The organism is Lactobacillus agrestimuris, assembly GCF_943193025.1.
GTDB lineage: Bacteria > Bacillota > Bacilli > Lactobacillales > Lactobacillaceae > Lactobacillus > Lactobacillus agrestimuris.
Window position 1 is genome coordinate 57,672 of record NZ_CALPCQ010000002.1, and the last position, 57,671, is coordinate 115,342.

The 57,671-nt window shown below is 34.5% G+C and carries 49 protein-coding genes, 1 tRNA gene and 1 other annotated feature (2 of these 51 cut by a window edge); of the genes, 35 read left to right on the forward strand and 15 right to left on the reverse strand.

Features of this window, described 5'->3' with window-relative positions; translation table 11 throughout:
• The 6 genes from NFR82_RS00905 to NFR82_RS00930 form a co-directional block, all read left to right on the forward strand.
• Positions 1–1,045 carry the 3' portion of a metallophosphoesterase family protein gene (locus tag NFR82_RS00905; RefSeq protein WP_251716270.1) on the forward strand. The gene continues 194 nt to the left of window position 1, outside the view, so 1,045 of the gene's 1,239 nt are visible here — the last part of the coding sequence; the start codon falls outside the window, past its left edge; the stop codon is at positions 1,043–1,045.
• Positions 1,046–1,646: 601 nt separating this feature from the next.
• On the forward strand, positions 1,647–3,014 hold the full coding sequence (locus NFR82_RS00910) for an FAD-dependent oxidoreductase (protein ID WP_251716271.1): 1,368 nt from the start codon (positions 1,647–1,649) through the stop codon (positions 3,012–3,014).
• A gap of 275 nt (positions 3,015–3,289) precedes the next feature.
• Positions 3,290–4,540 (forward strand): NupC/NupG family nucleoside CNT transporter, encoded by a 1,251-nt coding sequence (locus NFR82_RS00915; protein ID WP_251716272.1) that lies wholly within the window; start codon positions 3,290–3,292, stop codon positions 4,538–4,540.
• Between the two features lie 265 nt (positions 4,541–4,805).
• Positions 4,806–5,669, forward strand: coding sequence for an NAD(P)-dependent oxidoreductase (locus NFR82_RS00920; RefSeq protein WP_251716273.1), 864 nt, complete (start codon positions 4,806–4,808; stop codon positions 5,667–5,669).
• A gap of 224 nt (positions 5,670–5,893) precedes the next feature.
• Positions 5,894–7,615 (forward strand): FAD-dependent oxidoreductase, encoded by a 1,722-nt coding sequence (locus NFR82_RS00925; protein ID WP_251716274.1) that lies wholly within the window; start codon positions 5,894–5,896, stop codon positions 7,613–7,615.
• A gap of 61 nt (positions 7,616–7,676) precedes the next feature.
• Positions 7,677–8,873: an MFS transporter gene (locus NFR82_RS00930; protein ID WP_251716275.1), complete on the forward strand. Its 1,197-nt coding sequence runs from the start codon at positions 7,677–7,679 to the stop codon at positions 8,871–8,873.
• A 39-nt stretch (positions 8,874–8,912) separates the two neighbouring features.
• Here NFR82_RS00930 and NFR82_RS00935 read toward each other — a convergent pair whose 3' ends face one another.
• Positions 8,913–9,830 (reverse strand): LysR family transcriptional regulator, encoded by a 918-nt coding sequence (locus NFR82_RS00935; RefSeq protein WP_251716276.1) that lies wholly within the window; start codon positions 9,828–9,830, stop codon positions 8,913–8,915.
• A gap of 163 nt (positions 9,831–9,993) precedes the next feature.
• Here NFR82_RS00935 and NFR82_RS00940 point away from each other — a divergent pair, with 163 nt between their 5' ends.
• The 9 genes from NFR82_RS00940 (at position 9,994) to budA (ending at position 20,274) form a co-directional block, all read left to right on the forward strand.
• The gene (locus NFR82_RS00940) at positions 9,994–10,947 is read left to right on the forward strand and encodes a shikimate dehydrogenase (RefSeq protein ID WP_251716277.1); all 954 of its coding nucleotides are present in this window, start codon (positions 9,994–9,996) and stop codon (positions 10,945–10,947) included.
• An 80-nt stretch (positions 10,948–11,027) separates the two neighbouring features.
• On the forward strand, positions 11,028–12,233 hold the full coding sequence (locus NFR82_RS00945; RefSeq protein WP_251716278.1) for an MFS transporter: 1,206 nt from the start codon (positions 11,028–11,030) through the stop codon (positions 12,231–12,233).
• A 23-nt stretch (positions 12,234–12,256) separates the two neighbouring features.
• Entirely contained in the window at positions 12,257–13,015 is a 759-nt protein-coding gene (aroD, locus tag NFR82_RS00950; RefSeq protein ID WP_251716279.1) for a type I 3-dehydroquinate dehydratase, read from the forward strand.
• Between the two features lie 159 nt (positions 13,016–13,174).
• Positions 13,175–13,342, forward strand: a complete 168-nt coding sequence (locus NFR82_RS00955; protein ID WP_251716280.1) for a hypothetical protein — start codon at positions 13,175–13,177, stop codon at positions 13,340–13,342.
• A gap of 151 nt (positions 13,343–13,493) precedes the next feature.
• Positions 13,494–14,210, forward strand: coding sequence for an HAD family hydrolase (locus NFR82_RS00960; RefSeq protein WP_251716281.1), 717 nt, complete (start codon positions 13,494–13,496; stop codon positions 14,208–14,210).
• 257 nt (positions 14,211–14,467) lie between these two features.
• Entirely contained in the window at positions 14,468–16,591 is a 2,124-nt protein-coding gene (locus NFR82_RS00965) for a molybdenum ABC transporter ATP-binding protein (protein ID WP_251716282.1), read from the forward strand.
• 130 nt (positions 16,592–16,721) lie between these two features.
• Complete coding sequence (locus NFR82_RS00970) at positions 16,722–17,837, forward strand: serine hydrolase domain-containing protein (protein WP_420908722.1); 1,116 nt, start codon at positions 16,722–16,724, stop codon at positions 17,835–17,837.
• Between the two features lie 24 nt (positions 17,838–17,861).
• Entirely contained in the window at positions 17,862–19,541 is a 1,680-nt protein-coding gene (alsS, locus tag NFR82_RS00975; protein WP_251716283.1) for an acetolactate synthase AlsS, read from the forward strand.
• 13 nt (positions 19,542–19,554) lie between these two features.
• Positions 19,555–20,274 carry an acetolactate decarboxylase gene (gene budA, locus NFR82_RS00980; RefSeq protein ID WP_251716284.1) on the forward strand — a complete coding sequence of 240 codons (720 nt, stop codon included), beginning with the start codon at positions 19,555–19,557 and terminating at the stop codon, positions 20,272–20,274.
• Positions 20,275–20,546: 272 nt separating this feature from the next.
• Here the strand turns inward: budA and NFR82_RS00985 are convergent, their stop codons facing one another.
• The 3 genes from NFR82_RS00985 to NFR82_RS00995 are packed head-to-tail and all read right to left on the reverse strand — an operon-like array spanning position 20,547 to position 23,654.
• Positions 20,547–21,380: an energy-coupling factor transporter transmembrane component T family protein gene (locus NFR82_RS00985; RefSeq protein WP_251716285.1), complete on the reverse strand. Its 834-nt coding sequence runs from the start codon at positions 21,378–21,380 to the stop codon at positions 20,547–20,549.
• Positions 21,381–23,084, reverse strand: a complete 1,704-nt coding sequence (locus tag NFR82_RS00990; protein ID WP_251716286.1) for an ABC transporter ATP-binding protein — start codon at positions 23,082–23,084, stop codon at positions 21,381–21,383.
• Positions 23,085–23,099: 15 nt separating this feature from the next.
• A complete protein-coding gene (locus NFR82_RS00995) occupies positions 23,100–23,654 on the reverse strand; it encodes an ECF-type riboflavin transporter substrate-binding protein (RefSeq protein ID WP_251716287.1) in 555 nt (184 codons plus the stop codon).
• 213 nt (positions 23,655–23,867) lie between these two features.
• Between NFR82_RS00995 and NFR82_RS01000 the strand changes: the two genes are divergently transcribed.
• Positions 23,868–27,413: an SNF2-related protein gene (locus tag NFR82_RS01000; protein WP_251716288.1), complete on the forward strand. Its 3,546-nt coding sequence runs from the start codon at positions 23,868–23,870 to the stop codon at positions 27,411–27,413.
• 87 nt (positions 27,414–27,500) lie between these two features.
• Here NFR82_RS01000 and NFR82_RS01005 read toward each other — a convergent pair whose 3' ends face one another.
• From NFR82_RS01005 to NFR82_RS01030, 6 genes are all read right to left on the reverse strand, one after another.
• Entirely contained in the window at positions 27,501–28,328 is an 828-nt protein-coding gene (locus NFR82_RS01005) for a site-specific integrase (protein ID WP_251716289.1), read from the reverse strand.
• Between the two features lie 168 nt (positions 28,329–28,496).
• Positions 28,497–30,122, reverse strand: coding sequence for an APC family permease (locus tag NFR82_RS01010; RefSeq protein WP_251716290.1), 1,626 nt, complete (start codon positions 30,120–30,122; stop codon positions 28,497–28,499).
• Positions 30,123–30,491: 369 nt separating this feature from the next.
• Entirely contained in the window at positions 30,492–31,361 is an 870-nt protein-coding gene (locus NFR82_RS01015; RefSeq protein WP_251716291.1) for an SPFH domain-containing protein, read from the reverse strand.
• A 181-nt stretch (positions 31,362–31,542) separates the two neighbouring features.
• Entirely contained in the window at positions 31,543–32,475 is a 933-nt protein-coding gene (cysK, locus tag NFR82_RS01020; RefSeq protein ID WP_251716292.1) for a cysteine synthase A, read from the reverse strand.
• Between the two features lie 9 nt (positions 32,476–32,484).
• Positions 32,485–33,285: a homoserine O-acetyltransferase/O-succinyltransferase family protein gene (locus tag NFR82_RS01025; RefSeq protein WP_251716293.1), complete on the reverse strand. Its 801-nt coding sequence runs from the start codon at positions 33,283–33,285 to the stop codon at positions 32,485–32,487.
• 185 nt (positions 33,286–33,470) lie between these two features.
• Positions 33,471–34,700, reverse strand: a complete 1,230-nt coding sequence (locus NFR82_RS01030) for a CPBP family glutamic-type intramembrane protease (protein WP_251716294.1) — start codon at positions 34,698–34,700, stop codon at positions 33,471–33,473.
• A 110-nt stretch (positions 34,701–34,810) separates the two neighbouring features.
• Between NFR82_RS01030 and NFR82_RS01035 the strand changes: the two genes are divergently transcribed.
• From NFR82_RS01035 to NFR82_RS01095, 13 genes are all read left to right on the forward strand, one after another.
• A complete protein-coding gene (locus tag NFR82_RS01035; protein ID WP_251716295.1) occupies positions 34,811–35,239 on the forward strand; it encodes an N-acetyltransferase in 429 nt (142 codons plus the stop codon).
• Positions 35,240–35,414: 175 nt separating this feature from the next.
• Entirely contained in the window at positions 35,415–35,753 is a 339-nt protein-coding gene (locus NFR82_RS01040; protein WP_251716296.1) for a hypothetical protein, read from the forward strand.
• A gap of 339 nt (positions 35,754–36,092) precedes the next feature.
• On the forward strand, positions 36,093–37,712 hold the full coding sequence (locus NFR82_RS01045) for a peptide ABC transporter substrate-binding protein (RefSeq protein ID WP_251716297.1): 1,620 nt from the start codon (positions 36,093–36,095) through the stop codon (positions 37,710–37,712).
• Positions 37,713–37,979: 267 nt separating this feature from the next.
• Positions 37,980–38,909, forward strand: coding sequence for an oligopeptide ABC transporter permease (opp3b, locus tag NFR82_RS01050; RefSeq protein WP_251716298.1), 930 nt, complete (start codon positions 37,980–37,982; stop codon positions 38,907–38,909).
• Positions 38,910–38,913: 4 nt separating this feature from the next.
• Entirely contained in the window at positions 38,914–39,945 is a 1,032-nt protein-coding gene (locus tag NFR82_RS01055; RefSeq protein ID WP_251716299.1) for an ABC transporter permease, read from the forward strand.
• Between the two features lie 10 nt (positions 39,946–39,955).
• Positions 39,956–41,011 carry an ABC transporter ATP-binding protein gene (locus NFR82_RS01060; RefSeq protein WP_251716300.1) on the forward strand — a complete coding sequence of 352 codons (1,056 nt, stop codon included), beginning with the start codon at positions 39,956–39,958 and terminating at the stop codon, positions 41,009–41,011.
• A gap of 21 nt (positions 41,012–41,032) precedes the next feature.
• Entirely contained in the window at positions 41,033–41,977 is a 945-nt protein-coding gene (locus NFR82_RS01065) for an ABC transporter ATP-binding protein (RefSeq protein ID WP_251716301.1), read from the forward strand.
• A gap of 302 nt (positions 41,978–42,279) precedes the next feature.
• On the forward strand, positions 42,280–43,923 hold the full coding sequence (locus NFR82_RS01070; RefSeq protein WP_251716302.1) for a peptide ABC transporter substrate-binding protein: 1,644 nt from the start codon (positions 42,280–42,282) through the stop codon (positions 43,921–43,923).
• A gap of 567 nt (positions 43,924–44,490) precedes the next feature.
• The gene (locus tag NFR82_RS01075) at positions 44,491–44,829 is read left to right on the forward strand and encodes a hypothetical protein (protein ID WP_251716303.1); all 339 of its coding nucleotides are present in this window, start codon (positions 44,491–44,493) and stop codon (positions 44,827–44,829) included.
• A gap of 493 nt (positions 44,830–45,322) precedes the next feature.
• Entirely contained in the window at positions 45,323–45,466 is a 144-nt protein-coding gene (locus NFR82_RS01080; RefSeq protein ID WP_251716304.1) for a hypothetical protein, read from the forward strand.
• A gap of 1 nt (position 45,467) precedes the next feature.
• The gene (locus tag NFR82_RS01085; protein WP_251716305.1) at positions 45,468–46,109 is read left to right on the forward strand and encodes a hypothetical protein; all 642 of its coding nucleotides are present in this window, start codon (positions 45,468–45,470) and stop codon (positions 46,107–46,109) included.
• 248 nt (positions 46,110–46,357) lie between these two features.
• Complete coding sequence (locus NFR82_RS01090; RefSeq protein ID WP_251716306.1) at positions 46,358–47,014, forward strand: hypothetical protein; 657 nt, start codon at positions 46,358–46,360, stop codon at positions 47,012–47,014.
• Positions 47,015–47,127: 113 nt separating this feature from the next.
• The gene (locus tag NFR82_RS01095; RefSeq protein WP_251716307.1) at positions 47,128–47,817 is read left to right on the forward strand and encodes a hypothetical protein; all 690 of its coding nucleotides are present in this window, start codon (positions 47,128–47,130) and stop codon (positions 47,815–47,817) included.
• A gap of 136 nt (positions 47,818–47,953) precedes the next feature.
• Here NFR82_RS01095 and NFR82_RS01100 read toward each other — a convergent pair whose 3' ends face one another.
• The 4 genes from NFR82_RS01100 to NFR82_RS01115 all read right to left on the reverse strand — a co-directional run bounded on the left by NFR82_RS01100 (position 47,954) and on the right by NFR82_RS01115 (position 53,056).
• The gene (locus NFR82_RS01100; protein WP_251716308.1) at positions 47,954–48,286 is read right to left on the reverse strand and encodes a pyridoxamine 5'-phosphate oxidase family protein; all 333 of its coding nucleotides are present in this window, start codon (positions 48,284–48,286) and stop codon (positions 47,954–47,956) included.
• 379 nt (positions 48,287–48,665) lie between these two features.
• Positions 48,666–50,411 (reverse strand): oligopeptide ABC transporter substrate-binding protein, encoded by a 1,746-nt coding sequence (locus NFR82_RS01105; RefSeq protein WP_251716309.1) that lies wholly within the window; start codon positions 50,409–50,411, stop codon positions 48,666–48,668.
• A 76-nt stretch (positions 50,412–50,487) separates the two neighbouring features.
• Positions 50,488–50,720 (reverse strand) — a binding site (T-box leader).
• Positions 50,721–50,846: 126 nt separating this feature from the next.
• On the reverse strand, positions 50,847–51,272 hold the full coding sequence (locus NFR82_RS01110; protein WP_251716310.1) for an Hsp20/alpha crystallin family protein: 426 nt from the start codon (positions 51,270–51,272) through the stop codon (positions 50,847–50,849).
• Between the two features lie 164 nt (positions 51,273–51,436).
• On the reverse strand, positions 51,437–53,056 hold the full coding sequence (locus NFR82_RS01115; RefSeq protein ID WP_251716311.1) for a glycoside hydrolase family 13 protein: 1,620 nt from the start codon (positions 53,054–53,056) through the stop codon (positions 51,437–51,439).
• A 167-nt stretch (positions 53,057–53,223) separates the two neighbouring features.
• On the opposite strand from NFR82_RS01115, the gene NFR82_RS01120 reads away from it, so the two are divergent.
• A tRNA-His gene (locus NFR82_RS01120) sits at positions 53,224–53,296 on the forward strand.
• 92 nt (positions 53,297–53,388) lie between these two features.
• Here the strand turns inward: NFR82_RS01120 and NFR82_RS01125 are convergent.
• Positions 53,389–54,183 carry an SLAP domain-containing protein gene (locus NFR82_RS01125; protein ID WP_251716312.1) on the reverse strand — a complete coding sequence of 265 codons (795 nt, stop codon included), beginning with the start codon at positions 54,181–54,183 and terminating at the stop codon, positions 53,389–53,391.
• Positions 54,184–54,387: 204 nt separating this feature from the next.
• Between NFR82_RS01125 and NFR82_RS01130 the strand changes: the two genes are divergently transcribed.
• From NFR82_RS01130 to NFR82_RS01150, 5 genes are all read left to right on the forward strand, one after another.
• Positions 54,388–54,960 (forward strand): hypothetical protein, encoded by a 573-nt coding sequence (locus NFR82_RS01130; RefSeq protein WP_251716313.1) that lies wholly within the window; start codon positions 54,388–54,390, stop codon positions 54,958–54,960.
• A 139-nt stretch (positions 54,961–55,099) separates the two neighbouring features.
• Positions 55,100–55,705 carry a hypothetical protein gene (locus NFR82_RS01135; protein ID WP_251716314.1) on the forward strand — a complete coding sequence of 202 codons (606 nt, stop codon included), beginning with the start codon at positions 55,100–55,102 and terminating at the stop codon, positions 55,703–55,705.
• Positions 55,695–56,468: an NEAT domain-containing protein gene (locus NFR82_RS01140; protein ID WP_251716315.1), complete on the forward strand. Its 774-nt coding sequence runs from the start codon at positions 55,695–55,697 to the stop codon at positions 56,466–56,468. Before NFR82_RS01135 ends, NFR82_RS01140 begins: the two co-directional genes overlap by 11 nt.
• Positions 56,469–57,353, forward strand: coding sequence for a heme ABC transporter substrate-binding protein IsdE (gene isdE / locus NFR82_RS01145; RefSeq protein ID WP_251716316.1), 885 nt, complete (start codon positions 56,469–56,471; stop codon positions 57,351–57,353).
• An 11-nt stretch (positions 57,354–57,364) separates the two neighbouring features.
• Positions 57,365–57,671: the 5' portion of a FecCD family ABC transporter permease gene (locus tag NFR82_RS01150; protein WP_251716317.1), read on the forward strand. The gene runs 632 nt beyond the window's last position; the window shows 307 of its 939 coding nt (coding positions 1–307); the start codon lies at positions 57,365–57,367; its stop codon lies beyond the right edge, outside the window.

The following is a 57,671-nucleotide window of genomic DNA, read 5'->3' on the forward strand; positions in this document are numbered from 1 at the left end:
AGTGATTATCACAGGAGATTTAACTTTTAATGGCGAAAGATTGTCAGCTGAAAAATTAGCTTGGATTTTTGCTCCGCTTAAAGAGGCAGGTATTGCTTTCTTGGTTATTCCTGGTAATCATGATATTTATGATGGTTGGGCAAGGAAATTTTACGCAGAAAAAAGTTATTATGATGAACAGATTAGTCCAGTTCAATGGAAAAAAATTTTTGCTTCTTCATATCAAAATGCGATAAGTATTGATGGCCTTTCTTATAGTATTAATTTCAATAAAAATTATCGTTTTATTTTTGTAGATTCAAATATTTATGGTGAACACGAATCAACTACTCATCCCATTACTAATGGTCGACTAAGCAAAGAACAATTAAAGTGGATAGAAAAAGAATTTAATCAAGCAAAAATTAACCACCAGCATATTTTATTTTTCATGCACCATAATTTGTATGACCACAATAATGTTGTAAAAGGAGGTTTTACTCTCGATAATGCCGCTGAGTTACGTAAATTATGTCAAAAATATCAAGTAGCAGCAGTCTTTTCCGGTCATATTCATGCCCAAAATATTGTTCGCGGCAATTCAGAATGTAGTACGCCTGAGGTAGCAAGTTCAGGCTTTTCCATGTCTGATCAGGGCTATGGAATTATTGATTTACAAGCAAATTCATTGGAATATCAACATCATTCATTTGATATGTCTCCTTATTTAACTGATAAGGAAAAGTCGTTATTGCCAAAACAAGATTTTCATGAATATTTGCACGATATTTTTAATCGCACTAATCAAAAGCAAATGTCATGGTTAAAGCAGAAAATTAAGGATCCAAAAGAATATAAAGAAATTATAGATTTTATTGATAAACTTAATTGGAATTTCTTTATTGGTAAAAGTAACTATTCATCGGAAGAAAAGAAAGAAATCAAATCGTCTGCGGCGTATCAATTAGTTGAAAAGAAATTGCCAGGAATGAGGAGTTATCTTAATTCATTATTGGATGTAAATCAGGATAGTCAGCATTTAAAAATTAGAGTGATTCATCAATGAAAAGTTATTTTAAAAGAAAATAACTTTCGATGTTTTTTAGAATATGATCAAAAATATATCTCTAAATCTAAACATAAATATAAGTATATTTATTAAGTGTGCAAAGTTAAATAAATACATCAAAAAGTTTCGCACTGAGATTTTTTGTAAAATATAAAAACTATAAATACTGTATATGCTGTAATAGCAGTAAAAATTAAAGATTTTATTTAAAACAATAGTATTTGTGGATCAAATGCATAATTTTTATTTTGAAAGAAATATAAAATTGGTCTGAAATTAATATTTACTATAAAGTCAACAAATATGCTTAATATTAAAAATTGGTTTTAAGTGGATAAAATTGAGTGACAACATATAAAATATCAAGTTTTGTTTCATATTCGAATGAAATTATTTTTCTTATAAAAACTAAAAATTAGCTAAAGGATGTTTTCTTTTGAAAATTGCTAGAAGAGAATAGTAGATTATATTTATCAGATTTGATATAAATTATAACTTTTACGTTAGGTGCATATTCTTTAACAAAACGCTTTCAACGTGTTAACTTTAATGTGTTATAGGAAGTTAAATAATACTCTTATATGAGGAGGAAAGTTCAATGGAAAAACGTAAAGTAGTCATTGTTGGTGCATCACATGGTGGTCACGAAGCTGCATTTGAAATTTTGAATAATTACGAAAATGTTGATGTAACACTTTTGGAACAATCAGATTATGTTTCATTCATGTCCTGTGGTATGAAACTTTATCTTGAAGGTAAAACAACAGGTGCTGATGATGTAAGAAACTTCCGCCCAGAAGATTTAAAGAACCGTGGCGGTCACATGCTTAACAATACTCAAGCAACTGACATCAATACTTATAAAAAGACAGTTTCTGTAAAAGATTTAAAGACCGGCGAAACTAGGGAACTTCCTTATGATAAGTTGATTATTTCTTCAGGAGTAAATCCAGCAAGTCTTGATTTACCAGGTATTGATTTAAAGAACGTTTTCTTAATGCGTGGTTACGATTGGGCTCAAAAGATCAATGATGCTCAACACGATGATTCTATTAAGAATGTTGCTATTATCGGTGCTGGTAATGGTATTGCCGCTGCTGAAGTTATGAGAAAAGCTGGTAAGAATGTCACATTAATCGATGCTGGTAAAAAGCCTCTTGAAAATTATTTGAATGACATTTACACTGATGAATTTGAAAAAATTTTAACTGAAAACAACATCAACTTGGCTATGGAAACTAAGGTTGAAGGTTTTACTGGTAGTGACAAGGTTGAAGCTGTTAAGACAAATAATGGTGAAATTAAGACTGACTTGGTAATTATTGCAGTTGGTGTAACTCCAAATACCGCCTGGCTTGATGGTACTGTTGACCTTTATGATAATGGCTACATTAAGACTGATGAATATTTCAGAACCAATGTACCAGATATTTATGCAATTGGGGATGCAATCTTCCCATTCAGTATTCCAGCAAATCGCCGTGTTCCAATTCCTTCAGCAATTGCTGCACGTCATGAAGCTCAATATGTTGTAGAGCACTTATTTGAAACTACACCTTCACGTCCATTTGCAGGTATTGTAGGTGCTCAAGTTCTTGAAGCCTTTGGTCTTCACGCAGTAACTACAGGTATTAACTTAAAGAACGCTAAACGTGTTGGAATTAATGCAAAGGAAGTAATCTTCAAGGATAGTTTGAGACCTGACTATATTCCAGCCAAGGAAAACCCAGAAATCTATATTTCACTTGTTTACAATGCTGATACCCACCAAGTATTAGGTGGTTCAACACTTTCAACTTATGATATTACTGGTCAAGCTAATGTCTTATCATTAGCAATTAGAAATAGATTGACCTTGGAAGATTTGGCAGAAACAGACTTCTTCTTCTCACCAACATTCGATCGTCAATGGAATATCATTAACTTGGTTGCTCAAAAGGCATTGAGCTACGATAAGATTGTTTAATTTTTACGTCTCAGTACATTTTAAGTCCCAAAAAAGCATCTCTTAATTAAAAGAGATGCTTTTTGCATATAAATATTAAATTCTAATTTAGATCTAGTTCTATAACGTTTTACTGGACCTAATTCAACTAGTTTTATTAAAGCTCATCCAGCGACAATGTTTGATAATATTCATTCTACAAAAAATAATTAACAATTTACTGTTTACAGCATCTTAATATTCGAGTAAACTTACATTAATTTAATATTAGAAAGTTGCGAATAGAAAGGGACACAATGTATTTAGCAATCAATATAGTCGGTTTGTTAATTTTCCTTTTGATCGGTTTTATTTTTTCAAAAAATAAAAAGCAGATTAATTGGCGTGGTGTAATTACGATGGTTGTGCTCAACCTAATTCTAGCCTGGTTTATGACCAGCTTTTCAGTGGGAAGAGCTATTGTTGAAGGAGCAGCAGCTGGATTTAACGAGCTGATGGAAGTGTCCTATGAGGGAATTAAGTTTGCTTTCCCAAGTATGGTGGAAGTAAAGCAAATGGATTGGTTCTTCCAAGTTTTGATGCCGATTTTAATGATCGTACCATTATTTGATATTTTAACTTATATTGGCGTACTGCCTTGGGTAGTGAAATGGATTGGTAAGGGTTTATCAAAGATTACCGGCCAACCAAAGTTTGAATCATTTTTTTCTGTAGAAATGATGTTTTTAGGTAACACTGAAGCTTTGGCTGTTTCTTCACTCCAGTTAAAACAAATTAGTGCCAAACGTAATTTGACTTTGGCAATGATGTCCATGTCTTGTGTAACAGCTTCAATCATTGGTTCTTACACTAAGATGATGCCAGGACAATATATTTTAACGGCTGTACCATTAAATGTAATTAATGCTCTGATTGTAACTTCTATGCTTAACCCAGTTAAGGTTACTCCTGAAGAAGATACAATTGCCAAGATGCAGAGTAGTGAAATTATTGCTGAAGAAGAAGTTGAGGGTGGTAAGGCTGCCCAAGAGCCAAAACCTGGTAAAGAACCATTCTTCTCATTTCTAGGTGACTCAATCCTTGGAGCAGGTAAATTGATTTTAATTATTACTGCTAATGTAGTCGCATTTGTGGCATTGGCTGCCTTGATTAATAAACTTTTAGGTTTCATTAACCCATGGCTTTCATTAGAACACTTATTAGGAATTGTAATGTATCCATTTGCATGGCTTACAGGACTTAATCCTAATGAATCCTTCCAATTTGCCCAACATATGGGAACTAAGTTGGTAACTAATGAATTCGTTGTTATGGGACAGGTTACGGGTCATATTAAATCTTATGCTCCTCACTATCAGGCTGTCCTCACTGCCTTTTTAACTAGTTTTGCTAACTTCTCAACTTTGGGAATGATTATTGGTTGTTTTAAGGGAATCGTCAATAAAGAAAAGAATACCTTAATTTCTAAAAATGTCGCCTACTTGCTTTTATCAGGAATTTTAGTTTCCCTATTAACTGCAGGTATGATGGGATTATTCGTTTGGTAAAAAAATTAACTACTAGTTTAACTAGTAGTTTTTTTATTTGTATAGAATTAGAATATTTAAGGTCAATAATTAGACATAACTCTTCACCTCCGTAGATATTAATTAATGAGGGGTGATAGTTAATTTTATTTTTAAAAGCAGATAATGCAGTTCCAAAAAATTAAATCTTGATTATATAGAGAACAATTAGTAAAAAAAGTAGGAAATAATTCCTGCTTTTTTGTATGCTAGAATTAATTAAGATAAAGAAGTAAGGGGTTATTAAATGAAAATTGGTTTTATAGGTACCGGTGTTATGGGGAGTGGAATCATTAATAATTTGCTCAAAAATGGTAATGAAGTAACTGTCTATAATCGTACTAAGGCACATGCTCAAGAAGTTTTAGATAATGGTGCACGCTGGGCGGATAGTCCAGCAGCTGCGACTAAAAACAATGATATAGTAATGACAATGGTGGGATTTCCGCAAGATGTTGAAGATATATATTATGGTGAAAATGGAATTTTAAATGCTGCTACTGCCAAGCAAGTTTTAGTTGAAATGACAACTAGCAAACCATCTTTAGCCCAAGAGTTAGATCGAGATTCTAAGAAAAAGGGGCTCCGCATCCTTGATGCACCAGTTTCTGGTGGAGACATCGGTGCTAAAAATGGAACTTTAACGATGATGGTTGGAGGAAAGAAAAGCGTCTTAGAAGAAATAAAACCATTATTGGCGCAGTTTACTCAAAAAATTCATTATTTTGGCCCGGCTGGTAGTGGGCAACATGCTAAAATGGCTAATCAAATTATGATTGCAGGCACAATGACAGGAATGAGTGAAATGCTCGTTTATGCTAAAGCGGCCGGTTTAGATTTACCAGAAGTAATTAAAACTGTTTCAAGCGGTGCTGGTGAAAACTGGAGTTTAAGTAATTATGGACCAAGAATTCTTAAAAATGACTATACTCCAGGCTTTTTTGCTAAGCATTTTCTCAAAGACTTACGCATTGCACTAGAAGAAGCGGAAAAAATGAATTTAGATCTTCCTGCTACTAGGGAGGCTAAACATCTCTACGAGATTCTAGTAGATGAGAAGGGGCTAGGCAATGATGGAACGCAGGCTTTAATTAAATTATGGTGGAGATAGGAAAGCGAGATAATAATAAATTAGTTAATCCATTACATATTGGATAAGTATAAACTCTTTTATTAAATATAAATTTTAAGAGATAAGTAATTACACTTATCTCTTTTTTATGCCATTTAATAAAATACTTCTATTAATGTTTGAAAATTTATTTATTTTTAAGTGTTATTAAACAGAATATAATGAAAGCGGTTAAATCAGCGAGATTTGAAAGGAAATTCGGTATGACTAAAGAAACAATCAAAGCCCAGGCTAATGGACGTAACGGAAAAATTAATTTTGATATTGATGTGACTGGAAATCATATTGATGATGTTAAAGTAACTCAAAGTTCAGAAACTCCAGCAATCTTCAATCAAGCTTTTGGTAAATTAAAGGATAATATTATTAAGCAACAAAGTTTTGATGTTGATGCCATTTCAGGTGCGTCAATTATGACTAAAGCCATCCTTGATTCAGGTAAAGATGCTTTAGAAAGCAAAAATATTACTCCTGACTCGCAAAAAGTTGATGAAGAATACAAAGACATAACTTTAGATGTCGATGTTGCTGTAATCGGTTCGGGAATGGCCGGACTTATGGCAGCTTGTCGTGCCTTATCAATGGGTAAAAAGGTAGTTGTTCTTGAAAAGAATGGTTATCTTGGCGGTGCCACCATTCTTAATGGGTCAAATGTTGTAGGTACTGGTTCAAAAGTTTCAAAAGAATTATTTGGCGATGAAGCTGATAAAGATTCTGCTGAACGCCTAGTTAAAGATATCACTCGTGAATGCCGTGGTACTAACTATCCAATGCTTTCAAACTTGTTAGCAGATAATATTGGAAAAGCAGTTGATTTTATTACTCAATTTGCTAATTTAAGATATCAAAAAGCCGAAACTCAAACAGTTGAACACTCAGTTGATCGTCAAATCGAAATACCAAGTGAGAGTTCATATGAATTAGTAATTAAAGTTGCCAAGGCATTTGAAGAAAAGGGTGGTCAAATTCTACTTGATGCAAGAGTTGAAGAATTAAATAAATCTAAGACTGGCAAACTAGTTTCACTTGTAGCTAAAGGGAAGCATCAAACAATTAATGTTAACTTTAAATCACTTATTTTAGCCGCTGGTGGTTGGGGTGCAAGGGATTATCAAGCTCATAAGACTAATATTCCTTACTATGGTCCAATGACTTCAACTGGGGATTACTTTGACTTTGCTAAAAATATGAATTTAGTTACCCGGAATCTTGATTGGTATAAAGTGTATCCTCATGGACTAGAAGTTGAACCTGGTATTGCTAAGTTAACAACTTATTCAACTAAGGAAGTTTCTGATATGGGTGCTATTTTCGTTAATAAGGCCGGTAAGCGAATCGTCAATGAATCTGCACCGTATACTCACTTCAGAGATGCTATTGCAGCACAAAAAGATAAAGTTGCTTATATTGTCATGGATCAAAAGATGTGGGACCGTTTCTATGAATTAATGCTTAAATATGGTTTTACCGCTGATGAGGTTCAAGGTTTCTTTGACTTAGATGGTAAGAAGAGTCCAGTGCTAGTTAAAGGGGATCTTAAGACTGCAGCCGACAAAGCTGGAATTGATTTTAAGACTTTGAAAGAAACAATGGATAACTACGCAAAATATGTAAAGGCGGGTTATGACTCTGAATTTGGTAGGGATCCTAAATTTCTTCATGCATACAAAGGGGATACTTACTATATAATCGAACAAAAATTACGTTTCTGCACTACTTTGGGTGGTTACGAAACAAATAATAAGATGCAACTACTTGATACCGATTTTAATCAGGTTGATAATTTCTATGCAGCCGGTGAAATTATCGGTGGAGCAAATGGTCATGATTCTATGCCAAGTATGATGAATTCTTGGAGCTATGCTTCTGGTTTTGTGGCAGGAACTTCTGCTGCTGATAATACCAATTTCAATCAAGGTGCATAGGAAGAAGAAAAGCATGGTAATACTCTCAAAGGTATATAAATATTAGAGAGGTTTGTTCAAGATGACCAAAAAGCAGAGATCCTATAAACGACTATCTTTTAGTTTGTATTTAAATTATGTTGTGCATGGTTTTGGACTATTAATTTTAGCTCAAAATATGACGGCTTTAAGTAAATCTTGGAATGTTCCTTTGGCTGTTGTTTCGTACGTGATTTCCGGCGTAGGCATAGGTCGGCTTTTGGCTTATCTGATTACAGGATATTTTTCTGATAAATTAAGTCGAAAATTTTTTGTTTATTTAGGAATGACATGCTACTTCATTTTTGCTGTTGGAATTCCTTTTTCACAATCAATACCACTGTCATACTTTTTTGCGATTTTGGCTGGAGTAGCTAATTCATCATTAGATGCAGGTACGTATACTACTTTTATTGAAATGGCTCATGGAAATGGAAAATATAATGTTTTAATTAAGGCAGTTGCATCATTAGGTGAGTTCATTATTCCTTTGTTAGTGAGTTTGTTTGCTAATTTAAATGCATGGTATGGTTGGAGTTTCCTGGTTATGGCATTGGTATTATTAATTAATGCAATTTTATTAATACCATTAAAATTCCCTCAATCTGATGTTAATGAAGCAACAATCAATAATCTAAAAAAGACTACTACAAAAGGCATCAAGATTTTTACAACTGTCTTGTTTGCAACTTATGGATATTTATCAATGGCTTTAATGATCTGGTACACTCAATGGATTACTTTGTTCGGACAAAAGGAGAAAGATTTTAGTAATCTGCAAAGCCACTTTCTTTTATCTTTATATAGTATCGGTTCAATTATCGGAGTACTACTTTTATTTGTTCTGCTTGGAAGAAATGTGTCTGAGACTAGTATCATGATTATTATGAATCTGATTGCTACTTTTGCTTTGCTAGTGATTATTTATTCTAAAAACATTTTATTAGCAGAATTTGCCAGTTTTATGTTTGGTTTTAGTGCAGCTAGCGGCGTCATGCAAACAGGACTAACTGCCTTTATGCGCTTATACCCTACAAAAAAAGGATTAGTTACTGGTATTTTTTACTTTTTTGGTGCAATTGCATCCTTTACGATACCACTTATTACAGGTCTTTTATCTAAGCAAAGTATTGCATTAGCTTTTAATATGGATATTGTAGTTGGCGTTATGGCGGTAATTGTTGTATGCTTGATTACTATTTTAATGAATAAATCAATTTATCAGCAGACGGATAGATGAAATAAGACCCAGTGTTTATAAACACTGGGTCTTATTTTATTAAATTAAAATATTTTTTTGTAAATAATGCATTTTGCAATACTTGCATACGAAATCCAAAAATAATGTAGAAGAAGGTGGCATAAAATGATTAGTTTTACTAATGGCAAATAATTCATGCCATGCTTTTTCTGTATCAAGATGTAAAAGTTTGACTTGATTATCGGCAAGTTGTGGTAAATGGGGAATGATTGCAACTCCAAAATTCCAGTGAACAAATCCGATGATAGTATGATCTTCAATTGATTCCAGTCTAATATTAGGTTGAACATTATTATTTTTTAGTATTTGATCAATTGTTGGTCTAAGTCCACTTTGCTTTGAGTAAGCAATTAGTGGATATTTAATCAATTCCTTAAGAGTAACGCTTTCCTTTTTACTTAAAGGATTTTCAAATGGAACAGCTGCCATAATTTCTTGATTAACTAAGTGATGAAGATTGATTTGTTCTGTTTGAACTGCTTTAGGTTTAGAAGCAAAAACTAAATCGAGCTTATCATTAAGCAGATCTTGGATTAATTCATCTGTCGTACCTTGTTTAAAAGAGAAGGTAATCTTTTGATGATCAGGATCTTTTAAAAATTCATTAACTAGTCGCGGTACAATTTCTTGTCCCATTGAGAAAGTGAAACCTAAATTGATATGCCCCCTATTAATGTCTAATAGCTCACTGATGTATTCAGAACCACGGTCTAATTCTGACAAACTTTTTTGCACATAAGTCAAATAGATACTACCAAAATTAGTTAATTTGATATTTCGACCATCTTTTTCAAAAAGAGGGACTCCTAATTCTTTTTCTAATGAATCAATTGCGTATGAAAGTGAAGGTTGTGAAATATTAAGTAATTCTGCTGCTTTAGCCATATGTTGAGTTTTAGCAAGTACAACAAAGAATTTAAGGTGTCGTAAATTCATTATAATTTCTCCAATTTCTTATTAATATACCACTTTGCATAAAAATAATAAAAGAATTTAATGAATAAAACAGGAAAGACTTATTTATCATTTTACTTGCAAACGCTATCATAGGTAATGAATCAAGAAATAGTTAATAGATTTGGATAATAGGAGAAATAAAATGACAGAAGATAGTAGAAGTAATGAAATTGAAGATGTCAAAATTACTGGCTTAGATGGCAACCCAATTACTGGATGGCTTGATGGACACACAATTTTGGTGGGATTAATGGCTTATCCAATTCGTCACACAATGTCACCAACAATGCATAATAATGCTTTTGCAAAACTTGGATTAAACGGTGCATATTTATGTTTTGAAATTGACAATAGTCGACTTGAAGGTGCAGTAAATGCGATCCGTACATTAGACATGCGCGGTTCAAATGTTTCAATGCCTAACAAAAAAGAAGTTATTAAGTATCTAGATAAACTTTCTCCTGCTTCAAAGATGTGTGATGCTGTTAATACTATTGTTAACGATCATGGTGTTTTAACTGGTTACACTACAGATGGCATTGGATTTGTTCAATCACTTAAAGATGAAGGAATTTCAATTAAAGATAAGGTAATGACCTTAGCGGGCGCAGGTGGTGCAGCAACCCCAATCGCTGTTCAATCAGCTCTTGATGGTGTTAAGGAAATTAAGATTTTTAACATTAAGGATGACAAGTGGGCTCAGGCCGAAAAGAATGTTGAGACAATTCGTGAAAATACCGATTGTAAGGTTTCTTTGACTGATCTTGCTGATCAAGATGCCTTCAAGAAGGCAATCGCAGAATCAGATATTTATTGTGATGCCACTGGTGTAGGAATGAAGCCACTTGAAAACGAAACTTTAGTTTCAGATCCATCATGGTTCCATAAAGATATGGTTGTTTTCGATACTGTATATGCTCCTAGAACAACTAAGTTGATGAAAGTTGCTCAGGAAGCCGGAGTAAAACATGTCTTTGACGGTATTGGGATGATGATTGAACAAGGTGCAGCAGCCTTTAAGCTTTGGACAGGCAAGGATATGCCAACTGACTATATTCGCAAAATTATGTTTTCAGATGAAGAGAAGAATAAGTAATAATTACTATCTTTAAGATAGTCGTTTAATTTAACCTCTTGTGACTTTCTTACGAGGGGATTTTCTAGAGGAGAGCTCTGATGAAAAATAAATATACGCCAACGGCACTAGCACTTTATTTTAACTACTTTGTTCACGGGATGGGAGTAATTATCCTGTCACAGAATGCAACAGTTTTGGCAAAGCAATGGGGTACAACTATTACTGGCGCATTAGCAGTTGTTTCCGCACTGGGAGTTGGCCGAATTATTAATTTACTAATCTCAGGAATTTTATCTGATAAGTTTGGTAGAAAACCATTTGTGCAGTTAGGAATTGGAACTTACTTTATTTTCTTTGTCGGAATTTTGTTCTCAAAGAGTGTGGTAGTGGCATATATTCTTGGTATTTTAGCTGGGATGGCTAATTCATTCTTAGATACAGGTACCTATCCAGCCTTAATGGAAATATATCCTAATGCCAAAGGAACTTCCAATGTTATTTTGAAGGCATTTATTTCTGCAGGACAGTTCTTACTACCATTTATTGTTAGTGGTTTGGCTGCAGCTGGCTTATGGTATGGCTGGTCTTTCTTAATTCCTGCTGCAATTTTGGTAATTACTTTCTTGTACTTCGTCTTTGGTGGTGCTTTTCCTAATTCTAAGGCTGCTACAGAAGCAGATGAAAAACGTGAACAACAAGAAGAAGCAGCCAATGACACAAGTGTCAAAAGTAATCTTTGGTTAGATGGTACTTTATTCATTATTTACGGTTACATTGCACAAGCAACTTTTTATTTAGTTAGTCAAATGCTAACTCAATATGGTCAAGAAATTGGTCATATGGCTCAAGGAGCTGCACACTCACTTGTATCTTGGTATTCATTAGGTTCAATTATCTGTGTTTTGTTAACTGCAGTCTTGGGTAAAAAGATTAGTGAAATTCAATTTGTTCCTGTTTATACTTTAGGAGCATTTGTTTCAATCTTATTAATGTGGCTATTCCCAACTAGCGCAGTATTAATGGGTATCTTAGCCTTCTTAGTTGGTTTCTTTGCCGCTGGTGGTGTAATGCAGTTGGCATTAACTGTCATGGCTGATTTCTTCCCAGCAGGTAAAGGTACAGTAACTGGATTCTTCTATACAGCCGGTTCAATCGCATCATTTACTATTCCTTTATTTATTAGTTGGATTGGAAATATGAGAAACGTCATGTTCCTTGATGTAATCATTGCATTAATTGGTTTTATTGACACAGTTTTGATTGCAATTCGTTACAAGAAGTTATTTGGTAAATTAAGTAAATAATTTATGTTATGTGGGGTAAGAAAATGGCTACTGTTAAAATTAGAAATATAAATTTAGGCGAAGGGATGCCAAAGATTGCTGTTCCAAATGTTGGTACAAATGAAGCTGAAATTTTGTCATCTGCAAAAGATATTGTTGTAGCTAAGCCAGATTTGATGGAATGGCGGATTGATTACTATTCTGATGGAATTAAAGATAATAAGAAGTTAGCAGTTACTGCAAAAAAATTAAGAAATGTAGTTGGTGAGTTACCAATTTTAGTAACTTTTAGAACTAAGAGTGAAGGCGGAGTACTTGAATTAAATGAAACTGCCTATCTTGATCTAGTTCAATTTGTCATTGAAAATCGATTAGGTGATGCAGTCGATATTGAGTTATTTCATGACGAGAAACGAGTAAAAGATTTAGTTGGTGATGCCCATCGCTACAATGTAGTAGTAATCATGAGTAATCATGACTTTGAAACAGTACCTGCCAAGGATGTCATTGAATTTAGATTAAAGAAGATGGCTGAAATGGGTGCGGATGTGCCTAAACTGGCCTGCATGCCTAATTCGGCTGACGATGTATTAACTTTGCTTGAAGCTACAAATGAAGTTCATCATGAAATTTCTAACCCACTAATTACAATGGCGATGGGAGATATTGGTAAAGTGACTAGAATTGCCGGTCAAGTCTTTGGTTCTAGTCTTTCGTTCGGTGCAGTGGGGAAGACTTCTGCTCCAGGACAACTTTCGATTAATGATTTAAGAAATGCTGAAAAGTATTTAGAAATCAAATAATAGCAACTTAAAGATTATGAGTTATTAATTTATATGTAAACAATAAAAGGTTTAAGAATATTTTAAAACGAAAGCACTTACATTTACTATTAGCTATATAGATGATATTTTATATATAATCAGAAAGTCAGATATAGATTAATAAATGAGGTGTAAATTATGACAAAAATCTTAATCCTTGGTGCTAGTTTAGCTGCAGTCGGAATTGTAAAATTGGCTCTTAAAGAAATTCAAGAGATTTCAATTGAAAATGAATTTGAAGCAGATGCCGAAACTGCACGACTTAAAGCACAAACAATTGATATGAATCTCCCAAGTGGATATTAATTATTTAAGATAACTTTATAGTGAAAAATAAAAAGATAGATAAGAATTAATGTAATAGTTATTCTTATCTATCTTTATTTATATAATTTATATATTCCGTAATATTTGATAAACTAGAACTTAGTTTTTCAGATTGAGAGGATTACTACATATGGTTTATAAAGCTGCAATATTTGACATGGATGGAACAATTTTAGATACTTCACAAGATTTAACTACTTCATTAAATTACATCATGAAAGAGGCCGGCCATCGTCACGATTACACTGTAAATGATATTCAAAACTTCTTTGGTAGTGGCGTGCGCGTAGCGATGAAACGTGCGCTTGCTTATGAATATGGTGCTAGTGTAGAAAGCTTGGTTGCAGTAGGAACTGATAAAGAAACTCTTCCAAGTGAAGTTACTGATGAAGAAGTAGATCGCTTGCTAGACTTATTTAAGCCATATTATGCAGAACATTCTAATGAAAAGACTGGTCCTTTTCCTGGAATTTTAGAAATGTTCAAACACTTGCATGATAAAGGACTTAAGTTAGCTGTTGTATCTAATAAACCTGATGAAGCTGTTCAAATTTTAGTTAAGCAACATTTCTATGACTATTTTGACTTTGTTTTAGGTCAAGCTAATCAAATCCGCCGTAAGCCTTATCCAGATATGGTTAACAAGTGTGTTGAAGAATTAAAGATTCCACTTGAAAACTGTGTTTATATTGGTGATTCAGAAATTGATCTACAGACTGCAGCTAACGCTCATATGGATGAAATTGCGGTAACTTGGGGGTTCAGAAATCGTGAATTTTTAAAAGAATTTGGTGCAAAAACTTTTGTTGATAATGCCCAAGAATTAGAAAAAGCAATTTTAAAATAAATTTTGTTAAAAAAGACCTTCTATCATTTGCCTTGAAGTTAGCGGTAGAGGGTCTTTTGCTTAGAAAAAATGAACATAATTTTGAAAATTTATAATTTTTTAACTGAATAGGTCCCAAAATGACATAATTTGACTAAAATGTATATTAGGAATTTAAATATTTTATAATAATTATATAAAAAAGGGATGATTACAAGAATGAAAACTTAAAATAGAAATATAATTTGTCACCAAGTTAAAAATGGAAAGCGTACGTTATGAAAAAAAGTAAATTGAAAAAGCTTCTACATCAGAAGGAAAAGGTTAAAACTAGTGAAAATTTACCGGCGAATTTAGCTAATGATAAACAATTAAAGATATTATTTACCCCAGTTAATGAACTGAAAAAGGGTAATAAAGCAGTAACCTTTTCGGCGATGAGAAGAAAGATTATTGATGAACAATTAAATAAATTTTTACATCCAAGTTCCGTGCATATCAGACTTAAGCCATATTATGAATCTGGTCATTGGTTAAAATGGATTGGCGTTTTAGGGGATGTAACGCTGGCTAACCAAACTAACCTTAATGGATCACTGTTAATTGACAAAATTTCATTCATAACTAAACCAGAAATTATCGATTATCACGCTTGGTTAAATATTGAAAATATTAAATCCATGGAATTAAATACACAGCCAATGGCGATCGGTGATTATCTAATTGGTTATAGTAAGGTTAAAAAGTACGGACAAGGTAAATATGGTCTTTCGACTACCCACTTGGTTAAAGCAGGACAATTTGTAGGGGCAAGTAAGCCTGATGATTTGGTTGGAAAATATGATCGCCAAGATAGCTGGGTAGTGGAATTAAAGAATAATAATTTAACTAAAAAGAATTACGAAGAATGCATGGGCAAAGAGAATCCTACTCCAGAAGACTTGGAAGCATTTGATCAAGCTAGAGGACATGTCGATGTTCGATTCCAGCCAAGTAGATATAAGAAATTCCAAGAAAGATTGCAAAATCTTCATTTGAAGAAATCGGATGATGTTTTACCACTTTTGGCTAAAACTAAAAAGAGATATGTTGCTGAAGTTGTTCGCAGTCGTGCGGTTAAGATACCTAATATTTCTCATAAAATGCCGCAGCTTGAAGTTAAAAATGTGATTGAAGAAGAATCAGGGAGATTAGTTTATGCATATTATAATTTGCCATATATCCCAGATTTGAAGAAGCTTGGTGAACTTAATCCTGGTGAAATAATTAAATTTGATGGGGAACCACTTCCAGATAATGGAAACTTACTTAACCGTGTTACTAATTTTACAATAAACTCATCTGAAGCTGATCACGACCGACTTCCGTTGCCAATTAATGCTAATACATTCTTAGGATATATTATGTGGAAGCATCCCGAAGATGATGGCGAATCAAGCTATATCGCCAATTATCAAACTTGGGGACTAGTTAATTCTGTTCACGAAGATGAAATTAAGCAGGAACTAGAAGCAATTAGACCAACTTCGGCTTTAAGCATTAAGGAATTAGCTGATAAGTTAAATATTGAAGAAAGAATCGTCAGAGAGGCCGTTCGTCAAGGTTTGATAAGCCCAATTGATTCGTCAGGTTTAACTCAAAGATATGATCCTAAGTCTTGGGATTTATTGCTTGCGGTTATTGGAGCTCAAGATCCATATATAATTGACTATATAAAGAAAAAAGCTCCGATTTATACCCTTGATGATCTGATTGAAATAAGCGGCTTAAGTAGGGATGAAATAGAAAATAAGATTAAGGCCGAAGATTACTTCCCACTTAATGGATTACATTGCAATACGAATTTGTATGGACCGAAGGTGCTGAATATTTTGAAAGCGAAGAAGTCAATTAAAGATTTAATGCCTAAGAAGCAAAGTGTGATTGTAAAACGTGAAATTCCGCGTAATAAGTCAGTCAAGATTATGACGGAAATTAGCGAAAAAGAATTGGGTAAAGAGGCTACAGAATCGAATTTGAAGTTTGAAGAAGCTAAGACGACCGAAAAACAAAAAATCTCAGAAAATAAGGAAGTCGCTGATAATACTCCAATTGTAAAATCTGAAGAAAAGCCTGTTGAAACAGTAACTTCTACTCATCAGGAACCTGAGACTATTCAAACAGAAGAAAAAGTACAAAAGACTACTGAAAATACTGAAGAAGCTTTAAGAATCACTTTGATGAATGGTAAAGATTATGAATATAGAAGTTCTGTGCCTTATCGCGCAATATTAAGTAAAATTCAAAAGATGGCGAAAAATCCGCTTACTAATGAATTGCTTGAAGTAGTTGATCCTGAAACTAGTGAAGTTGAATTAGTTTCTGTGAAGGCCATAATGTTAATAGAAAAGGTCGAAAAATAACCTTGTACTAACTTTTTTAAAAATAAGACCTCAATTTTGAGAGTCTTATTTTTTAGTCTTTCAAAATCGTGTACAAGGCTTATAATTGAGTATTGGCGAATTTTATATAATTATTGAGGATAATTTTATAATGAGAAAAAATAAAAGAGCAATGAAATTATTATGTTTAATTTCTGCTAGTTTAATTGGTTTAGAAAATATTGCTGCAGGTACTCAAAGTGCTCATGCAGAAACTACTAGTTCAAAATCGATGAGTAGTTATGTTAAAAAGACTTTGAAGCAATATCACTTGCGCGGAACTGTCTTAGTAGTTAAAGACGGTAAGGCTCAAAAGATTAGTTCAGGTTATGGATATTATCGTCGCAAGATTAAAAATGGTAGTACAAAATTGGTTTATCCGGTTGGATCACTCCAAAAAGTAGTAACAGGTGCGCTAATTACTCAACTTATCTCAAAAAAGAAATTTAGCCAAAATACTAAAATTTCTCGTTGGTATCCACATTTAAAGGGTGCATCCCATATTACTGTTGGACAATTAATGACTCATACTTCAGGAATTAATATCGGTGGAACTGAAAGTAACCACGGCGTTGATTTTTCAGAGGCAGGTGCAATTAACTGGACTGTAAAACAAATTAATTCACAGTCGGCTACTAAGCGTGGTAGTTTTAATTATAATAATGCTAATTACATCTTACTTGCTGGCATTATTAGAAAGGTAACTGGTAAGTCATATGCAAGCAATGTGAAAAATAAGGTCATCAAGCCACTTCATTTAAAGCAGACATATATTTATGATCATATTCCTGCCAAAAAGACGGATGCTATTTCATATAGTTATCGTGGCGGTAAGGACTATCAAAATCCTGTTTATGCAAATAAGAATGTAATTTCGCAGCTTCCAGGAGCCGGAGATCTGCTTTCTAGTCCATCAGATTATTTCAAGATCCAGAAGGGACTTATTAATGGTAAGCTCCTTACTGCTAAGCAGTTTGATTATATGACTCATTTAAAGTCAAAAGATTCAACTTATTCTGGTGGAATCTATTTGAAAAAATCTGGCGAGCTCAAGCTAGTATATGGTAATTTTGGTGATACACACTTTGCTAATTGGGTGCAATTAACTTCTGATAACCAGAATGGAATTGTAATGTTTCTAAATCAAACTCGTGATAGTAAATCACAAAATAAGGCAGCGGGATATAAGATTTTAAATCATATTAAAAAAGATACTTTTATTAAATAGAATTGAATGAGAAGGGAAGTATTTATGGAAAAGAAATTATATGGTTCAGATATTATTATTGATAGCTTAAAAAAGCACAAAATTGATATGGTTTTTGGTATTCCAGGTGCAAAAATTGACCGTTTATTTCAAGGATTAGATGGTAAAGATAGTGATGATGCTCCTAAGTTAATCGTTACGCGTCATGAACAAAATGCGGTTTTTATGGCTCAAGCCTATGGCCGTCTGACAGGAAAAACTGGCGTTGCAATCGCTACATCTGGTCCAGGGGTTGGTAATTTAACCACCGGTCTGATGACTGCTAATGCGGAAGGTGATCCGGTATTAGCTATTGGTGGTCAGGTGCAGAGAAAAGACTTATATCGTGCAACTCATCAAAGAACTCCATCAAAGCGTTTGATGGCACCAATTACTCATTTCAGTGCTGAAATTCAGGATCCTAACAACATCTCTGAGACTATGTCTAATGCAATTGAAGCAACGCAAGAATCACGTAAGGGTGCTGCATTTATCAGTCTTCCGCAAGACATTGATGATGCTGTAGTTACTGAGACTCCATTGCCATATTATGCAAAACCCAAAATGGGTCCGGCGGATTCGGATGATATTGCTGAACTTGCTAAATTAATTAAGTCTAGTAAGTTACCAGTGATTTTAGTAGGTCAAAGAGTTGGTGATAAGCATACTACTAAGGCTTTAAGAAATCTTCTTTCAAACTACAGTTTTCCAGTTGTAGAAACATACCAAGCAGCCGGAGTTATTTCTCGTGAATTAGAAGAAAGAACTTACTTCGGTAGAATTGGTTTATTCAGAAATCAAGTTGGAGATCAACTTCTTGCTAAGAGTGATTTAGTCATTACTGTTGGTTACGATCCTATTGAATATGAACCACGTAACTGGAATAAGGATGCTAAGTTGAGAATTGTTAACTTAGATACTGTTCCTGCACAAATCGACAACAATTTCACACCAATTATGCAATTAGTTGGAAATATTGCTACAAGTCTTAAGCAATTAGATGAAGAATTAAATGGTTTTGAATATCCAGCAAATGAAATTGATCTACTTAAGAAGTTTAAGCATGAACTTGATCTTGATAAAGAAGAAACTGATGAAAGTAACGGCAAGTTAAACCACCCACTTGCAATTGTTAGAGCACTTCAAAAAAATGTAGATGATAATACTACAGTTGCACTTGATGTTGGATCACACTATATCTGGATGGCCCGTCATTTCAGATCATATCAACCTCACCACCTTTTGATCAGTAACGGTATGCAAACTTTAGGTGTTGGTCTTCCATGGGCAATCACATCTGCACTTCTTAATCCAGAAAAGAAGGCTGTTGCGGTAGTAGGTGACGGTGGCTTTATGTTCTCATCTGTTGAACTTTCAACGGCTGTACAACATCACTTAAACATTGTGATTGTTGTGTGGAACGATGGTGGTCACTATGACATGGTACGTTTCCAAGAAGAAATGAAGTACCAAGATAGTGCTGGTGTTAACTTCGGCCAGGTTGATTTAGTTAAGTTTGCGGAAAGCTTTGGCGCAACAGGATTGCGAGTTGACGACCCTTCTAATCTTGAAGAAACTATGAAAAGGGCATTCTCTGTTGAAGGACCGGTAGTTGTTGATGTTCCAGTTGATTACTCACATAATCACGAGTTGGCTAAGAGTTTAATTGATACTCAATTGGGCTAATAAGGAGATAAAAATGAACAGTTTATACGAACATAGTACACTTGCCTCACTGATGGCAGGAAATTTTGATGGAACAATTACTTTGAAAGAATTGCTAAGCCATGGGTCATATGGTCTTGGAACCTTTACTGGATTAGATGGTGAAGTGGTTATTTTAGGTAATGAAGTTTATCAAGCTACTTCATCTGGCAAGGTAAACCACATTACTGATATGGATACCATGTTGCCATTTGCATCTGTTCACTTTCCAAAAAATGAAAAAGAACTTGATTTAACTGATGTTGATTTTTCAACTGTCAATAAAGATATTGTTAATGAATTTCAATTAAGTAATGTATTTGGCTTTCTTAAGCTCTCTGGCGTATTTAAGAAGATGCACACGAGAATTGCACCTAAACAAGAAAAGCCATATCCAAGTCTTCTTAAAGTGGCCCAAAATCAACCTGAATTTGAATACAGTAATATCAAAGGGACATTGATCGGCTATTACGCACCACAAATCTTTGATTCAGTCACCGCTGCTGGTTGGCATTTACACTTTATTAGTGAGGATCGCCTAATTGCAGGTCACATTTTGGAGTTTAAGGCTGATGAACTAAAGGGTGGTTTAGAAGTGTTCGATACTTTAGAGCAACATTTCCCAGTAAATAATGAAGAATTCAGAGCTACTGAAGTAGAAATGGATAATTTGCGTGAAGGTATTGCTCAATCTGAAGGATCACAAAATAAATAGCATAAAATTTAAAAGGGCTCTGCACACGTAGGGCTCTTTTAATTGGGAGATATTTCCCGAGAAATGTATGAAAAATTTCGATTTACTTAACAAATGAACTAAAAAGAACTAGGATATTTATGGCTGAACAAAGCTAAAAACCTTCCTCTTAAGAAGAGTAACAATTTTATTTTTCTTCACAACAGTTTTAGTCAAAATACTCGAGAAAATTTTCTCGGGTATTTTTTTGTAATAAAAAATCCAACCTTCTTAAGAAAGTTGAATAATCAAAATTATTTAAATGGATTGAAAAATCTACCAGCATTAATATGCCACAGAATCACAACAATAATTACCAAAAAAATTGCCATAGCAGTCACAAAGTAATCTTTCGTCGTAAATGGCTTATAAACATACCAGCTACGCTTCTTCTTAGAACCAAAACGACGGAGTTGCATTGCGGTACTGATAATATCGATTCGTTCGATACTCGAGAAGATTAAAGGAATAACAATATTCAATGTACCTTTAATTCTCTTGCCTAAACTGGCCTTCTTGGATAACTCATTACCACGTGCTTGTTGTGCGGCAGAAATTGCCCAATAATCAGTTTGAATAGTTGGGATGTAACGCAATGCCAATGAAACAGCATAAGAGATTTTATAGCTTACACCAATCTTGTTCAAACTTGATGCAAATTGACTGGGATTAGTAGTCAAAAGGAAAAGTAAAACAAGTGGTACAGAGCAGATATATTTCAAAACTAAGTTGAGTAAGTAAAATAGTTCTTCTTTAGTTACCGTGAAATAGCCAGCACTAATAAGGACATTTTTACTGCCATATAACTCTTGACCATAAGTGGGTTGGAAAATGAAGACAGCTATCAGGTTGATAATCGCAAAGACAATAATAAACTTCACAATAAAGGAAATTTGACGCCACTTAATTCCAGCCAACTTTAAACAAATAAGTGAAAATACACAAATTACAACCAAAAAGCGTGTATCGTAAGTTACCATGCAGGCAATTGAAACTAAAAGTAAAAAGATCAACTTAGTTGTGGCATTCAGACGGTGAATAAATGTATTTCCCGGCTGATAACCTAAAATTTTGTCATCTTCTTGCATCTATTTCACCACCTGTTCTTCAGAATCAATGTAAGCTTTAACAAAGTCATTTGGATTGTCTAAGTCGTAATGGACAGCCAGATCGTACAAGCTAGTACGACGCAATGATGCCTTAGCTACCAAATTCTTATCAGTTAATAAATCAATTGGCGTTGTATCAGCAATGAGTTCACCTTTAGCAAAAGCTAAACTACGCTTACTGTACTCAAGCATTAGGTGCATATCGTGTGTAACGATCATAATGGTTGTACCACGCTCATTTAATTCGCGCAAAAAGTCCATAATTTCAGTATAAGTCTTCCAGTCTTGACCAGCAGTTGGTTCATCAAGAATGATGATTTCTGGTTCGAGTGCCAAAATTGCCGCAATGGTAACACGTTTTTTCTGTCCAAAACTAAGAGCGGAAATAGGCCAGTTTCTAAATGGATATAAACCACAAATTTTCAGAGTTTGGTATACCTTCTCTTTGATGGTATCTTCATCAACATTTCTCAAACGAAGACCTAAAGCAACTTCATCAAAGATCATCTTTTGTGAAATCATCTGATTTGGATCTTGCATTACGTAGCCGATATGTTCAGCCCTTTCTTTAATGGAAAGATCGGCCAGATTTTGATTATTTAGGCTGATCTTTCCTTCGTTAGAAATAAATCCGCAAATTGTCCGACATAAGGTGGTTTTACCAGCACCATTTTGACCAACGATTGAAATAAAGTCACCTTGATTAACCGTTAAATTAACGCCGTGCAAGGGATTTTGCTGGTGTTTATTATATTGGTGACCAACATTTTCTAATTTTAATAAGGCTTTTTTATGATCAAGTTCATCTGGCTCAGTTTGTTTAGACTTCCAAATTTCTAGCTTTTCTTTAATCGTTGAACTCTTTGGTAATTCCTTGACCGAAGTAAGGTCGGGAACTTCCAACAAGTTGATGCCAGCTTTTTCTAATGCTTTCACGTAGAGCGGACTACGAACACCGACCTTTTCAAGTTTATCAGTATGCAAAAGATCATTAGGCTCTTGATCTGCAATAATTTCACCATCGTTAACTAAGATAATTCGGTCAACGTGTTTAGCTAATACTTCTTCTATTCGGTGTTCAATAATGATTACAGTTGCGTTAACTTCTTTTTGAATTTTATCGATTAATTCGATAGTCTTATATCCTGCAGCTGGATCAAGATTGGCCAAAGGTTCATCGAAAAGCAAAATAGGCGATTCATCAACTAATACTCCGGCCAAAGCAACCAGTTGTTTTTGGCCACCTGATAAAGTCTGTGGGGTTTGCTTGAGAAGGGCAGTAAGTTCTAATTCATTGGCCCATTTATTAACCGTCTTATGCATCTTTTCACGGTCTTGGCAGTCATTTTCAAGAGAAAAAGCAATGTCTTCTCCGACTGTCATACCAATGAACTGACTATCTGAATCTTGAAGAATTGTTGAGGTGGTAAATGACAAATCAAAAAGACTTGTTTCAGTGATGTCTTTTCCATCTACTAAACAAGCCCCTTGAATGTCGCCATGATCAACATTTGGAATTAGCCCATTTAGACAGCGACCAATAGTAGATTTACCACTTCCTGAGGGACCAGCAAGAAGAATTTTCTCACCTGGATTAATACTAAAATTGATATTTCTCAGGGTTGGTTCAGCCTGGCTGTCATATTGAAAGCTGAAATTTTTAAATTGAATAATTGGCTCCATATAAATATTCCTTAATTAATCTTTGTGTAAGCTACCTTTTTTCACTTTTGTGGCAGCGTATGCTTTAAGTAATATTGTACCAAGAATTGCAATAACGATCGAATTCATAATCGTGGCACTAGCACCTTGTAAGAAAACTTTATTAGCAGGTTCACTGTAAATAAGAATATCGCCAAGAGGTGCAATTACTAACCAGCTTAAAATATTACCGAGAATTTGAACAAGGTTAAACATTACCATTTGTTTTCCAGTGAATTCACCGTGTTCAAGATCAAGGCGCATACCGTAAAGGCCGATAATTAAACCAAGAATAGCTGTTGCAAGAACCCAACTCCACCAAGTTTGACCATACATCAAGAAGTCATTCAATGCATGACCGATGAAACCTACACTGAATCCAACAACTGGACCGTAAATAGTAGCAATTAAGGCTAGGAATGGATATACTATTTCAATGTTTGTATTTGGAATTCCAGTAGGTATAGAAGTAAAGCGGGCCAAGATAACGTAAATTGCGGCCCCGATACCGATTGCAACAACGCTTTTAACAGACAATCCTTTTTCTTTCATTTATAATACCTCAATTAAGTAAAGAAGAATGATAATTTATAATACTAAATTTAAATTTAATAATGCGAGCTGTCAAGAATAAATACGCACAATAAAGGGGAAGAGTAAAAAATTATGCGTATTCTAAAAGCGCTTTCTGTTAACAAAAAATTATTTAATTTCCCTTTAAATGTTGTCATAATAGTAATTAAGAAAAGAATTTAGGTGAATTTAATGGCAGATTGGCAAAAACTATTTAATGAAGAAACTTACAATCGTGGCATCGATTACTATAATAATGGACAAGTTAGAGAAATAGCTATTCAAGAAGATGGTGAACATTTTAATGCGGAAGTTAAGGGAAATTCGCCATATTTTTACCGAGTATCCGGTAGAGTTCGTAATGAATCAACTGTTTCAGAACTAAAGTGCACCTGTCCATGGGCCAAAAAAGGACATAGATGTAAGCATGAAGTTGCGGCACTTTTGGCTCTGGTGATGGGGGATGCAACTAAGATAGAAAATAATGTGAAAATTGCGGACGATCTTCCATCAAAGGTAAAAGAAGTTATTTCTACTTATAAAAATGACTCTAAACTTTTAAAGACAATCTATGATCGGGAATACACACAAGAAATAATTGATAGTGCCAATCAACTTTTTTCGAGATTGAACGTTTCGAATTATTATTTTCAAAAATATGAATATAATCTATATTTGTTTAAACTTGAACTAGAGAATGGATTTTTAAAATTTAATGTAAGCATCAAGTTCGATCAGAACAAAATATTTGCGATCGATGTTAAAACACCAATGAAAAACTTCCAACCTGAAGCTTTAGAAATAATTGGTTTGTTCAATTTCATTATGCTCTTTCTCAAAGATAATCCCTTAAGTGGTACCAACAATGCGGCTCAAAGATTATTGGATCGCTTTGACGAAAAGGATAATGATGAAAATCCAATAATTTTACGTGCTCAACTTGAAATGAATTATGCCCAATACCCAGAGATTAAGTTCAAGATTGGTGAAGCTGGGCATTTATATAAAGTTAAAGATATTAATAATATCGTCAATATGGCACGGATGAATTCGAAATTAAGTCTAGGTAAGTTCTTTGAACGAAAACTTGATATCAATTTAATGGATGACAGCAGTAAAATGTGGTTTGATTTTCTTGCAAATTTTGTGGATATCAATGATGCAACTTCTGAAAACTCTCACTATGATTATTTTTACTCAAATAATATTGAAATTATTTCGCTTTCGAATAGTTTGGTAGATCAGATTGACGATATGCTAAAAAATGGTGCCAAAATTTATTCTAATAACAAGCGGATCAAGCGAATAGAAAATGATGAGAAAGTTAATTTTTCAATTGCGACAGAATTTAACAAGCAGATAAGCGTACGGATAGGTGATCCAATTGATCCTAGTGAAGCAATTGCCGGTGTAAAAAATTATTATAGCTATAATCCCGATACGGCCATCTGGACAAAATACACGAATCTTAATCCTGAAAAATTGAAGAAAATTGGAATCGAGTTTGGAGATTTTCTTGAATTTGGTTCAGATAGCATTTCTAAATTCGGTCATCAAATCTTACCTGTAATAAAAGAAGTTGATAATTTCAAAATTAGTGGAGAAGCGGCACTAGAGCAAGTTTTACCTCCAGAAGCTAAAATCGTTTATCGGTTGGATTATCAAGATAACGATTTGATTTGCATTCCAACAGTATCATATGGCAAAACGGAATTTTCTTTAAATAAAAAAGGCGCTGATACAACAGTAGTCCGTGAATGGGAAAAAGAAGCGGCTGCTGAAAAGCTCTTAGCGGATCTTGGATTTATCAAAGATAAAAATAATTACACCTTGTCAATTGGAAGTAGTGACAAAATTGATTATTTCTTTGATGAAGGAATTAACGAGTTAAAGTCGATCGGAAAAGTACATGCAACTGCGGCTTTCAAGCGTTTGTTAGGAAATCTTAAGAGCAAATTCCAATTAAGTTTAGGGATCCGCTTAGGTGAAAATACTTTAAAATTGGAATTGTCAGGAGAAGAATTAAGTTCAGAAGATATTCAAGCAATTTTAAATGCTTATCAAGAAAAAAGACATTATTTCTTACTAAAAAATGGTCAACTTCAAAGTTTAGAATCACCATCACTTGATGAATTAGACCGAATCATGTCTGCAATGGGCATTCCCTTAAAGAAATTCGTCAAAGGTAAAATGGCGATACCGGCTTATCGCGCATTTTATTTACAAAAATTATTAGATAGACGTAACGAGCTGGAATTTACTAGTAATGCTGCCTTTAAGAAGCTTATTGCTGATATTGAAGGTGCGGGTCTGAAGAAAACCCCAATACCCAAGTCGGTAGCTTCAATTTTGCGTTCATATCAAAAACTAGGTTTCGAATGGATGAGTCAACTTCTTGAATATAATCTTGGGGCATTACTTGCGGATGAAATGGGACTGGGTAAAACGCTTCAAACTATTTCGGTAATTCTGGCCAGATATAAAAAGACCAAATTACCAAGCTTAATCATTGTACCTGCATCAGTAGTTTACAACTGGGAAAGTGAACTGCATAAATTTGCACCCGAACTTCAGGTAGCAACTTTAGGTGGCAGTAAAAAGCAAAGAAAAGAAGTTTTAGAAGAGGCTAATAAATATCAAGTTTTGATTACTTCATATGATTCATTGAAGCGAGATTTGGAACTTTACCAAGATTTGAACTTCGACTTAGAAGTAATTGATGAAGCACAGAATATAAAAAATGCCCGTTCAGCTGCTTCCAAAGCGGTGAAGGTTATTCAAGCGAGCCACAGAATTGCCTTAACGGGAACTCCAATTGAAAATAATTTGAGCGAAATGTGGAGTATCTTTGATTACTTGATGCCAGGCTTTTTGGGTAATTACACTTACTTTAAGGATATTTATGAAAAGCCAATCGTAAAAGAAAATAGCGCGGCTACTCAAACTCAGTTGAGTGAAATTGTGGCACCATTTATTTTGCGTAGATTGAAGAAAGACGTTCTGCAGGATCTTCCTGACAAGTCTGAGGAAGTTGTTTACGTGAAAATGAGTGGAAAACAAGCAGAACTTTATCAAGCAAAGACACAAAATTTACTTAATAAGCTCCATAACTCTGATGATAAGGATTTTAAGAAGCAAAGATTACAAGTTTTAGCCGAAATTACGAAGTTACGTGAATTATGTTGTGATCCGCATCTTCTTTATGACGATTATCGAGGAAAATCAGCTAAGTTAACAGCAACTATTAACCTAGTTGAAGATCTCATCACGGATGACCATAAGATTTTACTATTTTCACAATTTACTTCGATGCTGGCAATCATCAAGGAAAAACTCGAAAAGTCAGGAATTCGCGTTTTTGAAATTACTGGTTCAACTTTGAAGCAAAAACGTCAAGAACTAATAAAAGAGTTTAATGAATTATCTCATCCTGCAGTCTTCTTAATTTCTCTTAAGGCTGGAGGAACGGGGATTAATTTAACCAGTGCAGATACAGTTATTCACTATGATCCATGGTGGAATGTAGCTGCAGAAAATCAGGCAACGGACCGTGCTCACCGAATTGGACAGAAGAATTCTGTTCAAATTTATAAGATGGTGGCACAGGGAACGATTGAAGAGAAAATTTTAGAATTGCAGAATAGGAAGGAAGAACTGGCTGAAGCGGTCTTAGGCGGTGAAAAGTTTAGTTCAACTTCTTTAGATAAAGATGATTTAATGAATATTTTAAGTCGATAAAATGTAAAAGAACCAATGAGCACTATGAAGTTGAAACTCATTGGTTCTTTTTGACGTTTTTCAAAGTTAATAAAAAATATTTACTTTCTATTCTTTATCTTTCTCAGGCATCTCAAATTCTTTAAGCGTGTTATAACGCTCCATATTTTGGCGATAGTAGAAAAGTGTCTTCGAATTAACTCTTAATATCTTTTTTAATTCCTTATCTGTTAAATCTTCTTGATTTAAAATTGAATAAACATAGCTTAAACGTAAGTTTTGAAGCGTAATATCCATGCCGATTTTCTTCCGATCTGCACGTGCAACTTGTGCTAAATGAAAATCAGAAGCATAGTAACCACCAAACTTTTTCCCTAAAATATATGGATTAGGATCCTGATCAAAGTCAGTATTTTCCGTAATATATTGACGTAATGATGGGGCAGTGATTTGATCTATAACGTCGTTATAACGAAGACGCAGTACCTCGTCAGGAAAATAGCCAAGCCCGATTCCAAGCATCATCTTTACCGTTACGGGACTAATATTTTCTATTTGGGCGATTTGTGGTAATTTTTCCATCCAGTTAATTATATAAATATGCTGGCGGTTAAACTTTCGTCCATTAATTTCTAGCATTGGATATTGACTGACCAATTTATGACTGTATAAGAAAGTGAAATAAAGCCGAATATGACTCAAATATTTATTAATCGTATTCTTTTTCATCTGCAATTTAGTTTCTAGGTTATTCAAGAAGTTTTGAATATCACTAGCTTCAACATTATCTAATTTAACTTCTTTATCATAGTAACTATCTTTATAATATTTCCAAAAAACCGCAATGGAACGATTTACAACTAGCATAGTACTGTCTGAATAGTGCTTTTCGGTTTTACAATAGCGAATGAATTCTTTTTCATATGGATATTTCACTAAGGATCATCTCGATTTCTTAAAATTGTTACTAAATATATTATAGAAAATTTTATAAACTAAAAAAGATTTTTTACTCATAGATAGAGCAAAAAATCTTTCTTTAATTATTTTTGTGCGAACCATAGATACGAAAATAAACAAAACTAGTAGAAATTATTTCTTATATCAGTTTGTATTTGTAGATTTTGAATTTGGTACTTGTTGATCAGGATCGAAATGATGCTTAATTGGCATTCCCATTGGATTTTGATCTTCTGATAAGGTTGCTGTTGGAATGTTAGAAAGAGCCTTACCAGGTTTATCCATGCCTTCAATTTCCCAGGTAAATGGGGCAAATTTGTTTGTTTCATCCACCCAATCAGTATGACGTTTGGAAAGTTCATACAAAGCAAAACAAACGGCGAAGATAATTGCAACCAAAATAATAATTACAGAAACGTAGATAATAGGTGAACCAACTTCTGCTTTAACTTGTGCTGGTGGATATAAGGCTAATACGATCGCAAATACGCTGGAGATAAGACCGATTCCAGCAGTAAGCCATGCTCCGAATTTGCCGCCAGGAACTTTGAAGGAACGTGGACGGTTTGGCTGATCATATCTTAATTTCAAAAATGCGATAAACATTAAGATGTAATAAATCATGTAAAGAATAGTAATTGTTTGAGTTAAAAGAATTACAAACCCTTCTACATTCGGAATTAATTTTACTAAATAAGCGATAACTGTCATTCCAGCAATTTGAGTATACATTAAGTGGGCAGGCATTTGATGTTTATTCTTCTTTTGGAACCAGTTTGGTAAGAAACCACTACCGCCGGCCTGACCTAACATAAATGAAGGTCCGGCCATGTTGGTTACGACCATAGCAATAGTGTTACATAGAAGTGCCCAGACAATTACCATATAAAGCCAAGGCATCCCAATAGTTGAACCTAACACTCTGAATACTGAAAATAGAGTGTATAATACATTGATTTGTTTTTCTGGAATAATAATAGCAATAATAAGTGTACCGATTACAAAGATCAAAAATGCAATGATGATTGAGAAGAACATTGCCTTTGGAAAGTCTTTTTCAGGATGTTTCAACTGCTTAATGTGAGCAGCATTCATATCAATTCCCGTGTATGAGAAGAAGACTCCAGCCGCTAGTGCTAGGGTGCTCATACCATTCCATTTCGGTATTAAACCCTTTGGTGTCATTGGAATAGCAGGCTGGTGCCCTTGGGCAACCCAAACAATGGCTAAAATAATCATAATTACTAATGGGATTAAACTACCAATGATTACACCATATTTCGCAATGTTAGCAAAGGCTTTAACACCTTTAGTAGCAAGGAAGGTTAGTAACCAATAAAGAATAATCCAACCAGTCATGATTAAGATTTCATGTTGTGGATTTTGGGCAAATTTTACCGCTGCGTCATAATTTGGCGTATAAAACATAATTGTTGCAGTAAAACTTGGCATCCCCATTCCGAAGTTAATCATTGTTTGGAACCATAAAATAAGTAAACATGTTAAGGCCCATCCTCTGCCAAGGCCTTCACCGACCCAGCGGAAAATCCCACCTCGATTACTCCATCCAGAAGCTAATTCTGCGGCAACAAGAGCCGTAGGAATGAAAAAGCAAATTGCCCCAATAGCAAAGTAAGTAACTGAAGCAAGTCCATAAAATGATTGCTGAACATCATTTCCTAAACCAGCTACCATCGATACATTCATCATTGTCAAGGCGAGGACAGATATGTATATATTATTATTTTGATTAGAATCTTCTTTTTCCATAAAATTAATACTCACTCCTCTAGTAAATTAAAAACTTAGACATTACCATTTGGTCAACATCAATAAAATAATTTACTAAAGTAAAAGATTAAAATCTGTCTGCCTTAAAATAAATAAAAATTAACGTTGACTATATATGCATAATTAAAATTTTCTTTTTTCTCGTTGCCTCCCGTTTTGTGTAATCGCTAACACATTAAGCATAGGATATTTAAAGATATTTGCAAATAAAACAGCTCGACAGATTACAATAAGGTGCTAATTCATAAACATTACATTAGAAGAGGGGGGAATTAAAATCTATTCCTATTTTTTCGTAAAATAAAAAGGCAAAGTACAGACATTCGCCTGACTTCACCTCATAATTATTTATAGGTCTTCTGGTTGACTAGAACTTTCCCAAACTTTCTTGGCAGCTGGAATCTTTCCTAAATTGGTAATTTCATCTTTATCAACAACGATCAAATTGTTTGGACCATCAGCTAAATGATTAAAGCTGTCCAAACTTTGATTTCTGAAGTAACCATCACCAGCACTGTTAAGAGCTTCTTGTAATTTATCAATCCGATAAGCTTCGGCATCAGCTTGAGTTTTAACAGCTTCCGCATTAGCTTTAGCCGTAGCGACCAATGCATCATTTTTAGCTTTGGTAGTTAATTCAATATTACGAGCTTCACCTTCGGCCTTAGCGATTGCGGCGGTCTTTTCACGATCTGCAGTCAACTGCTTATCCATTGCCTTCTGAATTTCAGGACTTGGTAAAAGTTCATCGACGTTAACACGAACGACGCGGATACCGTAAAGGTCGGTTAAATCACCGATTGCTTCAGAAAGCTGAGCGTTAATTTGACTAGTTGAACCCAATGCTTCATTAAGTTCCATTCGTCCGATAATGTCACGAAGGTGACCGCGGATTAATTGCACCATTGATTCAACAGAATCAGTGTTGTTGTAGAAGTATTTGTAAGAATCAGTTACTAAGTAGTTAAGAGTCAAACTAGTAGTGATTTCGGCATTATCTTTAGTAATAATGCGGTATTTTGAAATTTCAAGTGGTTGAAGAGCTAGGCTGACCTTACGGATTCTTTGGAAGAAAGGCCAAATAAAGACGAAACCTGCCTTAACAGTTTTAGAGTACTTACCAAGTGTTTCAATTAGGCCTTCGTAGTTCTGGGGAACGATGCGAAAACCTAGAATAATGTAGATTAAGATAATGATAAATAATATAAAAATTGTCATGTTTTTATCCTCCAATATTAATTGCTGATATTATCCCATAATTAGATATGGATGGATATAGATTTTTAAAATATTTTTGGAAAAGGAAAAAGCCAAGATTCAAGTTATAAAATCTTGGCTTTTTTATGTTAGTTATTAATAGGATAGTTGAATAAAATATGAAATAGGTTATTAGTAGATATTATTTTTCTTCAAATAAAGCAGTTGAAAGGTAACGATCACCTCCATCTGGCACAACAGTTACAACATTGTGGCCCTTGCCCAATTTCTTAGCAAGTTCAATAGCACCAGCGATGTTTGCTCCAGCTGAAATACCTGGAAGGAAGCCTTCTTTTCTTGCAACTTCACGAGCGGTTTCCATAGCCTTTTCAGTAGAGATTTCTACAACATCGTCATAGATATTTTGGTCTAAGTTTTTAGGGATGAAACCAGCTGATATCCCCTGAATACCGTGCTTGCCAGTTTTACCTTCCTTAAGAAGTGGTGATTCTGCTGGTTCCAATGCGTAAACTTTAGTATTAGGATCGTTCTTCTTAAGAGCCTGACCAATACCTGATAAAGTACCACCGGTACCAACACCCGCAACAAAGGCATCGATCTTTTCACCAATACCATTCATTGAAGCGATGATTTCAGGACCAGTAGTTAATTCATGGATGTTAGGGTTAGCAAGGTTTTCAAATTGCATTGGCATGAAGTAGCCATTTTCTTTAACTAATTCTTCAGCCTTAGCAATTGATCCTTTCATACCGTCGCTTCCTGGAGTCAAAATAAGTTCTGCACCATAGCCTTTCATGAGTTTACGACGTTCAACACTCATTGTTTCCGGCATGATGATTACTAAGTGGTAACCCTTAGCTGCAGCAACTGAAGCAAGACCAATACCAGTATTTCCTGAAGTTGGTTCAACGATGGTATCACCAGCCTTTAATTTACCTTCAGCTTCGGCTCTTTCGATCATTGCAAGAGCAATTCTATCCTTGACTGATCCAGCTGGATTTTCAAATTCGAGTTTTACGTAAATATTTGCTGCGTCTTTTGGAAGAACGCGGTTTAATTTTAAAAGTGGGGTATTACCAATTAATTCAGTGATTGAATTGTAAACTGTCGACATATTTTTCTCCTATATTGCTAATAATGATTTTTCTATTTTGTGACTGCTAACTTGTTCAAGCCAGTTGAAGAAGAAGCGACGCTGATTTTGATACCAATTAATTTCGGTATTTTCAGGCCTTTTGTATTCTTTTTCTGGGTGAGCAGCAACTTCTCTTTGATATTCTTTGTCTAATGCGTCTTGACCATATTCCATATGCGAGAATAAAAAATTTTGTTCAGGATGTTCAATTGAACTAACCAAGAAAAGTTGCTTGTCTAAAGTTTCGGCATTGATTTCTAATGCTGGATTTTGCTTAACTTGGTCATAATCCATTTCTGTATAACGTGCATGTGGGGCGAAAAACTCATGATTGAAACCATTAAGTAGGTTGGTGTGATGAGTAATTCGATTTTTGTAGACCCCGAATAACTTTTCCGGCATAGGATGTTTCTCAATGCCATAAAGATAATTGAGCGCTATCATTGCACCCCAACAGAAGTATAGCTGCTCCACATTATTTCTGTTTAATTCGTCAATTAACTTTTTGATCTCATCTATGAAAGTAATGTTTTCAAATGGTATTGTTTCAGCGGCAAAACCTGTGATGATAAAACCGTCAAAATTTCTTACCTCTTTAAGGTTTAATGGTGAAGAAATTCTAGCAATTTCATCCGGTACGGCATCTTTTGGATAGCGACTAGCAGGGTAGAAGTATTCAATGTCTACATCAAGCGGTAAAGTCTTTAAAGCTTGATCGTAGCGCTTTTGGGTATCTTCTTTATCATGCATAATGTTTAAAATACCAATTCGCAACTTGCTTTCGTTCATGATTTCGCCTCCTTACATTTTATAAGATACTAATAATTATAATCACTTATAAAAAATAAGCAACGGATTTAACTATATTAAATCCATATGCTTAGGTATGTTTTGTAGCTATAGTTGGAAAAAGACAAAATAAAAACCACTATAAAGACTTTTGAAAGAGTTTATAGCGGTTTTTGATAAATTTCTTAAATAAAATTTGTAACAAAGAAATCATTATAATTATGGATTTGAAGCAAACGATCTGCATTTTCTTCCATAACTTTTCGTCGTTCACCAAACATCATCCAAATTGTTACGGCAAGTCCGAATATAACTGGAATGAAAGTTGTGGCCCAATCTGGGAAACTGCCATTCCAAGAACTGACAGAACTCCAACCTGATTGAATGTTAATTAAGTAATCCATAAAGAAGTGGGCAATCATTGGAATCCAAAGCTTGCCAATGTATAAGAAGACAACAGCCCAAATCATAGCATCGGAAACAGCAATCACTTGGCTTACTGTAGCCATGAAGCTTTGTCCATCAACACCAACATTTGTAAAATGACTTAATGAAAAAAGGAGAGTTGAGGCATAAACAGCGACTGGTACACGCCATTTGCGATAGTGATTGAATCCTGCCAAAAAGATTATCATCCAGATATAACGCTCTGCTTCTTCAAGAATCGCTGGTCGTAAAGCAGCGGTGAAACTGTTTAAAGTGAAATATTTTGCCTGAATATCAGCTGAAAATGAGAATAGCATGGAGAAAATCGTTTCCCCGTTTCCACCGAAATCATTCCATAAAACGTTAATTACTAAAAGAACTATTAAACTAGTGAAAACACTCCACTTGAAATTCAAACTTGGTTCAAATTTCAAGTTTGGATTAAACCGAAATCCCCAGCTATATGAAAGAAAGCAGATCAAAATCAAGAACGCCAATGCTGTAATGACACCTTGATCGTTAAACGATGCTAAAAATGGTAAGTGTTTTATCTTAAAAAAGATGTCTTGACCAAATTGAACATTTAAAAACAAGACGGCTAGTAAACGCAAGAACCAATTATTTACTCTACTAGCTGAGGTCATAGCTAATGGCACTAAAAGAACTAACCAAAACGCCCACATTATAATGACAATGATTGGTGAAATAATTGTTAATTTATCGAATAGAAAGTTCCCTGTATTTGCCCACGCTATACAAATATTATTTGGAATTAGCATAAGATTAAGCCAAATTGCAAAATAAGGTAGATATTTGTTTTTATCTTGATAGTAATTTAAGACTAATAAACCTATAAAAATTATGATAGTTGCAAATAAATTTGGTTTAAAATTTGTTACTGCTAATAATAAATTGATAAAAATTATATAGATGATCTCAATATTTAGCATTAATTGCCAAACTTTTCTATCCCATTGTAAAAATTTCATTATATTCTTTCCTCCGATAAGTATAATTATATTGTAGATTTGGGGTATTGAAAACGATACTTTGTATTTATAAACATATTTAGGAAGATAATTATATATAGGTGAATGAAATGATTAGAAAATTTGAGAAAAAAGATATCGATCGAGTCATGCAAATTTGGCTTGAAAGTAATATTCAAGCACATAGCTTTATCGATGAAAAATATTGGAACGAAAATTTTGATACGGTAAAAAGTACCATGCTTGAAGCAAAAATATATGTAGATGAAGAGAATGGCGAAATTTTAGGTTTTGTGGGGATGATGGGTGACTATCTAGCTGGAATTTTCGTTGATAAAGACTATCGTGGTAAGAGAATAGGTAAGAAACTACTAAATTACATTAAGGAAAGTTATTCCAAATTTAGTTTGGATGTCTATGAGAAAAATCAAGGCGCTTTGAATTTCTATTTGCGAGAAGGGATGACTATTTCTTCAGAAGGCCTTGATACAGAAACTGGTGAAAAAGAATATAGAATGATTTGGAAGAAAGAAAAATAAAAAAGTATCTCATAAAAAGCTTAATAAGATAACGTTTGTTGGCTGATTTATAATATTTCTAAATTTTTTTGCAAAAATCACTTGCATTGAATAACAAGTGTTATATAATAATATATGTCAAGGGGATATGAAAGATCCCAAGAGTTAAATTAGTGAAGATATAGAGGTATTTAAAATGAAGAAGTTAGTTAAGGTTGTTTCAAGTGTAGTTATCGCATTAAGCTTTGCAGGTATGGGTAGTCAAGTTGTCAGTGCAGCAACAGTAGCACTTGCACCAGCACAAGTAGCGCCAACAGATCCAGCAATTAAGAAGGGTCAAAAGATCATGGTAGTTGTAAAAGACACTAAGAAGCAAACCGTTTCTGTATACAACGCAAAAGCAGAAAAGACTAACAAGTCAGTTAAGATGGGTTCAGAATACACTGCAAAAGCTGTAAAGAAGGTTAACGGTAAGAAGATCGTTAAAGTTTCAAATGGTAAGTGGTTGAACACTAAGGACGTTACTCAAGATTAATTAACGGGGATCAATTAATTTAGTAATTTTAAATATCAAAAAAAGAAAAATAGCTCAAATGAGGGATGGATAACGGAAGCGATTGCTTCCGTTTTTTGTGAAAAAGATATAAGATATTCATGAATCTGTTGGTTTGGAGAAAACTAATACTTCTGGTGAGGCATTAAAGTAATAGTATTTATGTTAGCGTCTATATTAACTATAGGCGTATTATTTTGCCCTAAAGCGAAAAATAAGAATAAAATAAAAAAATAGCTTGAAAATTAAAAACACTAACTGTATACTAATTTTAACTTAAAAAACTTATTTAATTCTCATTAACGAGAGGGGCAAAGATTTATGAAATTTAAGAAGGTATTAACTGCAGGTGCAGTTGTTTTAACTTCTGCAGCAGCATTAGCTGCCTGTGGCTCAAATAATTCATCATCCGGTGGATCAAAGAAGTCTATCAATTGGGAAGAAAGTGCCGAAATTCCAACAATGGATATTTCTAAGGCAACCGACGCAACAAGTTTTAACCAACTTGGTAACGTTACTGAAGGTATTTATCGTTTAGGTAAGAACAACAAAGTTGAAAATGCTTTGGCAACTTCTACTAAGGTATCAAAAGATGGTAAGACTTGGACCTTCACACTTCGTGATTCAAAATGGTCAAACGGTGACAAGTTAACGGCCAAGGACTTCGTCTACTCATGGCGTAGAACTGTAAATCCAAAGACAGCCTCACAATATGCATACCTTTTTGAAGGGATTCATAATGCCACAAAAATTTCAGCTGGTAAGGCTCCCGTAAACAGTTTGGGAGTAAAAGCCGAGGGAAATAATAAGCTTGTTGTAACTTTGGATAAGAGAATTCCATACTTTAAGCTTTTGATGGGATTCCCATTATTCAATCCACAAAATGAAAAAGTGGTTGAAAAGTACGGTTCTAAGTATGGTACTGCTTCTAAATACATGGTTTACAATGGACCATTCGTACAAAAGGGCTGGACAGGTTCAAACCTTTCATGGAAACTTCAAAAGAACCCTAACTACTGGGACAAAAAAGCAGTTAAGTTAGATACAATTAACTACAGTGTTCAAAAGACTCCATCAACGGCTTATAACTTGTACCAATCAAACAAGATTGATGCAGTAATGCTTGATTCTCAACAAACCAAGAATTTGAAGAATCAAAGTGGTTACACATTACGTAATACTGCTGCAACCTTCTATTTACAATACAATCAAAAGAAGAAGTTATTCCAAAACGCTAACTTCCGTCGCGCAATCTCAATGTCAATCAACAGAAAAGCCTTGGGTAATGCTTTAGGTGGTTCCAACACTCCTGCTGATAGCTTAACTTCAAAGGGTGTTGTTAACTATAACGGTAAGGATTGGTCATCAATTGTTGGTAGCAAGGAATATAGTCTATACAATCCTAAGGAAGCACAAAAGCTTTACAAGAAAGCACTTCAAGAAACTGGAATCAAGAACCCATCATTCAGTATCCTTTCTGATGATACCGATGCCGGTCAAAAGACAACTGAAACTCTTCAAAGTCAATTAGAAGAAAACTTAAAGGGATTGAAAGTTAGCGTAAGCAACGTACCATTCAAGACTCGTTTAAGTCGTTCAACTTCCGGTAACTTTGACGTTGTTGTTTCAGGCTGGTCCGCAGACTTCGCTGATCCAATTTCATTCGTTGATTTGTTCACTTCCAAGAACTCGAACAACAACGGTAAATGGAGCAATGCTCAATACGACAAGTTAATTGCTGATTCAAAGGTAACTGCAGATACTACTAAGCGTTACGACGATTTAGAAAAATCTGAAAAGATCTTACTTCAAGATCAAGGTATTACTCCTTTGTACTACAAGACCGAAGCATGGCTCGTTCGTCCAGACATCAAGGGAATTGTATACAACGGTGCAGGACTTAACTATAACTTTAAGAACGCATACGTATCAGGCAATTAAGAGTAGTTTTATAAGCGAAAAGGGTAACTGCAAGAAGATGGTTGCCTTTTTTGTTAAAAACGTTAAAATTTTGAAGAAAAAACAGTGTAGAGATAAAGCATAACTTCAAGAATACTGGAAATGAGTTAAATAACAAACAAGATTAAAAAAATAGGAAAAGAAAACGCTTTTTCTCCTATTTTTTTAATTTTTATATAGATTTTATCTATTTGATTGGCTATAATAAGAAAAAAATTAAAATCATAGTAAAAATGAGGAGCGGAAAATATGACAAGATACTTACTTAAACGTATATTCTACATGATCCTCACTTTGTTTATTGTGGCAACTATCACTTTCTTCTTAATGAAATTGATGCCAGGTTCGCCATACGCAAATGAAGCGAAGATGACACCAACTCAGTTGGAAATTATGAATAAACAATATGGTCTTAATAAACCGATTTGGGAGCAGTACCTGATCTATATTGGTGGGATGCTTCATGGTGACTTTGGAACATCTTTCCAATACAGTAACCAACCAGTATCAAGTTTGATTTCTGCCCGTTTAGGTGTTTCAGTTCAACTTGGACTTCAAGCCCTAATCTTTGGTGTAGTTGTCGGTGTATTCGTTGGCGCAATTGCCGCAATGAAGCAAGGAACATGGGCTGACTCAACTGCAACGGTTTTTGCAATTATCGGTAAGTCAGTTCCTAACTTCGTTTTAGCAGTAATTTTACAATACTATATTGGTCTTAAACTTGGTTGGTTCCCAATTGCAGGTTGGGGTTCATTCTCACAGACTATTTTACCAACACTTGCCTTATCAGTGGGGCCGCTTGCGGAAACAGCCAGATTTATTAGAACAAGTATGGTTGATACTTTAAGTAGTGATTACATTGAATTAGGTAAGGCCAAAGGTCTTTCAAGAACTGAAGTAATTAGAAAGCACGCAATGCGTAACTCAATGATCCCACTTGTAACTTTAATCGGACCATATGCAGTAGCGCTGATGACTGGGTCAATGGTTATTGAAAATATCTTTAACATCCCTGGAATTGGTGAACAATTTGTTAAGTCAATCTTAACCAACGACTACCCAACAATCATGGGTGTAACAATGGTCTACTGTGTGGGATTAGTAGTAATCTTATTGATCACAGATATTATTTACGGATTAATTGATCCAAGAATTAGATTAACGGAAAAGGAGGCCTAACTTTATGAATGAAGAAGATTTAAAGCTTAGCCCAGACGCCTTTGAACCTTTGACAAAGGATGAACGTGAAGATAGTGAAAAAATTGCTGGTCCATCATTGTCATTCGGTCAAAACGTTTGGATTAGATTCAAACAACGTAAAGCGGCAGTCATTTCCGCAATTATTATTATCTTAATGATGGTTATTGCTTTTGGTTCAACGCCATTCATTAACAACTCTACTTTAGTTAAATCACATCCCCAATACGCTAACTTACCACCAAAAATTCCTGGCTTTGGTGCTATTAACGGACTTAATGGTAAGCTTAAGCAAAACGGTCAATGGGTTGATGCCTATGCTCAAAACAACGTTCCAAAAGATAAATACTTTATTGCCGGAACCGACTACTTAGGTCGTCCACTTGGTCAAAGAATTATTTACGGTACTAAAATTTCATTAATTGTTGCTTTAGTTGCTGCCTTCTTCGACTTAACCATTGGGGTTCTATACGGAGTTATTTCTGGATGGAAAGGCGGCGGAGTTGATAATGTGATGCAGAGGATTATTGAAATTATCTCATCAGTACCAAACTTAATCATCGCTGTTTTAATGTTAGTTGTTTTAAAACCAGGTATTACTTCAATTATCATCGCAATTGCCATTTCTTCATGGACAACGATGGCTCGTCAGGTTAGAGCTGAGACCTTGAGTCTTAAGAATGAAGAATATGTGCTTGCTGCTAGATCACTTGGTGAATCTTCAAGTAAGATTGCTTGGAAGCACTTGATTCCAAATCTTTCAAGTATCATTATTATTCAAACTATGTACACTATCCCAAGTGCCATCTTCTTCGAAGCTTTCTTGAGTTTCATTGGTATTGGTATTTCTGCACCACAAACTTCACTTGGTGTACTCCTTAACGAAGGTCAAAAGAATTTCCAATTCTTGCCATACCAAATGTGGATTCCGGCAATTGTCTTGTGTATTTTGATGATTGCTTTTAACTTGCTTGGTGACGGTTTACGTGATGCCTTTGACCCACGTGGACAACGTTAGGAGGACTTTCATGCCAGAAAAAATTTTAGATGTAAAAAATTTACAAATCGACTTTAATACATACGCTGGTGAAGTTAAGGCCATCCGTGATGTGAGTTTCCATTTAAACAAAGGTGAAACTTTAGCTATCGTAGGTGAATCAGGTTCGGGTAAGTCAGTAACTACTAGAAGTATTATTGGACTTCTTGCTAAAAATGCTAACGTAGTTGGCGGTGAAATTAACTTTCATGGAGAGAACCTGTTAGAAGCTTCAGAAAAGGATATGCAAAATATCCGTGGTAATGAAATTTCAATGATTTTCCAGGATCCAATGACTTCACTTGATCCAACTATGAAAATTGGTCAACAAATAGCCGAGCCTTTGATTAAGCATAAGGGCGCATCCAAAAAAGAAGCTTGGGCTAAGGCACTTGAAATGATGAAGGCTGTTGGAATTCCTGATGCTGATAAAAGAATTAACCAATATCCACATCAATTCTCAGGTGGTATGCGTCAAAGAATTGTTATTGCAATCGCGCTTATCTGTGAACCTGAAATTTTACTTGCAGATGAACCAACGACTGCTCTTGATGTAACCGTTCAAGCTGAAATTTTGGATTTGATGAAAGATTTACAAAAGCGTATTAAAACCTCAATTATTTTCATCACTCACGACTTGGGTGTTGTTGCAGGGATGGCTGATCGTGTGGCCGTAATGTATGCTGGGGAAATTTTGGAATATGGTACGGTTGATGATATTTTCTTTGATCCGCAACATCCATATACTTGGGGATTAATTAACTCAATGCCAACTTTGGACAGTGATACTTTAGAATCAATTCCAGGTACGCCACCAGATCTTTTGGATCCACCTAAGGGAGATCCATTTGCGCCAAGAAATAAGTATGCAATGAAGATCGACATTGAAAGAAAGCCACCGTTTTTCAAAGTTTCTGATACTCACTATGCAGCAACTTGGCTTCTTGCACCAGGCGCGCCAAAGGTTGAGCCACCACTAGAAATTCAAAGACGATGGAAGAAATATGCTTTGATGAAGAAAGATCATGAATTAGTATCAGAAAATTAGTCACAGCAAAGGAGATTATGTATGCCAGAAAAGAAGAAAATTTTACAGGTAAAGCACCTCAAACAGTACTTTAAAAATGGCCGAGTAACTACTAAAGCTGTTGATGATGTAAGTTTTGATATTTATGAAGGTGAAACCTTTGGACTTGTAGGTGAATCAGGTTCAGGTAAGACCACTACTGGTCGTTCAATTTTACAATTATATAAACCAACTGATGGCGAAGTAATATTTGAAGATAAGAATGTTGAGAACCTTAAGTCTCGTGATGAGAAATTGAAGTTTCGTCGGGATGCTCAAATGATCTTTCAAGATCCATATGCTTCACTAAATCCTAGAATGACAGTTGAAGATATTATTGCTGAAGGTCTTGATATTCACCATTTGGTTAACAGTAAAGAAGAACGACGTCAGCGTGTAGAGGAATTGCTTGAGGAGGTTGGGTTGAATAAAAATCATGCTAGCCGTTTCCCACACGAATTCTCTGGTGGTCAGCGGCAAAGAATCGGGATTGCGCGTGCACTTGCCGTTCAACCTAAATTTATCGTAGCTGATGAACCAATTTCTGCTCTTGATGTATCAATTCAGGCTCAAGTAGTTAACCTAATGATTGATTTGCAAAAAAAGCAGGGCTTAACTTACTTATTTATTGCTCATGATTTATCTATGGTTAAGTTTATTTCAGATCGTATCGGAGTTATGCACTTTGGTAAATTGCTTGAAGTTGGAACTGCTGATGATGTATATGATCGTCCGCTTCATGATTACACTAAGAGCCTAATTTCAGCTGTTCCGATTCCCGATCCTGAAATTGAACGTAAGCGTAAGAGGATTCAATATGACTCTCAAAAAGAAGAAATGGACGGAAAAGAGCGTACAATGCATGAAATTACCCCAGGACACTATGTTCGTTGTAGCGAAGATGAGGTAGAACATTACAAAGAAGTTGCGGCCAGTTACAAAAAATAAGGAAAATGCTTGACATAAAAAAATCAATAAGTTATGATCTAACTTGTAATTAATAAGTGAACACAAAGGAGATGAATCGCATGTTGTTAGCAAGTCAAATGAGAAAGAATAGAGAATGTTGTTGCACTAGCTGCATCTTATTTGACGTGCCCAATGTGCAGAGCATCCCTCATAATATTGTTTCGATAAATATTTAATTATCCAATTAGTATTTAAGTGAATAATATCAAAGAAGCGAGCTTGTAGTACGTTGAGTACTGCGGCTCGCTTTTTGTATTGTATTTTTTTAAGGAGAAAACCTGATGGTTAAATTTAAGACATTCGCTGCTGGTTTAGTTACTGTTTCTGCTGGATTAATTCTTGCAGCTTGCGGCAACAATTCAAGTCAAGGTTCAGCAACTGACAATAAAACTTTGAATCTAAGTACTACTGCACCACTTGATACCATTGATATCAGTAAGTCAACCGGTTATGGTCAGACCGGTAATGTATTTGAAAGCTTCTATCGCCTAGGTGAAAAGGGTAAGGTTACACCAGGACTTGCTGAATCTGGTAAGGTTTCAAAAGATGGTAAGACCTGGACCTTCAAGATTAGAAATGCTAAATGGTCAAATGGCGATCCAATCACTGCCCAAGACTTCGTTTACTCATGGCATAGAAGCTTGAATCCTAAAACTGCTTCCCCATATTCATACTTGTTTAGTGGTGTTAAAAATGCTGATGCGGCAATTGCTGGTAAAAAGAGCTTAGACTCAGTTGGAATTAAGGCCCCTGATAAAAAGACTGTAGTGGTTCAATTAGATCGTCCAATTGCTTACTTCAAGGTTTTGATGGCATACCCACTCTTTGGACCTCAAAATGAAAAAGTGGTTAAGAAGTATGGCAGTAAATATGCTACTAAGGCTCAATATCAAGTCTACTCAGGACCATTTAAGATTACTGGCTGGAACGGAACTAACGATACCTGGTCTTTTGAAAAGAATAAGAATTATTGGGACAAGGATGTAGTGAAGTTAAACAAGATTAACTATCAGGTAGTAAAGTCAAATAATACTGGCTATCAATTATATCAACAAGGTAAGTTGGATTTAACTCCCTTATCAAGTGAGCAAGTTAAGAACTTACGCTCAAATAAGGACTTTAAAGAATACCCATATTCACTTGTACGTTTCTTGATGTACAACTTCAAGGATAAGAATGTCGTTAATAATAAGGCCTTGAACAACCGCAATATTCGCCTAGCATTATCACTTTCAATTGATCGAAATGTTGTTACTAAGAAGATCTTAGGTAATGGTTCAACTCTTCCTACTGGATTTGTTGCAAGTGATTTAGCCGAAAATCCAACTACTGGTGTTGATTTTGCTAAGTCGCAAAAGGTTAGAAATACTGTTGATTATAAGCCAGAATTAGCCAAGAAATATTGGAAAAAGGGCTTAAAGGAAATTGGTCAAAAGAGTTTAACCTTTAATCTTCTTGCTTCAAATGATGAAGCTGATAGTGAACAATTGAGTCAATATTTGCAATCTCAATGGATTAAACACTTAAAGGGCATCAAGATCAATGTTGATAATATCCCTGAAAAATCAGCTGATAGTCGTGCCAATAATGGTGACTTCGATCTTTATCTCTCACATTGGGGTGGTGACTTCAATGATCCAATGACCTTCATGCAAATTCCAATGACCGGTACCTCATACAATCATGGTAAGTGGTCAGACAAGCAATATGATAAGTTAGTTAATCGCGGAGCAAATGAAGATGCCAATGATGTTAATAAACGCTGGAATGATCTAGTTAAGGCAGCTAAGATTGTTAACAGTGAACAAGCGATTACTCCAATTTATCAACAGACAACTTCATATTTACAAAATCCAAGAGTGCACGGAATTATTCATAATACTGCTGGTACTCAATGGAGTTACAAATATGCCTATATAAAATAGTAGAAAAAGAAAATTTATTGATACCCAGTAAGATAAAACAAATAGCGTGTTCGTAATGAACACGCTATTTATGTGCAAATTAAAATTAATAGAATTTGCAATTTTTATACATTATGTTTTCAAAGCAACCTTAGTCTATACCAATTTAAGCATAGAGCAATAAGTTTGTTAAGATCTCTATAAAGGTATATGTTATTTAATATTTGATTATAAAAGGGAGTCAAGAATTAACTCCCTTCACGTATTAAAAAGCACAGTTGATATCACCTATCAACGTATACTAGTATAACATACGTTATTTACCATTTGAATAAGTTCACATTTTAATAACCTTAGTTATTGAATACACTTATGTGTTATTCTAATGTACTCTAAAATAAACTATATATTTAATAAAATAACAAGCAAAAATTATAGAAAATAGATATTTGCATTGAAGTTTTACAATTTCTAAAACTTTTTCACAAAATCCCTTGCATTGAATAACAGGTGTTATATAATAATATATGTCAAGGGGATATGAAAGATCCCAAGAGTTAAATTAGTGAAGATATAGAGGTATTTAAAATGAAGAAGTTAGTTAAGGTTGTTTCAAGTGTAGTTATCGCATTAAGCTTTGCAGGTATGGGTAGTCAAGTTGTTAGTGCAGCAACAGCACCACTTGCACCAGCACAAGTAGCGCCAACAGATCCAGCAATTAAGAAGGGTCAAAAGATTATGGTAGTTGTAAAAGACACAAAGAAGCAAACCGTTTCTGTATACAACGCAAAAGCAGAAAAGACTAATAAGTCAGTTAAGATGGGTTCAGAATACACTGCAAAAGCTGTAAAGAAGGTTAACGGTAAGAAGATCGTTAAAGTTTCAAATGGTAAGTGGTTGAACACTAAGGACGTTACTCAAGATTAATTAACGGGGATCAATTAATTTAGTAATTTTAAATATCAATTTAATACTCTGGATAGGGAATAAGCGGAAGATGATTCTTTCACTTTTTATTTTTGCCATTTTTAGGTATAAAAATCTCACTCTAAAAGTTTAATAGAGTGAGATTGTTTTGAGCAGTATTCTTCACATCGTTAATTTGTAGCTCTACATTACTGAAATGTTTATCAATTTCATTGAAGCGTTTGTGTAAAATAATTTTCCATTAATGAAGTACTTTCTCAGTATTTGCTTCTAATTCTTGATGTGTAACGTATTTATCCATAGGTGGTTCATCTCCGCCTCCGTTGCCATAATCGCTTAAAATTCATTACAATCCATAATATTAAATCGACGACTATCTACTAATATATCGTTGACATATAGGGTAAAAGCTTGATAAATTAATAGATAACAAACGTTATCTAAAAACAGAACATAATAGAGCGAATAAATAATAAACTACGGAGGGTGGAGAATGTCAAGAATCGAGTTTCAAGAGCTAAAGGAGTCTTACGATAACTTACAAAGTAATTGTAAAGCTGTTGATTTTACTTTAGGAATGGCTAATTCTGAAGTAGGAATAGTTCAAGACAGTAAAAACTTATTAGGAAGTCATTAAAATGAAATGGCTAATGTTCATTGGAAGAACTAAGAATGATACAGTCTATTTTGATTTTAAGACCAAAAAAGCTCTTGTAGTAAGGGGTTTGAAGAATCTTGATATGCAAGAATTAAAAAAGTCAGGTGAAAAAGCTGGTGGATACTCATTTACCTTAACCTTAGTTCTCGTTGGACTGGTTGCATTATTTCGAAAGCAACTAAATATAACGGAAAGTCTTACTCCAAAAGTTATTTTTATTCTAATCGCACTTAATATTATAGGAGCTATAGTTCTGGTTTATTACATCGCTTCTAAAGCTTACCCTAGTCACCAAGAGTATGAGCTTGCGACGGATGAAGAATTTAATGAAGCATTTGTAGGAAATATTTATTTTACCTTCAATAAGAAGACGGTATTTAAAGATAAATGGATAGATCTTTTGGGTAGTCAATTATTCTACTTGTTCATAATTGCTACGGGCCATGTCTCTCCAATTTTTCTATTTAAAACTATTTCTTCACTTTTGGGGCTTATATCGGTAGTGCCATGCATGCTTATGACAGGAGCGGGATTGAGCTACATACTTTTGTACAACAAATTTTTATATTTAAAAGTAGAAAATCTATATCACGAGCACAAGATTGTTTTTAAGGAAAGCTAGTGTCAAATTGAATAAGAAGTTAGATAATAAAATCGAAAAAATCAACGAAGAATTTTTGGAAAAAGAAAAAACTGATCATTCATTTGGTGATTTTTTGTATCCATTTTAGAATTGGTTTTAGAATTTTTTAAATAAAATTTTTAACTAGTTTGCGATTATATACGGCAAGATTTTTAAACTGTAGATGAATTTACCATAAGATCAAACTTAATAATCGCTATTAGGGGAATTGTAAAAAGAAAGTAATAATGAAAAAAGGTAATTTATTTTATGTTGGACGAGTTGACGATCAATTAGTCTATGTTGATAAAAAAACTAAACAAGTTCTCAAAGCCTCACCAAAAAGAGCACAAGCAATCAGTACTGGTGGTAAAGCTGAAAAAAGTGCAGGGATTGGAGCTCTATTAATTAGTGGGCTAGGGATGACAGGTATATTTGACAAGCCACTACTACCAACTAATGAAATTAGCTTTCCAAATCAATATTATTGGATATTTATTGGGTATTATTTAGTTCTTATTATTAATGCTTTTTTGATTTGGAAAATCATTGATTACTCAAGATTCGACATTATGAAAGAACCAGTAAAAGCAAATAAATACGAATTCTACAAGGCAATAAATGATAATATGTTTCTCCATTTTAAATTGGAGTCAGATAATATATCGAGTATTTTTAAAATTATTCTTGGGGACATTTTCTATTTCTTGCTCATGTTTTTATTTATGAGTTTACCGTTTTATTTTCTGAAAGGAATTATTAAGCTATCAATTAATCAAATTTTTAATATGTGGATAGGTACCATTGGTTTTGGTCTATTTTTTTGTATGGCCTTTCAAGATAATAATATAAAAGCTTTAAAGTATGCTTCAGATTTCAAAAATGAAAAATTAAAGTTCGAATAAAAAGATCGCACAATTATACCCATTCCTAGCTAAAATAACAGGCGTGATAATAGCCAATGATCTAAAAAAGATCACGCCTCAAATAGCAGAGCAGTCTTTTAAAGGAGCTTATTGTGAAGTTAATATTTATTGGTCAGTCAAAAAATAAGTCCATCTTTTTAGATATAAAGACAAACCATATCTATCAAACAACCAAGGGAAGATTTCTTGATATGTATGGATCTAGAAATAGTAGCAAGCATATTGTAATGATTGTATTCGGATTAACTTTCTTTGGAATCATTAATAGAAATCTTCATTTAATTACTTTTAATTTTAAGGAAAAGTATGTGCCTTTGACTGAAACAATGGTGTTTTGGTTTGTGGTAAGTTGGACTGTTATTTCCGCATTTTTTATCATGCTTGGACATTCAAACTTTCGCCCTAAAGAAGATATTAAGCCTGCAACTCAAAAGCAGTTTGATAGAGCTGTAAATACAAATTTGATCAATATAAATTTTCTAAAGAAACAGAAGGTAGAAAATGGTAACATTTACAAATTTATTTTGATCTATATTGGAACCATCATATCAGGTTTAGTTTTATATTTGGTTGTAATTACAAAGCTATTTATTTTAGGTATTTATGAGCCTTTTCCTGTTGGAGCATCAATAGGCATTGTTCTTTTAGGATTTTTTCCAGGAATAATATATCTAATGCTTTTTCAAAATAATGCAGTTAGATGGTTATTGCTTTTAAAAAAATATCAAGAAGGAAAACTAGATATCATTACAGCAGATGATTTAGAAGAGAAGGAAAAATAAATAACCGTCCGATACTATCTATCAGACGGTTATTCTCTATCAAAATTTGGACGTAAAAAGGACGTAATAAACCTAAAATAAACTTAAATATTTGTTGATAAATTGGCGCTCTTTACGTCTATTTACACGTATTTTACTATTCATCAATTTCTTCAATGGTAATAGTTACTGGGTACCAACCGTTTTCATCTTTGTCTTGAATTTCAGCAGTACCGATTACACGTACATTAGTGTGACTAGGCTTGTCAGCAACTACAACAGCAACCTTTGAGCCATTCTTGATGTTTTCAAAAGCGTGTTGTTGAGTCTTTTCAAGGTATGCAAGGTGGCTGTCGTCAACAACCTTCATTGATTGCTTTGGACCAACTTGTGGCATACCGTTAGAATCAACAGTTGACAAGAATGCTAAGTGATCCTTGAAAAAGTCTTGTTGTGCTTGAGTTAATTTGTTTGAGTCTAATTTCTTCATAATTATAATTCCTTTCCTTGATTTGCTAATATCTATTATACATTTAATACTAATCTAAATAATTGATATAAATCAAGAATTTAACATTTCTTATAATATTTTGTAAGTAACTTTTTTAGGAAATTATAAAAACACAATTAATGGCTTTATATTAAAGCAAATAATAATTTCTCGAATGATCAGATTAATTAATAGATAAGAAAAACTGCTACTTCAACGCGAGGTAGCAGTTTTCCTTTATTGAATTAATTACTACAGAAGGATTCGTTATTAGTTAAGGGGGAGCTAATAAAAAGGGTAAAAAAAGGCAAAAATTCTTTGTAATTAATTCAAAATGCAAGTTGATAAAATAAATAAGATAAGATTAATTATGAATAAATTATTTTACGAATCCGGCGTTATACCAATTGTTTGCAGAAGGCTTCAAAGACCAACCTGAAACTTTGTCACTTACTGCAGTAACTGAATAGCTATTGCTGGTTGGCACTAAGTAAGCATTGTCATACATCCAACGTTGCCATTCATGGAACTTCTTTACACGATATGCGTGATTAAATGACTTCTGAGAATTGATTTCATTTAATAATTTAGTGTTGGTTGGGGAAACAAATCGCGCAAAGTTGAATGGAGAGTTCTCATCGTAGAGATGACTTTGCGAAGGCTCACCGGATAAACCCCACCCCCCTTCAAAGACATCGATACGAGGATCACTATCTTTAATCGCTTGTACCCATGAATTAAATTCCATTGGTCGACCATTGATAAATCTAACATCAAGGCCGACTTTATTCCATTGCTGGATATAGTTGCGCCAGATAGGTTCTGTATTAGAATTTCCTGCGCGAACAGCTAAGTGGATAGTTAACTTTTTACCATTTGGTTGTCGGCGGTAAGTACCATCTTTTTTATATCCGGCTTCATCAAGTAATTGATTAGCCTTTTTGAGATTGTAGCCATATCCAGGGATGCTACTATCGTGAAAATCACCGAAAATCTTGGGTACTAAAGTATTCACTTTGAAAGTCAAGCCATGAGTGAATTTCTGATTTACAGCTTCAACATTCATCGCATAAAGCATTGCTTTACGTAGATTCACATTATTCATTTTTGCATGTTTATCTTGAATGTTTTTGCCAAGCTTCTTGTCCCATCTTCCTACACGAAAACCAACGTAATTGTAGGCAAGTTCTTTATCGCCAATAAAATTGGTAGCAGAAGAATTTTTGACTTCTTGATACTGACTTAATGGCACCTCGGCTACATCAAACTTATGACTTTTAATAGCTTGAGTTACATTACTTGAACTAATTGTTGATAAATTTACGTGGTCAAAGTGAGGCTTCCCGCGCCAGTAGTAAGGATTTCTTGACCAATAAGTTGATTGTCCACGAACTGTTTTTACCATTTTGTATGGACCGAAGAAGAGGGGATTCTTTCGTACTTTATCACTGGAGATCAGCTTTTCAAATGGTACATTTTTTAAGTAATGATATGGAGCGGCATTTTCCCAGATATAGTGAGATCCAGATTGCTTCATTCCGGGTTTCATTTCTTTAAAGTGGATTACTAAAGTTTTACCTTTTGGACCATCGGGCATTTCAAGACCAGAAATGGTTTTAGCTTTACCATCATGATATTCTTTCATTCCAACAATGTTTTCATATGTTGAGCCGTATTGTGTGCTTTGAGATTTAGCATTTGCAATAATTTCGTATGAATATACTAAATCTTTAGCAGTGACTGGCACACCATCTGACCAACGAACTTTATCTTTTACTCGAATAGTTGCACTGCGATTCTTCTGATTAAGTCGAAGAGTGGCAGCTCCCTTATCATTAATAGCAAGATGTTCATCTTCTGAAAATAAAGTCTCATCTCCGGGTGCTACTGCTTCACCATCTGGTGCTGTGTCAGATAATTCGTCTAAAAAGATTCCGGTAAACGGTGTCTCTACTACAATTGGCTCTGTCAAAGTTCCGCCATCTTTAATCGTTTTTTTAGGGACGGCTTGCTGAAACTTATCAGGCTTAGATTGTGCTGATTTACTATGTCCACATGCTGCAAGACTCAAGCTAGTTGCGCCAAGCAGCATTAATAGGCCGAATTTGGATTTTGATTTATACATATTTTTCCTCCCATCAAACACCCGTCTATCTTTCATAAGAAACAAAAAACGCTCTATCAGACTCACACTTTGAATCTAATAGGGCGTTTTTCGCGGTACCACCTATTTTCGTCAGTTAAAAACTAACCTCATTTCATGTACAGTTTTACAACGATACACTACCGCAATAGAGGGCGGACCCTGAAAATACTGTGATCGTATTTTCCACTCAAAGGTGATATTTAGTAAAACTTTTTGCTGTTTCTTTTCACCAGACAGAAACTCTCTAAAAGCTGTAGTTAAACTAACTGTCCTTATCAAAGCTAGATATTATTCTTTGTAGCTATAATAATACACCGCTAAACTATTTAGTCAATAAATAAATGTTTAGTAAATATTAAAAATAAAAGAAAAACGCTCAAACATGGGCGTTTTCAAGGAAAAATTTATTTTTACTTATTCAATTGTAATAGAGTTGTCGGCATCTCCAGCAGCTTGTTTAGGCAAAGTAATTGTTAACACACCATTGTCATACTTTGCGTGGATTTCATTAGCAACAACATTAGGCAATCTGAAGCTTCTTGAAATGTGACCTTCGCTTCTTTCTTTATGGATGATGTTGCCTTGATCATCTTTTGAGTCATTTTCAGTAGTACGAGTACCAGAAATGTTTAAAACTCCGTCCTTGTAACTTAAGGCTATGTCTTTTTTGTTCATTCCTGGCATATCAACAGTTACAGTATAATTCTTATCATTTTCACTAACATCGGATTGCATGATGTTAGAAACTTCACGATCATTGAAAAAGTTTCTTGGAAAATCGAACCAGTCATTCATTGAATCAAACATATTATTACGATGATTAATCATATCATTTGCCATAATAGAAAAACTTCCTTTCAAAACTTATTTAGTAATGAAATTCATTTCCATTGCCTTACATAAATAATATTAGCACTTAAACATCTAGAGTGCTAATTATATGATCTATATTAATTAAAAATCATATATAAAAAGATAGACCCGCTTGGATCTATCTTGATAAATTATTTTACTTTTACAGCAAATGCCTCATATGGCTTAAGTTCAAGATTATGTAAGTCATCATGATCTTGGTAATTGCTGATAATATTTTCACTAATTTTCTCTTCAGAGTCAAAACTTTGAGTATCTGCCGAAAGGTTTGCTACAATCAGCCACTTTTGACCATCGAGCTTACGGTAGTAGGCGAGGACTGAATCATTAGTATTTTTGACCAATTCAAAATCACCATCAACGACGATTGGATTTTTGTGGCGAAGCTTAATCAATTTTTGATATGTATAGAAGATGGAATCAGGATCAGCTAGGGCTGCTTCAACGTTGATATCCTTATAGTTAGGGTTAACGTGGAGCCATGGTTTACCAGTGGTGAAGCCAGAATTTTTGTTTGCATTCCACTGGATAGGGGTTCTTGCATTGTCACGACCTTTAACGTTAATTGAATGAAGCAAGTCTTCTTTATCGTAGCCTTTTGCAAGACGTTCGTTGTACATATTGATACTTTCGATATCTTCAACTTCGCTGATGTCTTTAACTGGGCAGTTGGTCATACCAATTTCTTCACCATTATAGATATATGGAGTTCCGTGCATTAAGTGAAGAATAATCGCAAACATCTTAGCGGATTGGACGCGGTATTCCTTGTCATTACCCCAACGAGAAATCACACGAGGGATGTCATGATTTTCCCAGAAAAGGCTATTCCAGGCATGTTCAAAATCAATTTCTGTTTGCCACTTAACAAGAACATTCTTTAATTTGCCAAGGTCAAGAGGGCGCAAGTCCCATTTTTCTTTCCCTGGTTGTTGGTCAAGAGTTTGGTTTTCAAATTGGAAGACCATTGAAAGTTCATGACGATCTGGATCGGAATATTCTTCAGCAATCTTAGGAGTTGCGTTCCATGTTTCTCCGACAGTCATGAGATTTTTACCGCCAAAAGTTTTCTTATTCATTTCTTGCAAGTATGGGTGGAGCATTGGACCATTTTCCCGGATACCTTTTTCAGGTTCTTTACCAATCAGTTCAATTACGTCCATCCTGAATCCGCCGATACCTTTATCAATCCAGTAATTCATCATGTCGTAGATTTTTTGACGCAATTCTGGATTCTTCCAGTTTAGGTCAGGTTGTTGGTCAGCGAATAAGTGTAAGTAATATTGACCAGTTTTTTCATCAAATTTCCAAGCTGAACCAGAAAAAGCCGACTTCATGTCATTTGGTTCATGACCATTAACTGGATCCGACCAAACGTAGTAATCGTGGTATGAATTATCCTTATTTTTACGGGCTTCGATAAACCAACGGTGTTGATCAGAAGTGTGGTTAACAACTAAGTCCATCACAATTTTAATGTGGTGCTTCTTAGCCTCTTTGATTAACTCATCCATATCTTCCATTGTGCCATATTGTGGATCAATGGCCTCATAATCAGAAATATCATAACCATTGTCAATTTGAGGTGATTGATATACAGGTGATAACCAAATAGCATCAATTCCGAGTTTTTCTAAATAAGCTAAACGAGATGTAATTCCTTTAAGGTCTCCAATACCGTCGCCGTTACTATCTTGAAAAGATTTTGGGTAAACTTGATATATAACGGCTTCTTTCCACCAAGGTGTCATTAAAACTTCCTCCTTATTTTCGTTGCTATATATGATTATCTCTAAAATGAAAAGGTTTACAATAATTAAAAAGGATGTTATCGGTATCAGAATTAAAATGCAAAATTTGAAAAATAATACTAGCTTTAATTCACATTTTTGTATACAATAGATATGTTCCAGTTATGGCGGAATTGGTGAAGGGGTTAACACACCGGTTTGTGGATCCGGCATACATGGGTTCGAATCCCATATTCCGCCCTAGTAATACTCACGAGTCGTGAATAATAACGACTGCACAAAAAAGACGAGCGATTAGCTCGTCTTTATTTTTTTAAAAATTAAATTAATGATTAAAAGTTTGCTTTCTTAACGTATTGATTCTTTGAAATACGGTAAAAGTTCTTGCCATGTAATTTAATTGCCTTACCGTAAGTTGAAACCTTTGAGTGCTTCTTCAAAACTTTCTTACCAATGCGCTTACCCTTCTTGTCATAAATATATGCGTTGTGCTTTAAAGTACGCTTAGTAGCATGAGCCTTCTTAGTGGTATTCTTGCTAGTCTTAGTAGTCTTTGCGGTCTTATCAGTCTTTTTTGAAGTGGTTTCAGTATTTGAAGCATCAGTGTTTGCAAGCTTGCCTAAAGTTACATCAGCAGTTTCGTTCATGGTCTTGCCCATAACGTTAAGAGTGAATGCTAAAGTACCTTTACCTTCTTTGTAAGCATCTGCAGGGAAGACAAAGTCCAATGATGATCCATCTTTAGCTACATTTTCAACCTTACCAGCAACACCGTTAAGTGAAATAGCTGAGATCATCTTTGACATGTCTTGACTCTTAGTCATTGGGTTCTTTGAACCATCAACGTGGATAGTAATTTCTGAAACTTTACCGTCCTTTAAGGTAACTTGTGCGCTGTTTCCAAGGAACATAGCAGCTTCTGAAGGTTGAGTTGAACCAGTCTTAGTAATTGCCATAGTAACAGTTTGACTGTTTGCACTGTTTGCATCAGCAGTCTTGGCTGCAGTGTTAGTAGCAACAACTGGAGTTTGAGCAGGGGTAGTTGAATCTGCTAAAACTGGAGTTGAGATAGCTGCTGTAGCTAAAAGTGATAATGATGCCAAAATAACTTTTGTATTCTTTTTCATAAAAATCTCCTCGTAAATTACAAAAACTTATTTCCGTCTAATATTATTAGCTAAAAATAAAAAAATACAATAGGGTCTGGAGTTATTTAATTAATAATGGCTTAAAAAACTAATAAATTAAATACCATGAAAATGCGCATTGCAAAGCGCTTTCAAGAACTTTATAATTAAATTATTAAATGTAAAAAGTTAGGGAGTATAAAAATGAAGAAGAATTTACTTAAATTTATTGCCACCAGTTCTGCAGCACTTACTTTGGCAACACCAGTTGCTTTTGCTATGACACAAAATCCACAAATTGTCTCAGCTGCAAAAGTTGAAACTCAAAAGTCAGTTAAGATGACTGTTTACAAATACAGTGCAAATCATAAGAGCAGAGCTAAATCAATGGCTCAAGGTTTCGTAGGTACTAAGGCCGGTGTAACTATTAAAAACGGTAAAGTTACTAAGTTAACTCTTCATGTTGATGGTAAAAATTCGCCAATGGGTAAGGGACAAAACGTTGATAAAATTGTTAAATCATTGAAGATTAACGGTGTTAGTGGCCATAAAGAAAATATTTCGGCTGACAATTCAAGTTTCGATTTTGTTTTCTCAGGTAAAGCTTTCAAGAATAATGGCTGGGCTAAGATGTCAGTAACTATCAACTTCGGTGGTAATATGACCGAACAAGCTTGGGTGAAATTCGGCAAGGTTAGTGGTGTAAAGGCTACTAAAGCGAATAAGAAGAAGGCCAGCAAAAAGGTTAGTAAGAAAAGCAACAGCCACATCAAATAAAAAGTCGAAGGTAAGTACTAAGAAAAAAATTCAGTATATTAACTATACTGTTTACAAAAAAGATCGCTCAGGTATTTCTGCAGCTAACAACTTTTACACTCGTCAGGCTAAAGTTACTAAAACTAAAAGTGGCTATATAATGACGCTCTATGTCAAAGTTAAGCATGGTTTAGTGAAGTTTAAGCCACTAACTATGTCACTTGGTAAGATTGAAAATCGCAGCTTTGAAACTAAGAATGGTCACGATATCTGGACTTATCAAGTTGCTTTTAAGTCATTAGATCAGCTTAACAAGGCTAGTTCTGGGAGTCTACATTTAAGTGTACCTATTGCTAATATTCATGATCAAACTTTTGAAGTTTGGTATGAATGGGGTGTTAAAAAAGTTGCTCATAATACGGCGGCCGATAAGGTTTTAGCAGGTAGTTCTTCTGCTTCATCTGATAAAGAAAATAGTGCGTCGGTTGCATCAAGTCAATCAAATTCTACAAGTGTCGCTCCTTCAGCTGAAACTAGTATTAGTGAGCCAGTAGATAAGTCGGCTGATGCCGATTCTGCTGTAACACCGGCCGATTTGGCTAAATATAAAGTATCACCTGAGAAACAGACATATGCCGAAACGGCATTGATTAACTATCCATTTGCCCAAACAATTTTAATTTTTGTCATTTTAGATGCGATCGTAATTGCAGGTGCAATTTCACTTAGAAGAAAATTTTTGAAAGGCGGGAAAAATGATGAATAAAGTTTTAAAAGGATTGATTTCATCACTTTCCTTGTTTTTATTTTTCGTAATTTCATGTCAGACTGCTTTCGCACAAAGTATTAATTACCATGCTTACAAATATGGTACTCACCAAACTTCAATGGCGGACGGCTACTATGCTCGTCCAGCTGATGTTAAGGCTGATGGGAATCAGTATTTAGTCACAATGACTATTAGAACTAAAAAGAGTTTGAGTCCATATCCAGTAAAGGTACTTTCAATTGATGGTCAAGCGCCCATAAATGTAGTTAAGACGCGACATGGATCTGATTATGATTATCGTTATAGTTTTCGCACTAATAATTTAAAACATGATATTAACAGTAAAATTAGTATTGATGTACCAAATGTTTATAAAGCTACTCATGATATCACTTTTTCATTTGATACTAGTAATTTGCCAAAATTAAGCGATAAAAAGAGTAGTAGTTCTACTAAACATAGTGCAGTAGTAACGACCACTAATGGAGGCGGAAAAAATGGTTCATCTGGTGCTGATTCAGAAGCGCTTTTGGCTCAAGCTCAATCGCAATCAGATGCTGCCAAGAAAAAGCAAGCCGCTTTGGCGCAGCAACAAATGGCTCAAAACAGTAAAAATCAAGTTGATAACGAACGGAATCAAAAAATGTTTTACTACACTGTTTTAGGTGGGACAATTAGTTTAATTGTTTTGATTATTGCAGCCGTATTTTTTGTAATTAGTGGTAGAACTAACAAATCCAAAAAAGTAAAGGATAGATAGATGAAATCACATAAAAAAGGAATAATTATTGGTTTAGTTGCATTTTTAATTGTGATTGCTGGTGTAGCCATTGGTGCTAAGCACTTTATTGATAAAAAAGTGGCTGATGATCAAAGAATTGTTGCAACCAGTGCGGCTATTACAGAGATTTTTGACAAACTTGATATTAACCTAGTTGGTGTACCTAATACTCAGGCAAAACTTCCAAAAAGATATCAAAATGTCGAAAAAATCGGTAATCCAATGAAACCAAGTATTGAAAAAATAGCCTCATTGAATCCAACACGTGTTTATGCCGTTTCAACTTTAAAAGATCAATATGACGACTCTTTCAAAGAACAAAGTGTGAAGGTTACTTACTTGAGTCTTGATTCGGTTACTGATCTTGAAGCAACTTTAGCAACTTTGGGGAAAGAATATTACCGTCAAGTTCAAGCTAATAAGCAAATTAAAATTATTAACGATGCTGTCGCAAAAGCAAAAAAACGTGTTCATGGACGTAAACCTAAAGTTTTAGTTTTGATGGGACTGCCAGGTGCAAATTACATGATTTTAACTAATAAGTCATACCTTGGTGATTTAGTAAATATTGCTGGCGGTGAAAATGTTTATAAATCTTCAAGTCAAATTTACTTGTCCCCAAGCAACGAATCTTTAGCTACAAAAAATCCAGATGTAATTTTGCGATTAGAACATGCTTTGCCGAATGTTACTGTGCCTCAATTCAAACAAGAATTTAAGAAGAATCCTGTTTGGAAGAAAATGAAAGCTGTCAAAGAAAATAAGGTTTATGACTTACAGCAACCAGACTTTAATGCTTCTGCTAATATGAATGTTCCTGAAGCATTAAATAAGTTAAGTAATATTTTTTATCCAGAAAATTAATAGGTTATAAGATGAAAAAAAGAGGTCTATGGGTATACGGAATTTTGGTGATTCTGTTGATTGGGACGGTTTACTTTGCCTTAACGCATGGTGCAAGTAAAATTTCGTATCAGAATTTGACTATTAATAATTTAAATATTTTATTTAACATTCGAATTCCGCGGATTTTATCTGCCTTGATCGCTGGCGCTTCACTTTCGGTTAGTGGAGCGTTTTTTCAGGCGGCTTTAAGAAATCCGATTGCGGATCCGGGAATCATGGGTGTGTCATCTGCAGCAGGATTGTTTCAAACTTTTGCTATGTTTTTACTTCCAGGAT

Bases quoted from the DNA above. Each gene is read 5' to 3' on its own strand.
- NFR82_RS00910 (WP_251716271.1), top strand. From the start codon at position 1,647: ATGGAAAAACGTAAAGTAGTCATTGTTGGTGCATCACATGGTGGTCAC.
- NFR82_RS00915 (WP_251716272.1), top strand. From the start codon at position 3,290: ATGTATTTAGCAATCAATATAGTCGGTTTGTTAATTTTCCTTTTGATC.
- NFR82_RS00920 (WP_251716273.1), top strand. From the start codon at position 4,806: ATGAAAATTGGTTTTATAGGTACCGGTGTTATGGGGAGTGGAATCATT.
- NFR82_RS00925 (WP_251716274.1), top strand. From the start codon at position 5,894: ATGACTAAAGAAACAATCAAAGCCCAGGCTAATGGACGTAACGGAAAA.
- NFR82_RS00930 (WP_251716275.1), top strand. From the start codon at position 7,677: ATGACCAAAAAGCAGAGATCCTATAAACGACTATCTTTTAGTTTGTAT.
- NFR82_RS00935 (WP_251716276.1), bottom strand. From the start codon at position 9,830: ATGAATTTACGACACCTTAAATTCTTTGTTGTACTTGCTAAAACTCAA.
- NFR82_RS00940 (WP_251716277.1), top strand. From the start codon at position 9,994: ATGACAGAAGATAGTAGAAGTAATGAAATTGAAGATGTCAAAATTACT.
- NFR82_RS00945 (WP_251716278.1), top strand. From the start codon at position 11,028: ATGAAAAATAAATATACGCCAACGGCACTAGCACTTTATTTTAACTAC.
- aroD (WP_251716279.1), top strand. From the start codon at position 12,257: ATGGCTACTGTTAAAATTAGAAATATAAATTTAGGCGAAGGGATGCCA.
- NFR82_RS00955 (WP_251716280.1), top strand. From the start codon at position 13,175: ATGACAAAAATCTTAATCCTTGGTGCTAGTTTAGCTGCAGTCGGAATT.
- NFR82_RS00960 (WP_251716281.1), top strand. From the start codon at position 13,494: ATGGTTTATAAAGCTGCAATATTTGACATGGATGGAACAATTTTAGAT.
- NFR82_RS00965 (WP_251716282.1), top strand. From the start codon at position 14,468: ATGAAAAAAAGTAAATTGAAAAAGCTTCTACATCAGAAGGAAAAGGTT.
- NFR82_RS00970 (WP_420908722.1), top strand. From the start codon at position 16,722: ATGAGAAAAAATAAAAGAGCAATGAAATTATTATGTTTAATTTCTGCT.
- alsS (WP_251716283.1), top strand. From the start codon at position 17,862: ATGGAAAAGAAATTATATGGTTCAGATATTATTATTGATAGCTTAAAA.
- budA (WP_251716284.1), top strand. From the start codon at position 19,555: ATGAACAGTTTATACGAACATAGTACACTTGCCTCACTGATGGCAGGA.
- NFR82_RS00985 (WP_251716285.1), bottom strand. From the start codon at position 21,380: ATGCAAGAAGATGACAAAATTTTAGGTTATCAGCCGGGAAATACATTT.
- NFR82_RS00990 (WP_251716286.1), bottom strand. From the start codon at position 23,084: ATGGAGCCAATTATTCAATTTAAAAATTTCAGCTTTCAATATGACAGC.
- NFR82_RS00995 (WP_251716287.1), bottom strand. From the start codon at position 23,654: ATGAAAGAAAAAGGATTGTCTGTTAAAAGCGTTGTTGCAATCGGTATC.
- NFR82_RS01000 (WP_251716288.1), top strand. From the start codon at position 23,868: ATGGCAGATTGGCAAAAACTATTTAATGAAGAAACTTACAATCGTGGC.
- NFR82_RS01010 (WP_251716290.1), bottom strand. From the start codon at position 30,122: ATGGAAAAAGAAGATTCTAATCAAAATAATAATATATACATATCTGTC.
- NFR82_RS01015 (WP_251716291.1), bottom strand. From the start codon at position 31,361: ATGACAATTTTTATATTATTTATCATTATCTTAATCTACATTATTCTA.
- cysK (WP_251716292.1), bottom strand. From the start codon at position 32,475: ATGTCGACAGTTTACAATTCAATCACTGAATTAATTGGTAATACCCCA.
- NFR82_RS01025 (WP_251716293.1), bottom strand. From the start codon at position 33,285: ATGAACGAAAGCAAGTTGCGAATTGGTATTTTAAACATTATGCATGAT.
- NFR82_RS01030 (WP_251716294.1), bottom strand. From the start codon at position 34,700: ATGAAATTTTTACAATGGGATAGAAAAGTTTGGCAATTAATGCTAAAT.
- NFR82_RS01035 (WP_251716295.1), top strand. From the start codon at position 34,811: ATGATTAGAAAATTTGAGAAAAAAGATATCGATCGAGTCATGCAAATT.
- NFR82_RS01040 (WP_251716296.1), top strand. From the start codon at position 35,415: ATGAAGAAGTTAGTTAAGGTTGTTTCAAGTGTAGTTATCGCATTAAGC.
- NFR82_RS01045 (WP_251716297.1), top strand. From the start codon at position 36,093: ATGAAATTTAAGAAGGTATTAACTGCAGGTGCAGTTGTTTTAACTTCT.
- opp3b (WP_251716298.1), top strand. From the start codon at position 37,980: ATGACAAGATACTTACTTAAACGTATATTCTACATGATCCTCACTTTG.
- NFR82_RS01055 (WP_251716299.1), top strand. From the start codon at position 38,914: ATGAATGAAGAAGATTTAAAGCTTAGCCCAGACGCCTTTGAACCTTTG.
- NFR82_RS01060 (WP_251716300.1), top strand. From the start codon at position 39,956: ATGCCAGAAAAAATTTTAGATGTAAAAAATTTACAAATCGACTTTAAT.
- NFR82_RS01065 (WP_251716301.1), top strand. From the start codon at position 41,033: ATGCCAGAAAAGAAGAAAATTTTACAGGTAAAGCACCTCAAACAGTAC.
- NFR82_RS01070 (WP_251716302.1), top strand. From the start codon at position 42,280: ATGGTTAAATTTAAGACATTCGCTGCTGGTTTAGTTACTGTTTCTGCT.
- NFR82_RS01075 (WP_251716303.1), top strand. From the start codon at position 44,491: ATGAAGAAGTTAGTTAAGGTTGTTTCAAGTGTAGTTATCGCATTAAGC.
- NFR82_RS01080 (WP_251716304.1), top strand. From the start codon at position 45,323: ATGTCAAGAATCGAGTTTCAAGAGCTAAAGGAGTCTTACGATAACTTA.
- NFR82_RS01085 (WP_251716305.1), top strand. From the start codon at position 45,468: ATGAAATGGCTAATGTTCATTGGAAGAACTAAGAATGATACAGTCTAT.
- NFR82_RS01090 (WP_251716306.1), top strand. From the start codon at position 46,358: ATGAAAAAAGGTAATTTATTTTATGTTGGACGAGTTGACGATCAATTA.
- NFR82_RS01100 (WP_251716308.1), bottom strand. From the start codon at position 48,286: ATGAAGAAATTAGACTCAAACAAATTAACTCAAGCACAACAAGACTTT.
- NFR82_RS01105 (WP_251716309.1), bottom strand. From the start codon at position 50,411: ATGTATAAATCAAAATCCAAATTCGGCCTATTAATGCTGCTTGGCGCA.
- NFR82_RS01110 (WP_251716310.1), bottom strand. From the start codon at position 51,272: ATGGCAAATGATATGATTAATCATCGTAATAATATGTTTGATTCAATG.
- NFR82_RS01115 (WP_251716311.1), bottom strand. From the start codon at position 53,056: ATGACACCTTGGTGGAAAGAAGCCGTTATATATCAAGTTTACCCAAAA.
- NFR82_RS01125 (WP_251716312.1), bottom strand. From the start codon at position 54,183: ATGAAAAAGAATACAAAAGTTATTTTGGCATCATTATCACTTTTAGCT.
- NFR82_RS01130 (WP_251716313.1), top strand. From the start codon at position 54,388: ATGAAGAAGAATTTACTTAAATTTATTGCCACCAGTTCTGCAGCACTT.
- NFR82_RS01135 (WP_251716314.1), top strand. From the start codon at position 55,100: ATGACGCTCTATGTCAAAGTTAAGCATGGTTTAGTGAAGTTTAAGCCA.
- NFR82_RS01140 (WP_251716315.1), top strand. From the start codon at position 55,695: ATGATGAATAAAGTTTTAAAAGGATTGATTTCATCACTTTCCTTGTTT.
- isdE (WP_251716316.1), top strand. From the start codon at position 56,469: ATGAAATCACATAAAAAAGGAATAATTATTGGTTTAGTTGCATTTTTA.